Source organism: Streptomyces sp. NPDC057702 (assembly GCF_042799315.1).
Lineage (GTDB): Bacteria > Actinomycetota > Actinomycetes > Streptomycetales > Streptomycetaceae > Streptomyces.
Genome location: NZ_JBHVJC010000013.1, coordinates 114,488 through 170,381, shown reverse-complemented (window position 1 = coordinate 170,381; position 55,894 = coordinate 114,488). Strand labels below are relative to the sequence as shown.

At 74.1% G+C, this 55,894-nt stretch carries 51 protein-coding genes, 1 tRNA gene and 1 pseudogene (2 of these 53 cut by a window edge); 25 read left to right on the top strand and 28 right to left on the bottom strand.

Going from position 1 to position 55,894, the window contains the following annotated elements; all coding sequences use genetic code 11:
* The 3 genes from ACFVFR_RS12470 to ACFVFR_RS12460 all read right to left on the bottom strand — a co-directional run.
* On the bottom strand, positions 1-991 hold the 5' portion of the coding sequence (locus ACFVFR_RS12470; RefSeq protein WP_383700263.1) for a ketoacyl-ACP synthase III. It extends 23 nt beyond the left edge of the window; only the first 991 of its 1,014 coding nucleotides appear in the window; its start codon is at positions 989-991; the stop codon falls past the left edge of the window.
* Between the two features lie 13 nt (positions 992-1,004).
* Positions 1,005-1,946, bottom strand: coding sequence for an ACP S-malonyltransferase (locus ACFVFR_RS12465; protein ID WP_383700261.1), 942 nt, complete (start codon positions 1,944-1,946; stop codon positions 1,005-1,007).
* 95 nt (positions 1,947-2,041) lie between these two features.
* Positions 2,042-3,220: a PucR family transcriptional regulator gene (locus ACFVFR_RS12460; RefSeq protein WP_383700259.1), complete on the bottom strand. Its 1,179-nt coding sequence runs from the start codon at positions 3,218-3,220 to the stop codon at positions 2,042-2,044.
* A 70-nt stretch (positions 3,221-3,290) separates the two neighbouring features.
* Between ACFVFR_RS12460 and ACFVFR_RS12455 the strand changes: the two genes are divergently transcribed.
* The gene (locus tag ACFVFR_RS12455) at positions 3,291-3,962 is read left to right on the top strand and encodes a pirin family protein (protein WP_383700257.1); all 672 of its coding nucleotides are present in this window, start codon (positions 3,291-3,293) and stop codon (positions 3,960-3,962) included.
* Positions 3,963-4,016: 54 nt separating this feature from the next.
* Here ACFVFR_RS12455 and ACFVFR_RS12450 read toward each other — a convergent pair whose 3' ends face one another.
* Positions 4,017-4,835 (bottom strand): serine hydrolase domain-containing protein, encoded by an 819-nt coding sequence (locus tag ACFVFR_RS12450; RefSeq protein ID WP_383700255.1) that lies wholly within the window; start codon positions 4,833-4,835, stop codon positions 4,017-4,019.
* Positions 4,836-5,011: 176 nt separating this feature from the next.
* Between ACFVFR_RS12450 and ACFVFR_RS12445 the strand changes: the two genes are divergently transcribed.
* A complete protein-coding gene (locus ACFVFR_RS12445) occupies positions 5,012-5,482 on the top strand; it encodes a MerR family transcriptional regulator (protein ID WP_383700253.1) in 471 nt (156 codons plus the stop codon).
* A 5-nt stretch (positions 5,483-5,487) separates the two neighbouring features.
* A complete protein-coding gene (locus ACFVFR_RS12440) occupies positions 5,488-6,504 on the top strand; it encodes an aldo/keto reductase (protein ID WP_383700251.1) in 1,017 nt (338 codons plus the stop codon).
* Here ACFVFR_RS12440 and ACFVFR_RS12435 read toward each other — a convergent pair.
* The 7 genes and pseudogenes from ACFVFR_RS12435 to ACFVFR_RS12405 all read right to left on the bottom strand — a co-directional run.
* The gene (locus ACFVFR_RS12435) at positions 6,482-7,912 is read right to left on the bottom strand and encodes an acyltransferase (protein ID WP_383700249.1); all 1,431 of its coding nucleotides are present in this window, start codon (positions 7,910-7,912) and stop codon (positions 6,482-6,484) included. The two genes, ACFVFR_RS12440 and ACFVFR_RS12435, sit on opposite strands and share 23 nt — an antisense overlap.
* Positions 7,913-8,282: 370 nt before the next feature.
* The gene (locus ACFVFR_RS12430) at positions 8,283-9,518 is read right to left on the bottom strand and encodes an alpha/beta hydrolase (RefSeq protein WP_383700247.1); all 1,236 of its coding nucleotides are present in this window, start codon (positions 9,516-9,518) and stop codon (positions 8,283-8,285) included.
* A gap of 572 nt (positions 9,519-10,090) precedes the next feature.
* The gene (locus ACFVFR_RS12425) at positions 10,091-10,771 is read right to left on the bottom strand and encodes a response regulator (RefSeq protein WP_383700245.1); all 681 of its coding nucleotides are present in this window, start codon (positions 10,769-10,771) and stop codon (positions 10,091-10,093) included.
* A gap of 79 nt (positions 10,772-10,850) precedes the next feature.
* Entirely contained in the window at positions 10,851-12,311 is a 1,461-nt protein-coding gene (locus ACFVFR_RS12420) for a histidine kinase (RefSeq protein ID WP_383700243.1), read from the bottom strand.
* A gap of 103 nt (positions 12,312-12,414) precedes the next feature.
* Positions 12,415-13,314 carry a DUF4429 domain-containing protein gene (locus ACFVFR_RS12415; RefSeq protein ID WP_383700241.1) on the bottom strand — a complete coding sequence of 300 codons (900 nt, stop codon included), beginning with the start codon at positions 13,312-13,314 and terminating at the stop codon, positions 12,415-12,417.
* A 96-nt stretch (positions 13,315-13,410) separates the two neighbouring features.
* A complete protein-coding gene (locus ACFVFR_RS12410; RefSeq protein WP_383700239.1) occupies positions 13,411-14,637 on the bottom strand; it encodes an alpha/beta hydrolase in 1,227 nt (408 codons plus the stop codon).
* 570 nt (positions 14,638-15,207) lie between these two features.
* A pseudogene (locus ACFVFR_RS12405) lies at positions 15,208-15,849 on the bottom strand (TetR family transcriptional regulator); the annotation flags it as partial.
* Positions 15,850-16,474: 625 nt separating this feature from the next.
* Here ACFVFR_RS12405 and ACFVFR_RS12400 point away from each other — a divergent pair.
* Positions 16,475-16,900, top strand: coding sequence for a peptidase inhibitor family I36 protein (locus tag ACFVFR_RS12400; protein ID WP_383700237.1), 426 nt, complete (start codon positions 16,475-16,477; stop codon positions 16,898-16,900).
* Between the two features lie 116 nt (positions 16,901-17,016).
* Here the strand turns inward: ACFVFR_RS12400 and aceE are convergent, their stop codons facing one another.
* On the bottom strand, positions 17,017-19,764 hold the full coding sequence (aceE, locus tag ACFVFR_RS12395) for a pyruvate dehydrogenase (acetyl-transferring), homodimeric type (RefSeq protein ID WP_383700235.1): 2,748 nt from the start codon (positions 19,762-19,764) through the stop codon (positions 17,017-17,019).
* 472 nt (positions 19,765-20,236) lie between these two features.
* On the opposite strand from aceE, the gene ACFVFR_RS12390 reads away from it, so the two are divergent.
* From ACFVFR_RS12390 to ACFVFR_RS12365, 6 genes are all read left to right on the top strand, one after another.
* Positions 20,237-20,677: a DUF3052 domain-containing protein gene (locus ACFVFR_RS12390; RefSeq protein WP_383700233.1), complete on the top strand. Its 441-nt coding sequence runs from the start codon at positions 20,237-20,239 to the stop codon at positions 20,675-20,677.
* 120 nt (positions 20,678-20,797) lie between these two features.
* Positions 20,798-21,256 carry a peroxiredoxin gene (locus ACFVFR_RS12385; protein ID WP_383700231.1) on the top strand — a complete coding sequence of 153 codons (459 nt, stop codon included), beginning with the start codon at positions 20,798-20,800 and terminating at the stop codon, positions 21,254-21,256.
* Between the two features lie 180 nt (positions 21,257-21,436).
* The gene (locus ACFVFR_RS12380; protein WP_383700229.1) at positions 21,437-22,012 is read left to right on the top strand and encodes a TerD family protein; all 576 of its coding nucleotides are present in this window, start codon (positions 21,437-21,439) and stop codon (positions 22,010-22,012) included.
* A 238-nt stretch (positions 22,013-22,250) separates the two neighbouring features.
* Complete coding sequence (locus ACFVFR_RS12375; protein ID WP_383700227.1) at positions 22,251-22,826, top strand: TerD family protein; 576 nt, start codon at positions 22,251-22,253, stop codon at positions 22,824-22,826.
* Between the two features lie 49 nt (positions 22,827-22,875).
* Positions 22,876-24,024 carry a DUF475 domain-containing protein gene (locus ACFVFR_RS12370; protein WP_383700225.1) on the top strand — a complete coding sequence of 383 codons (1,149 nt, stop codon included), beginning with the start codon at positions 22,876-22,878 and terminating at the stop codon, positions 24,022-24,024.
* Between the two features lie 103 nt (positions 24,025-24,127).
* Positions 24,128-24,859, top strand: a complete 732-nt coding sequence (locus ACFVFR_RS12365) for a Tellurium resistance (protein WP_383700224.1) — start codon at positions 24,128-24,130, stop codon at positions 24,857-24,859.
* Positions 24,860-24,890: 31 nt separating this feature from the next.
* Here ACFVFR_RS12365 and ACFVFR_RS12360 read toward each other — a convergent pair whose 3' ends face one another.
* The gene (locus ACFVFR_RS12360; RefSeq protein WP_383700222.1) at positions 24,891-25,841 is read right to left on the bottom strand and encodes a TerD family protein; all 951 of its coding nucleotides are present in this window, start codon (positions 25,839-25,841) and stop codon (positions 24,891-24,893) included.
* 217 nt (positions 25,842-26,058) lie between these two features.
* On the opposite strand from ACFVFR_RS12360, the gene ACFVFR_RS12355 reads away from it, so the two are divergent.
* From ACFVFR_RS12355 to ACFVFR_RS12345, 3 genes are all read left to right on the top strand, one after another.
* On the top strand, positions 26,059-27,231 hold the full coding sequence (locus ACFVFR_RS12355) for an HpcH/HpaI aldolase/citrate lyase family protein (protein ID WP_383700220.1): 1,173 nt from the start codon (positions 26,059-26,061) through the stop codon (positions 27,229-27,231).
* Between the two features lie 91 nt (positions 27,232-27,322).
* Positions 27,323-30,271 carry a phosphoribosyltransferase gene (locus tag ACFVFR_RS12350; RefSeq protein ID WP_383700380.1) on the top strand — a complete coding sequence of 983 codons (2,949 nt, stop codon included), beginning with the start codon at positions 27,323-27,325 and terminating at the stop codon, positions 30,269-30,271.
* The gene (locus ACFVFR_RS12345) at positions 30,268-31,107 is read left to right on the top strand and encodes an HAD family hydrolase (protein WP_383700218.1); all 840 of its coding nucleotides are present in this window, start codon (positions 30,268-30,270) and stop codon (positions 31,105-31,107) included. The genes ACFVFR_RS12350 and ACFVFR_RS12345 overlap by 4 nt, the downstream gene beginning before the upstream one ends.
* A gap of 65 nt (positions 31,108-31,172) precedes the next feature.
* Here the strand turns inward: ACFVFR_RS12345 and ACFVFR_RS12340 are convergent, their stop codons facing one another.
* Entirely contained in the window at positions 31,173-31,796 is a 624-nt protein-coding gene (locus ACFVFR_RS12340; RefSeq protein ID WP_383700216.1) for a DedA family protein, read from the bottom strand.
* Positions 31,797-31,930: 134 nt separating this feature from the next.
* Here ACFVFR_RS12340 and ACFVFR_RS12335 point away from each other — a divergent pair, with 134 nt between their 5' ends.
* The 4 genes from ACFVFR_RS12335 to ACFVFR_RS12320 all read left to right on the top strand — a co-directional run bounded on the left by ACFVFR_RS12335 (position 31,931) and on the right by ACFVFR_RS12320 (position 36,163).
* On the top strand, positions 31,931-33,181 hold the full coding sequence (locus tag ACFVFR_RS12335; protein WP_383700214.1) for a histidine kinase: 1,251 nt from the start codon (positions 31,931-31,933) through the stop codon (positions 33,179-33,181).
* Positions 33,172-33,828, top strand: a complete 657-nt coding sequence (locus ACFVFR_RS12330; protein WP_383700212.1) for a response regulator — start codon at positions 33,172-33,174, stop codon at positions 33,826-33,828. Before ACFVFR_RS12335 ends, ACFVFR_RS12330 begins: the two co-directional genes overlap by 10 nt.
* Before the next feature lie 159 nt (positions 33,829-33,987).
* Positions 33,988-34,650 carry an O-methyltransferase gene (locus ACFVFR_RS12325; RefSeq protein ID WP_383700210.1) on the top strand — a complete coding sequence of 221 codons (663 nt, stop codon included), beginning with the start codon at positions 33,988-33,990 and terminating at the stop codon, positions 34,648-34,650.
* Between the two features lie 754 nt (positions 34,651-35,404).
* Positions 35,405-36,163, top strand: coding sequence for a GntR family transcriptional regulator (locus tag ACFVFR_RS12320; protein WP_383700208.1), 759 nt, complete (start codon positions 35,405-35,407; stop codon positions 36,161-36,163).
* Positions 36,164-36,216: 53 nt separating this feature from the next.
* On the opposite strand, the gene ACFVFR_RS12315 is transcribed toward ACFVFR_RS12320, so the two are convergent.
* Both ACFVFR_RS12315 and ACFVFR_RS12310 read right to left on the bottom strand, forming a co-directional pair.
* The gene (locus ACFVFR_RS12315; RefSeq protein WP_383700206.1) at positions 36,217-36,438 is read right to left on the bottom strand and encodes a zinc ribbon domain-containing protein; all 222 of its coding nucleotides are present in this window, start codon (positions 36,436-36,438) and stop codon (positions 36,217-36,219) included.
* 88 nt (positions 36,439-36,526) lie between these two features.
* Positions 36,527-37,843 carry a hypothetical protein gene (locus tag ACFVFR_RS12310; RefSeq protein WP_383700377.1) on the bottom strand — a complete coding sequence of 439 codons (1,317 nt, stop codon included), beginning with the start codon at positions 37,841-37,843 and terminating at the stop codon, positions 36,527-36,529.
* A gap of 502 nt (positions 37,844-38,345) precedes the next feature.
* Between ACFVFR_RS12310 and ACFVFR_RS12305 the strand changes: the two genes are divergently transcribed.
* Both ACFVFR_RS12305 and ACFVFR_RS12300 read left to right on the top strand, forming a co-directional pair.
* Positions 38,346-38,417, top strand: a tRNA-Val gene (locus tag ACFVFR_RS12305).
* A gap of 722 nt (positions 38,418-39,139) precedes the next feature.
* The gene (locus tag ACFVFR_RS12300; RefSeq protein WP_383700204.1) at positions 39,140-39,520 is read left to right on the top strand and encodes an anti-sigma factor antagonist; all 381 of its coding nucleotides are present in this window, start codon (positions 39,140-39,142) and stop codon (positions 39,518-39,520) included.
* Here ACFVFR_RS12300 and ACFVFR_RS12295 read toward each other — a convergent pair.
* Positions 39,462-40,529: a LysR family transcriptional regulator gene (locus ACFVFR_RS12295; RefSeq protein ID WP_383700202.1), complete on the bottom strand. Its 1,068-nt coding sequence runs from the start codon at positions 40,527-40,529 to the stop codon at positions 39,462-39,464. The genes ACFVFR_RS12300 and ACFVFR_RS12295 overlap by 59 nt on opposite strands.
* A 321-nt stretch (positions 40,530-40,850) precedes the next feature.
* On the opposite strand from ACFVFR_RS12295, the gene snpA reads away from it, so the two are divergent.
* A complete protein-coding gene (gene snpA / locus ACFVFR_RS12290) occupies positions 40,851-41,519 on the top strand; it encodes a snapalysin (protein ID WP_383700200.1) in 669 nt (222 codons plus the stop codon).
* 198 nt (positions 41,520-41,717) lie between these two features.
* Here snpA and ACFVFR_RS12285 read toward each other — a convergent pair whose 3' ends face one another.
* Positions 41,718-42,425 carry a hypothetical protein gene (locus tag ACFVFR_RS12285; protein WP_383700198.1) on the bottom strand — a complete coding sequence of 236 codons (708 nt, stop codon included), beginning with the start codon at positions 42,423-42,425 and terminating at the stop codon, positions 41,718-41,720.
* A gap of 155 nt (positions 42,426-42,580) precedes the next feature.
* Between ACFVFR_RS12285 and ACFVFR_RS12280 the strand changes: the two genes are divergently transcribed.
* Positions 42,581-43,273, top strand: coding sequence for a TetR/AcrR family transcriptional regulator (locus tag ACFVFR_RS12280; protein ID WP_383700196.1), 693 nt, complete (start codon positions 42,581-42,583; stop codon positions 43,271-43,273).
* Positions 43,274-43,566: 293 nt separating this feature from the next.
* Here the strand turns inward: ACFVFR_RS12280 and ACFVFR_RS12275 are convergent, their stop codons facing one another.
* Complete coding sequence (locus ACFVFR_RS12275) at positions 43,567-44,598, bottom strand: aspartate-semialdehyde dehydrogenase (RefSeq protein WP_383700194.1); 1,032 nt, start codon at positions 44,596-44,598, stop codon at positions 43,567-43,569.
* Between the two features lie 448 nt (positions 44,599-45,046).
* Between ACFVFR_RS12275 and ACFVFR_RS12270 the strand changes: the two genes are divergently transcribed.
* Positions 45,047-45,820 carry an alpha/beta fold hydrolase gene (locus ACFVFR_RS12270; protein WP_383700374.1) on the top strand — a complete coding sequence of 258 codons (774 nt, stop codon included), beginning with the start codon at positions 45,047-45,049 and terminating at the stop codon, positions 45,818-45,820.
* Between the two features lie 19 nt (positions 45,821-45,839).
* Here ACFVFR_RS12270 and ACFVFR_RS12265 read toward each other — a convergent pair whose 3' ends face one another.
* The 3 genes from ACFVFR_RS12265 to ACFVFR_RS12255 all read right to left on the bottom strand — a co-directional run bounded on the left by ACFVFR_RS12265 (position 45,840) and on the right by ACFVFR_RS12255 (position 48,431).
* Entirely contained in the window at positions 45,840-46,532 is a 693-nt protein-coding gene (locus ACFVFR_RS12265; protein ID WP_383700192.1) for a lytic transglycosylase domain-containing protein, read from the bottom strand.
* A gap of 303 nt (positions 46,533-46,835) precedes the next feature.
* The gene (locus ACFVFR_RS12260; RefSeq protein ID WP_383700191.1) at positions 46,836-47,489 is read right to left on the bottom strand and encodes a DedA family protein; all 654 of its coding nucleotides are present in this window, start codon (positions 47,487-47,489) and stop codon (positions 46,836-46,838) included.
* Between the two features lie 474 nt (positions 47,490-47,963).
* Positions 47,964-48,431, bottom strand: coding sequence for a DoxX family protein (locus ACFVFR_RS12255; protein ID WP_383700189.1), 468 nt, complete (start codon positions 48,429-48,431; stop codon positions 47,964-47,966).
* A 631-nt stretch (positions 48,432-49,062) separates the two neighbouring features.
* Between ACFVFR_RS12255 and ACFVFR_RS12250 the strand changes: the two genes are divergently transcribed.
* The gene (locus ACFVFR_RS12250) at positions 49,063-49,803 is read left to right on the top strand and encodes a Clp protease N-terminal domain-containing protein (RefSeq protein ID WP_383700186.1); all 741 of its coding nucleotides are present in this window, start codon (positions 49,063-49,065) and stop codon (positions 49,801-49,803) included.
* 647 nt (positions 49,804-50,450) lie between these two features.
* On the opposite strand, the gene ACFVFR_RS12245 is transcribed toward ACFVFR_RS12250, so the two are convergent.
* Positions 50,451-50,633: a hypothetical protein gene (locus ACFVFR_RS12245; RefSeq protein WP_383700184.1), complete on the bottom strand. Its 183-nt coding sequence runs from the start codon at positions 50,631-50,633 to the stop codon at positions 50,451-50,453.
* Between the two features lie 170 nt (positions 50,634-50,803).
* Positions 50,804-51,472: a DUF1524 domain-containing protein gene (locus tag ACFVFR_RS12240; protein WP_383700182.1), complete on the bottom strand. Its 669-nt coding sequence runs from the start codon at positions 51,470-51,472 to the stop codon at positions 50,804-50,806.
* Between the two features lie 191 nt (positions 51,473-51,663).
* Here ACFVFR_RS12240 and ACFVFR_RS12235 point away from each other — a divergent pair, with 191 nt between their 5' ends.
* Positions 51,664-52,521, top strand: a complete 858-nt coding sequence (locus ACFVFR_RS12235; protein ID WP_383700180.1) for an ABC transporter permease — start codon at positions 51,664-51,666, stop codon at positions 52,519-52,521.
* Positions 52,522-52,773: 252 nt separating this feature from the next.
* Entirely contained in the window at positions 52,774-53,355 is a 582-nt protein-coding gene (locus ACFVFR_RS12230) for a TMEM165/GDT1 family protein (RefSeq protein ID WP_383700178.1), read from the top strand.
* Positions 53,356-53,468: 113 nt separating this feature from the next.
* Here ACFVFR_RS12230 and ACFVFR_RS12225 read toward each other — a convergent pair whose 3' ends face one another.
* From ACFVFR_RS12225 to ACFVFR_RS12210, 4 genes are all read right to left on the bottom strand, one after another.
* The gene (locus ACFVFR_RS12225; RefSeq protein WP_383700176.1) at positions 53,469-53,747 is read right to left on the bottom strand and encodes a hypothetical protein; all 279 of its coding nucleotides are present in this window, start codon (positions 53,745-53,747) and stop codon (positions 53,469-53,471) included.
* Positions 53,744-54,010 (bottom strand): hypothetical protein, encoded by a 267-nt coding sequence (locus ACFVFR_RS12220; protein ID WP_383700174.1) that lies wholly within the window; start codon positions 54,008-54,010, stop codon positions 53,744-53,746. The genes ACFVFR_RS12225 and ACFVFR_RS12220 overlap by 4 nt, the downstream gene beginning before the upstream one ends.
* A gap of 291 nt (positions 54,011-54,301) precedes the next feature.
* Entirely contained in the window at positions 54,302-54,976 is a 675-nt protein-coding gene (locus tag ACFVFR_RS12215) for an HAD-IA family hydrolase (RefSeq protein WP_383700172.1), read from the bottom strand.
* 427 nt (positions 54,977-55,403) lie between these two features.
* Positions 55,404-55,894, bottom strand: partial view of a peptidoglycan-binding protein gene (locus tag ACFVFR_RS12210; RefSeq protein ID WP_383700170.1) — the 3' end only. It continues 502 nt past the right edge of the window; the window shows 491 of its 993 coding nt (coding positions 503-993); the start codon falls outside the window, past its right edge; its stop codon occupies positions 55,404-55,406.

Genomic DNA, 55,894 nt, shown 5'->3' with positions numbered 1-55,894 from the left:
CGGCGTAGACGAGACCCGCCCCGAAGCCGATGACGAGAGCGGTGTCGCCGCTCTTCGCCGCACCGGTGGCCAACAGCCGCTCCATGGCGAGCGGTATGGAGGCTGCCGAGGTGTTGCCGGTGGACTCCACGTCGCGGGCGACCGTGACGTGACCCGGCAGCTTGAGGGTCTTGATCATCGAGTCGATGATGCGCATGTTGGCCTGGTGCGGGATGAAGACGTCCAGGTCCTCGGCCCGCACCCCGGCCTCGTCCAGCGCCTGCTGGGCGATCTTGGCCATCTCGTAGACGGCCCAGCGGAAGACCGCCTGGCCCTCCTGGGTGATGGCCGGGTAGCGCAGCTCGTCGCGGTTCTCGGCGTGCTTGAAGATCTCCCACGACTCGGTCTGCGTGATCGTGTTCGACTTGTCGCCCTCCGAGCCCCACACGGTGGGGCCGATGCCGGGCTCCTTGGCCGGGCCGACCACCACGGCGCCGGCGCCGTCGCCGAACAGGAAGGCCGTCGCGCGGTCCGTCAGGTCCGTCAGGTCCGACAGCCGCTCCACGCCGATGACCAGCGCGTACTCCGCGCTGCCCTCGACGACCACGCCCTTGGCCAGGGTCAGGCCGTACCCGAAGCCGGCGCAGCCGGCCGAGATGTCGAACGCGGCGGGCTTGCCGGTGCCCAGCAGGTGCGCGATCTCGGTGGCGATGGCGGGGGTCTGCTTGAAGTGCGAGACCGTCGAGACGATCACGGCACCGATCTGGTCCGGGGTGATCCCGGCGTCGGCGATCGCCTTGCCACCGGCCTCCACGGACATGGCGGCCACGGTCTCCTCCGGGCTCGCCCAGTGCCGGGTGGCGATGCCGGAGCGCGAGCGGATCCACTCGTCCGACGAGTCGATGTGCTTGAGGATCTCCTCGTTGGGCACCACGCGCGTCGGGCGGTAGCCGCCGACGCCGAGGATGCGCGCGTACGGAGAGCCCTTGGCGGGCTTGATCTTCGACGTCATGCTCTGGGTGCTCCTATTCGGCCGGGACAGCGTGCTCGGCGATCAGCGTGCGGGCCGCCTCCAGGTGGTCCGGCTTCTTCAGCGCCAGGTGCGCCACGCCGGGCAGCGCGCGCTTGGCCAGTCCGGTCAGCGCGCCGCCGGGCGCCACCTCGATGAGCGCGGTCGCGCCGAGGTCGCTGAAGGTCTCCATGCACAGGTCCCAGCGCACCGGGCTGGCGACCTGGCCGACCAGCCGGTCGATGACGTCCTTGCCGGACGTGACGAGCTGGCCGTCCTTGTTGGACACGTAGCGGGTGTGCGGGTCCGCGGGCACGAGCTGGGTCGCGGCGGCGGCCAGGGCCGAGACCGCGGGGGCCATGTGCGTGGTGTGGAAGGCGCCGGCCACCTTGAGCGGGACGACCTTACGGGTGCCCTCGGGCTTGTCGGCGGCGAGCGCGGCGAGCTGCTCGGCGGTGCCGGCGGCCACGATCTGGCCCGCGCCGTTCACGTTCGCCGGGGTCAGGCCGAGCTTCTCCAGGTGCGGCAGGACCACGTCCGGCTCGCCGCCCAGCAGGGCCGCCATGCCGGTCTCGGTCACCGCGGCGGCCTCCGCCATGGCCAGGCCGCGCTTGCGGACCAGGCGCAACGCGTCCACGGTGGGCAGTACGCCGGTCAGCGCCGCCGCGGCCACCTCGCCGACGCTGTGGCCGGCCGCGACGCCCACGTGGGCGGAGAAGTCCCGCGCTGTCGGGAAGAGCTGCTGCGCCGAGACCAGCGCGGCGGCCACCAGCAGCGGCTGCGCCACGGCGGTGTCCCGGATCTCGTCCTCGTCGGCTCGCGTGCCGTAGTGGACGAGGTCCAGGTCGATGACGGTGGACCAGGCGCGAAGCTGGTCTTCTACGCCGGGCAGTTCGAGCCAGGGCGTGAGGAAGCCGGGCGTCTGAGCGCCTTGGCCGGGAGCGACGAGTACGAGCACTCTCACACTCTCTCTTGTGAGGGGTTCGGAACGCCCGTGGGGACAGGGACGAAGAACCGTGTGGGGAATTGTGGGGCTTGGACAAAACCCTGGACTCACGTTCCGGCGTCGGTCAGCCGCCCCAGGATCAGCGCGATGCGCAGCGTGAACGCGGACCGCACGTCGGACGGCGACCATCCGGTGACGTCGGTCACACGTCGGAGCCGGTAGCGCACGGTGTTGGGGTGGACGAACAGCATCCGGGCGGCGCCCTCCAGGCTGCTCGCCTGCTCCAGGTACACGCTCAGCGTTTCCAGCAGGGCTGACCCCGCCTCGCTGAGCGGTCTGTAGATCTCCTCCACTAGCTGTTCACGGGCGGCAGGGTCGCCCGCCATCGCTCGTTCGGGCAGGAGATCGTCCGCCAGGACCGGTCGCGGGGCGTCGGGCCAGGCCGCGCTCGCCTTCAGACCGGCCGCCGCCGCGCCGGCCGAGCGGGTCGCCGAGACCAGGTCGCCCACCACGGGGCCGGCGACCACCGGGCCGGGCGCGAACGGCCCGATGAGGGCCTTGGCGGTCTGGAGCGGATTGTCCGAGCCGCCCGCGATCACCACCAGCCGCTCGCCCAGCACCCCGGTCAGGACCTGCACCTTCGCGTGACGGGCGGCGCGCCGGATGGCCTCCACCGTCAGCTCGCTGTTGCCGCTGGGGGCCGTACCGAGCACCACGCACACCGACTCGGGCGAGGTCCAGCCGAGCGCGGCGGCCCGCGAGAGCGCGCCCTCGTCCGCCTCGCCGGAGAGCACCGCGTTGACCACCAGCGACTCCAGGCGGGCGTCCCAGGCGCCACGGGCCTCGGCGGCCTGGGCGTACACCTGGGCGGTCGCGAACGCGATCTCGCGCGCGTAGACCAGCACCGCCTCGCGCAGCACCGCCTCGTCGCCGGGCGCGGCCACCTCGTCGATGGCCGACTCCATGACCTCGATGGTCGTCCTGACCATCTCCACGGTCTGCCGCAGCGTGATCGCCCGGGTCAGCTCCCGGGGGGCGGTGCCGAACACGTCGGTGCTGATCGCCTGTGGCGTGTCGGGATGCCGGAACCACTCGGTGAACGCCGCGATGCCGGCCTGGGCGACCAGGCCGATCCAGGAGCGGTTCTCGGGTGGCATCGCCCGGTACCACGGGAGCTGCTCGTCCATGCGGGCGATGGCGACCGCGGCGAGCTTGCCGGAGGACTTCTCCAGGCGACGCAGCGTCGCGGGATGCGGGTGCGGAGTGGCGGATGCGGGTTCAGGCACGAAGACAAGCCTGCCTTATCGGGTGGGGTGCGCGGGGGCACGGGGTCTGCGCACGGGCTACCGTGGGCCGATGACGTGGGTGCAGCGGGCTGGTGAGCGCTACCGGGGTGGAGTCGGGCCGGGGATCGAGACCTGGCATGCCTTTTCCTTCTCGGGCTTCTACGACCCGGACAACGTGCGGTTCGGACTGCTGGCGGCGTGCAACGAGGAGCACCTCGCACCCGGCGCCGGCTTCGACGAGCACCCCCACCGCGACCTGGAGATCGTCACCTGGGTGATCGAGGGAGAGCTCACCCACGAGGACTCCACCGGGCACCGGACGGTTGTCCGCCCCGGCGACGTGCAGCGGCTGAGCGCCGGCAGCGGGGTGCGGCACAGCGAGCGCAACGAGGGCGAGCGGCCGCTGCGGTTCGTGCAGATGTGGCTGACGCCCGCGGCCTGGGGCGGCGAACCCGAGTACGAGGTGGTGCGGGGCATCGCCGACGCCACCCCGTACGCCCTGGAGCGCACCGAGGCGGTGCTGCACCCGCGCCGCCTGGCCGACGGCGCGCACGTCGAGCTGCCCGACGCGCCGGCGATCTACCTGCACGTGGTGCGCGGCGGCCTGCGGCTGGCCGGCGAGAGCCTGGGGCCGGGCGACGCCGCGCGCCTGCTGGAGCGGCCGGGTCTGCGGGGCACGGCGGTGGGGGAGACCGAGCTGCTGGTGTGGGAGATGCACGCGGAGCCCGACTACGGCGTCTAGCCCCGGCCGCCCGCGCCAGCGGCTCGGCGCCGTGGTCCCGGCCGGGCCCGCCGGTCAGCCCTGGTGCAGCTCGGCCAGCACCGCGTCGGTCAGCAGCGGCCACGCCTCGATGGCCCACGGGCCGAACGCCCGGTCCGTCAACGCCACGCAGGCCGCACCGGCCGCCGGGTCCACCCACAGGAACGTGCCCGACTGGCCGAAGTGGCCGAAGGTGCCCGGCGAGGAGGTGGCGCCCGTCCAGTGCGGGGACTTGCCGGCCCGGATCTCGAAGCCCAGGCCCCAGTCGTTGGGGCGCTGGTTGCCGTAGCCGGGCAGCACGCCGGACAGGCCCGGGAAGACCACGGACGTCGCGTCGGCCAGGGTCTGCGAGGCGACCAGCCGGGGGCGTTGCAGCTCGGCGGCGAAGGTGGCCAGGTCGGCGACGGTGGAGACGGCGTCCTTGGCGGGTGAGCCGGCCAGCTCGCTGTCGGCCATGCCCAGCGGCTCGAACACCGCCTGCCGCACGTACTCGGGGAAGGGGATCTCGGTGGCCGCCGCGAGGTGCTCGCCGAGCACCTCGAAACCCGCGTTGGAGTAGATCCGCCGCTCGCCCGGCCCCGCCATCACGCGGTGCTCGTCGAAGGCCAGCCCGGAGGTGTGCGCGAGCAGGTGCCGCACGGTGGAGCCGGCCGGCCCGGCCGCCTCGTCCAACTCCACCGCGCCCTCCTCGACAGCGACCAGCGCGGCGAGCGCCACCAGCGGCTTGGTGACCGAGGCGAGCGGGAACCGGTGCCGGGTCGGGCCGTGCGAGCCGGCGAGCGTGCCGTCGGCGCGTACGACGGCCGCCGCCGCGGTGGGGACCGGCCAGTTCTCGATGATCCGCAGGCTTTCCATGACCGCGAGCCTACGTTCCGGCCCCGACGGCCCAGCGAACAGGGCCGCCCGCGCCGGCCGTGCCACCCGGGGGGCCGGCCGCGACCCGCGACAATGAAGACGCTTGCCTGGAGTGCACTCCAACTCTCTAGCGTGGAGAACGCCGCGAGGAACGACACCTGCGAAGGGCGGACGGCATGACCGTGACGGACAGCGCATACGCCACCACGACTCCCGTGGTCGAGGCGGTGCCGTGTGCGCCGCCCCTGGTCCATCCGCGGCCGACCGGCCAGGACCGCTACACCATCAGCGAGGTCGTCGCCACGACCGGACTCAGCGCGCACACCCTGCGCTGGTACGAGCGGATCGGGCTGATGCCGCACGTGGACCGCTCCCACACCGGTCAGCGCCGCTACACCAACCGGGACCTGGACTGGCTCGACCTGGTCGGCAAGCTGCGGCTGACCGGCATGCCGGTGGCGGACATGGTCCGCTACGCGGAACTGGTCCGCGCCGGCGGCCACACCTTCCCCGAGCGCGAGGAACTGCTCACCGCGCACCGGGAGGACGTGCGGCGTCGGATCGCCGAGCTCCAGGGCACCCTCGCGGTTCTCGACCACAAGATCGACATCTACGCTGACGCCCGACGGGCGTCGGAGAGGGCCTGAGTTTCATGAGCGACGAGAAGATCGCGGCCGTCGGCCTCGGCACGGACAGCCCCCTGGTCGGCGTGCAGGGCCTGGGGTGCATGGGCATGTCCCACGCATACGGCCCCACGGACGAGGCCGAGGCCCGAGCCACCCTGGAGCACGCGCTGGAGCGTGGCGTCACGCTCTTCGACACGGCCGACATCTACGGCTTCGGCCGCAACGAGGAGTTCGTGGCCCCCTTCGTCCAGGCGCATCGCGACGCGATCACGCTGGCCACCAAGTTCGCCATCGTGCGCCGCGAGGACGACCCCTCGTACCAGGAGATCCGTAACGACCGCGCCTACATCCGGGAGTCGATCGAGGGCAGCCTGCGCCGGCTGGGCGTGGACCACGTCGACCTCTACTACATGCACCGCCGCAACCTCGACGTGCCCATCGAGGAGACCGTGGGCGCCATGGCCGAGCTCGTCACCGAGGGCAAGGTGCGCCACCTGGGCCTGAGCGAGGTCTCCGGCGGCGAGCTGCGCGCCGCGCACGCCGTGCACCCGATCGCCGCCGTGCAGTCGGAGTGGTCGCTGTTCAGCCGGGACGTCGAGCGGGGCGTGGTGGCCGCGGCCCGTGAGCTGGGCGTCACCTTCGTCCCGTACTCGCCGCTCGGTCGCGGCTTCCTCACCGGCGCGTTCGTCAACGCCGACCAGGAGCTCGGCGAGGACGACTGGCGTCGCACCCAGCCCCGCTTCACCGGCGACAACGCGGCGGCCAACGCCGCGCTCCTGGAGCCGGTGCGCGGCATCGCGCAGGCTCGTGGGGTCACGCTGGCGCAGGTCGCGCTGGCCTGGGTGCACGAGCGCGCCCGGGTGCACGACCTGACGGTGGTCCCGATCCCCGGCACCCGCAAGCGCTCCCGTCTCGACGAGAACCTGGGCGCCGCCGACCTCCCGCTGGACGCGGCCGAACTCGCCGCGCTGGAGCCGATCGCCGACCAGGTCGCGGGCGGACGCTACGCGGACATGTCGTTCACCGCGGCGGGCCGGGACTAGCTCCGCGCCCCGTCCTCACCCGGGCCGCCCCCCGCCGCGCGAAGGGGCGCGGGGCGGCCCACCGCCGCCAGCCGACCGCCGTCGCCAGCCCGCGCGCGACCGGTGCGCCACCGCCGCCGCCCGCCGGCCCGCCCGGTCCGCTGGCCTCGGCCGGTCCGCCCCCCTCGGCGGAACCGCTGACCTCGGCCGGTCCTCCGCACGCCCCGGCCGGCCCGCACTTCTCGACCAGCCCGCACTTCTCGACCGGGGCCGCGCCCGCGTGGGCTACGCCGCCTTCGGCCATCGCCGCCACGCCCGCTTCCGCCCGCGGGGGGCGCTCGAACTGTCGGGCCCAGCGCACCAGCACCACCAGCACCACGGCGAACAGCGGCAGCCACGCACAGCGCAGCGGCACCCAGCCCGCCGAGTCCGGCGCGTCCACCAGGCCCGGCACCTCCCCCCACCACGCGGCGGGCACGGCGAAGGCCAGCGGCGCGCACTGGTGCCAGCACAGCACCGTCACGGCCGACAGGTTGACCAGCGCGACCGGGGCCCACAGCAGGGGCCGCCGCAGCCACCGCGCCAGCGCCCCGCGCAGCGACACCGCGGCCCCGCACTGCGCGGCGGCCAGCGCGAGCACCAGCAGCGACGGCGGATGCGAGTTGGTACGCTCCGCGCCCGGCACCCCGACCATGCTCGCCGGGTACCCTCCCGGCCCCACCAGCAGCGCGACCAGCGCCACACCCCCGACCAGCAGCGACCACGCCGCGCCCCGCCCCAGCCGCCCGCGCCCCCAGGCCACCCCGAGCTGGTAGCCGAACAACCACCCCGGCACCACGTTGAGCAGCCCGACCGCCGAGGGCACGGCGTGCGCGTACGGCCCGTACCGCAGGGCGTCGACCCCGGCCACGCACAGCAGGAGCGGCACCGCCGACCACGCACCGGCCCGGCTCACGGCTCGGTCGCAGTACGGGGTGAGCGCGGTCAGCACGGCGTAGACCGCCAGGAACCACAGGGGCTGGGCCACCAGCGTCAGGGCGGTGCGCAGTGTGCGGTCGGGCACACCCACGGCGTGCGCCTCGGCGACCAGCACGAGCCAGGCGAGCGCGAGCGCGGCCACCGGCCGGCCCAGCCGCACCAGCCGGACCCGCAGCCAGCCGCCCGCGCTCACACCACGGTCGGCCGCCCGACGCCAGGAGCGCACCGAGGCGTACCCGCCCACCAGGAAGAACAGGCCCAGGAGTTGGAACACCCAGGTCAGTGGCGCCAGTTGGCCCAGCGCGACCAGCGGACTCGCGCTCTCCAGGGCGCCACGGTCGTCGCGGATGAGGCCGCCGAGCAGCCAGTGGCCCAGCACGACGGCCGTCAGCGCCAGCGCCCGCAGCCCGTCGATGGCCCGGTCGCGGTCGGGCGGGGTACGGGCGTCCACGGCCCGGGCGGCCCGACCGGCGCGCGCCCACAGTCGCCCCACACCCGCCCGCGCCCCGGAGCGCGGGCGCCCCACCCCGCCCGCTTCGCAGCGCGGCGGACGAGCGCTCGCGGCGCGCCGCGCGCCGGGCCCCGACGCGGCGGGGCCGCCCCGCCCGCCGACCCCGTCCAGTCCACGGGCTCCGCCCGGCCGGCCCGCGCTGTCCAGTTCACCGGCCCCGTTCGGCCCGCCGACCCCGGCCAGCTCACCGGCCCCGCCCGGCCGGCCCGCCGCGTTCAGCTCACCTGGCGCGGTGGGCCCGCGCCGAGCGCCGGGTCCGGTCGGTCGGCCCGGTGCGGGCGGGCGGTTCGGCGCGGCGGGGGGCGTCGGCTCAGAGCAGGTCATCGACGCACTCCCGGGCGTCGGCTTCGGTGGCGTCGGCGTCCACCGCGCAGCGCACCGCGCCGAAGTCGCCCAGCGTGAGGCGGGCGAAGTTGCGCACCGACTCCGTACCCGGCGCGAGGTATCCGGCGTGGCCCTCGACCCGCGCCGTGGACAGCCGGCGGGCGCCGAAGTCGCCACCGGCCGGGTCGGCCCCGTGCCCGAGCCCGAACAGCTCGATGTGCGGCACCCGGCCGATCCAGTCGGAGCCGTCCCTGGCCGCCCACACCCGCGCCCGGGTCCGCAGGTCGGCCGCGCTGTCCGCGCGCATGCCGGGGCTGCCGAACACCACCAGGTCGGAGGCGTCGGCGCCGATCCGGTGCGCGGCGAGCCCGCAGACCACCGAGCCGTAGCTGTGGCAGAACACGGCCGGCGGCGCGGCGGGCGCCCCGTCGGCCGAGGCGAGCCCGGCCAGGAACCGTTCCAGCCGGGGCGCGCCCGCCCGCGCCAGCCGCCCCGTCGCGGCGTCCAGCCCCAGCCCCACCGGTGTGGAGTAGCCGGTCCAGGAGATGACGGCGGTGCCGGTGCGCGGGGCCTGCCGGACCAGCTCCGACCGCAACGCCCCGGCCATCCCCACCGGCGTTCGGTACGCCTCCGCGCCGCCGCGCGCACCCGGGCCGCCCGTCGCGGGCGTGCCGGCGGGGGAGCCGGTGGCGTACGCGGCCAGGTCGATGTCCGAGCCGGGCACGATGACCGCCAGGCGGCGGGCCCGCGTCAGGTCGCCGAAGACCTCGGCCACCTGGCCCCGGTCGCGCGGGTCGAAGGCGAGGATGTGACGGCCGCCGGCGAGCAGCGCGGCGTAGTGGTCGGCCCGGTCGCGGGCGCGCTCGCGACCCTGCGTGGTGAGCCCCCTATCCCGCGCGCGGGCCAGCTCCCGCCCCCGCTCGGCCGCCAGCGCACGGGCGTTGGCCGCGTAGCGCAACGTCACCGGGGCGCCGTCCAGGTTGCCCACGACCAGCGGGTGGCGCGCCACCAGGGTGCGCCGCTCGGCGCCGCTGAGGTCGGCGAAGAAGCGGGCCACGGCGGCGGGCGAGGCGCTCGCCGGGTCGGGCAGCGCGCGGCCCAGCGAACCGTCGGCGCGCCAGGCCGCGGCACCCGGCGGCGGGCCGGTGACGGCGGGCTGCTCGTGCGCGACGGCCCAACCGGCCGTGCCGGCCACGGTGGTGACCGCGAGCGCGGCGGCCACCAGCGTGCGCCGCCCGCGCCCCGGCCCGCGCCGTGCTCGCCGCCGGCGCCACCACCCGCGCCGGTCGGTGGCCGCACCCGACGGGGTCGGGCCGCCCGGGGCCGGGCCGGCGGGAGCCGCGAGCGTCGGGCCGAACGCGTCGGCGTGCGCCAGGTCGGGCGCCGGACGGGGCCGAGCCGGCGCGGCCCGTCGTGGATCAGGGGCGCCCCGGCCGGTGCGCCCGTCGCCGTGCCGCCGTGCCCGGTCGTACCGCCCGCGCTGCCCCATCGCCGCTCGCTCCCTCGTCCCGTGACGGCGCCTGGTGCGGACCGTCTGGCGGGGTGAAGGTAGGAAGCGAACGGGTCGGCGCACGTCCCGCCGGAGAGCCAAAGCGCGGCTGCCTCCCCGGTACCTCGACGTGCTACCGGGGTAGGGGGTCGCCCCCGTCGACGCAGGTCAGCGCGTCATACGCGGGAAGCGTGCCCGAGGCGCACGCGCGGGATAGGCGGGCATGCCCACGCCCACGCCCACGCCCGGGCATGCTCGGCGTCGGGCCCGGCTGGGGAGGCCGGGCCGGCGGGAGGCGGGGCGGGTCAGGGGGCGTCGCCGGGGGCCACGAGGCCCGACTCGTACGCGAAGATCACGGCCTGCGCCCGGTCCCGCAGCCCCAACTTGGCCAACACCCGGCCGACATGGCTCTTCACGGTCTGCTCGGCCAGCACCAGCGCCGCGGCGATCTCCGTGTTCGACAGGCCCCGGGCGATCAGTTCGAGCACCTCGGTCTCACGGGGCGTCAGGCCGCCCAGCCGCAGTGCCGGGTCGCGGCGCGGGGCCGGGCGCTGCCGGGCGAAGTCGGCGATCAGGCGCCGGGTCACCGACGGCGCGAGGAGTGCCTCGCCCCGCGCGACGATCCGCACCGCCGAGATCAGATCGGCCGGTGGCGCGTCCTTCAGGAGGAAGCCGCTGGCACCCGCGCGCAGCGCCTCGTACACGTAGTCGTCCACGTCGAACGTCGTCAGCATCAGCACCCTGGGCCGGTGCACGACCCCCGGGGGCGGCGACAGGAGCTGGCGGGCCGCCTCCAGGCCGTCCATCTCGGGCATCCGGACGTCCATGAGCACCACGTCGGGGTGCGTGGTGCGGCTGACCTCGACCCCCTGTCGGCCGTCCGGGGCCTCGCCGACGACGTCGATGTCGCTCTGCGCGGCCAGCAGCGCGGCGAAGCCCGCCCGCACCATGGCCTGGTCGTCGACGATGATCACACGGGTGGTCATGGGTTCGTGGAGTCCTTCGTCTCGCGGGCCATGCCGCAGCCGGCCGCCGTACGGGCCCGCCGTGAGCCCTCTGCGGAGGCTAGTCGTCGGGCGTGGGCGGCGCGGGACGGGGGGCGACATCCCGCCCCGACGCCCCGGGGCCGTCCACCCGGCCGGCGACCGTGTCGGACCCGGCCGCGTCCGATCCGGCTACTCCCGGCTCCACCGTGGCCGGCGGGGTCAGCGGCAGCCGCGCGGCGACGCGGAAGCCGCCGTCGGGCAGCGGCCCGATGTCCACGGACCCGCCGACCAGCCGCACCCGCTCGCGCATGCCCACCAGCCCGTGCCCGGTGCCCGTGGTCTCCAGCGGTGTCGGCTCCGCCTCGGGCGACGCGTAGTTGATCACCAGCACGCCCAGTTCGCCGTCGGCCGTGGTCAGCGACACGCGGGTGGTGGCGCCCGGCGCGTGCCGTACAACGTTGGCCAACGCCTCCTGCACGATCCGGTACGCGGAGAGCTCCACGGCCTGCGGGAGCGGGCCCAGCCGGGACACCTCCTCGGAGATCTCGTACTCGACCGGCACCCCCGCCCGCAACGTCGCCTCCGCGAGCTGCGGCACCCGGTCAAGGCCCGGCTGCGGCGCGCGCTCGGGGTCGCCACCGGCACCGTCGCTCCGCAGCACGCCCAGCAGTCGCCGCATCTCGGTCAGCGAGTCGCGCGCCGTGGCCGCGATGGTGGCGAACTCCTCGCGCGCCCGGGGCGGCAGCTCCTCGATGCGGTACGGGGCGCTGTCCGCCTGCACGGTGATCACCGACATGTGGTGCGCCACCACGTCGTGCAGCTCGCGGGCGATACGGGCCCGCTCCTCCAGCAGCGTGCGGCGGGCCCGCTCCGCCTCGCTGATCGTCTCCACCTCGGCCAGCCGACGCTGGGCCACCCGGCGCTCCCGCAACGCGCCACCCACCAGCAGCGCGATGCCGCTCAGCACGAAGAGCAGCACGGCGGAGCCGTCGCTGCGCTGCTGTGAGATCAGCTCGAACAGGGCGCCGGCCACCCCGGACAGCAGCCAGATGGTGGTCAGCGTGCGCCGCCCCTCGCGCAGCCCCAGCGCGAGCGACAGCGGCAGGTAGCCGATGATCACCGTCGCGGTCCAGGGCCAGGACTGCTCCAGGTCGGGCACCGCCAGCAGCGCGAACGCGCCCACGACGTCGGCCGGGAAGATGATCCACCACGCCAGCAGCGGCTGGCGTACCACCAGCAACAGCGGCGTGACCTGCGCGATGGCCAGCATGCCGGCCGCCGCCGGGTGCAGGCCGTAGGTGTTGGTCAACACCGTCCCGGTGACCGGCAGCAGGATCGCGGTGAGCGCGCCGAGCAGGACGTGGGGCAGCCACCACGCCCGGCGCCGCTCGCTGTGCGCGCGCCGCGCCCGGGGAGTGGGTGTGGTCAGGTCGTGGACGGCGCCGCGCAGCGTGCGCTCGGCCACGGCACGCGCCCGGCGACGTATCGACCTCGGGCGCTGCTCGTCGTGCGGTGCGGGGGTGGCGGGTGCTGTGGGCATGACGCGCCCAGCGTATGACCTGGCCCGCCGGGCCGTCCCGCCCTGGCGCCGCGCGGGGGGTGGCGCGCGCCCGGCGGCCGGTGGCGGCGCCGGGCACCGCCGCTCACAGCTCCGCCAGGAGCTCCGCCTTCTTCGCCGTGAACTCGTCGTCCGTCAACAGCCCGGCCTGGTGCAGATCACCCAGGTGGCGGATGCGGTCGGCGATGTGCGCCGGATCAGGCCGGGCCGCGACCTGCTGGGTCTCCACGGGGCCCGACACCGGCGCCCCGTGCGGGTGCGATCCGCCGCCGCCCGCCCCGGCGGCGCGGACGGCCGCCAGCACCGCCGCCGCGAACGGCAACGAGTCGTGCACCAGGCCGTACCCCATGCCGAAGACGACGGCGGCCGGATTCTGGTCGGCGGCCCCCGCCTCGGCCCCGTCCGCGCCGCGCGCCACCAGCCGCAGGTGCCCGTTGAACACCTCGGGCGACCGCCACTCCACCCCGGCCAGCTCCGCCACCTGGAACCGCTGGTCACCGGCCTTCCACTTGGCGGAGGACGCCCCCGTCCAGAACCACCGGAAGATCACGGAGGAGCCGTCGAAGGTCGCCTTCCCGTCGTACGCCTTGAACGTCAGCGGTGGCGGCGGCGCGGCCACCAGATGAGCGTCGGCGGGCGCCCCGGCGTCCGGACCGAGCACGGCCCGTATCTCGTCCGCGTAGTACTCGGCGAGCGTCTCCCGCTCGGCGGGCAGCACCAGCCGGTACGGGTCACAGTTCTCCTTGAGCTGTCCGTCCGCCGCGTCCATCAGCGGATCGGCCCCGGGCCTTGGCACCGCGCGCAGGACCACCGTTCCGCGCTTGCCAGGCGTCAGCTCGACTCCGGCCAACGCCTCGTAGGGGATGCGGCGTTCACCGAGCGCCTGGAGCAGCTTCGGTGTACGAATCCCCCGTTCGAAGCGGATGAGCACGGAGTCGGTGTCGAACTCCCAGACCGTGTGAAATCCGGTCAGCACATCACCCATGTGGCTCATCGTATGTTGCGGTCGCCCGCCCGTCCCCCTTTGGTGCGCTACGCGCGTCAAACCTCTGTTTGGCGCCCCTTACGACTTCGTCCGCGGTCAGGTCAGGCCCGCGGTGCAGGCGTCACCGCCCCCACAACTCACCGACGAGAGCGCGCCGACACCGACCTTGGCGAAGTTGGCGAGACTCGTCGTCCCCGGCTCGAAGTATCCCGCGTGCCCCACCGCCCCGTCAGCGGACAGCACCCGGGCGCCGAAGCCGGAGGCCATCGGGTCGGCCCCGTGCCCGAACCCGACGATGTCGACGTGCGGTACGTCGGCGATCCAGTCGCCGGCGTCCCGCGTGGCCCAGACGCGCGCCGAGGTGTCCAGGTCGGGGACGCTCTCGGCACGCATCCCGGGGCTCGCGGCGACGGCGATGTCGGTGACCGTCGGCGGCAGGTCGTCGGCCGCGACCCCGCACACCACCGAACCGTAGCTGTGGCAGAACAGCGCGACCTCGGTCCGCGAGCGCCCCGGCAGCCCGCTGAGCGTGGCCCGCAGCCGGCGCGCGCCGTCCGCGGCGCGCGCACCGGTCGCGGCGTCGATGCCGATACCGGCCGGGCTGGTGTAGTCGGCCCAGGCGATCACGGCCGTCCTGGTCCCGGGGCTGGTGGTCCGCTCGGCCGCGTACAACGCGCGCGCCATGCCGACCGGCGCCCGGTAGGGCTGGCCGGCGCGCTCGAAGGTCAGCAGGTCGGTGTCCACGCCCGGTACCACGACCGACACCCGGCGCGCGGTTGCCAGGTTCCCGTACACCTCGGCCACCCGGCCGGAGCCGGCCGGGTCGAAGGCCAGGATCTGCCGACCCGCACCCAACAGCGACCCGAAGCGGCGCAGCCGTCGCTCCGCCTCGTGTCGCCCGTACGGCGTCAGCCGCTGGTCGCGCGTCCGCTCGCGCTCCACCTGGCTGGCCTCGCGCAGCGCCAGCCGGTTGGCCCGGTACCGCAGCCGGACCGGCGCGCCGTTGAGGTTGCCCACCGCGAGCGGGTAGCGCCGGGCCAGCCCGGCGCGCTGGGCGCCGGTGAGCGAGTCGAAGAACCGGGCCAGGCGGCGGGGCGGGGTCTGGGCGTCCGGCAGGGGCCGCCCGGCGACGGACCCCTTGCCCCAGGCGGCCAGCGAGGCGCTCAACGGGTCGGGCCCGGCTCCGAGCTGTCGGGCCACCATCCAGCCGCTGGTGGCCAGCAGCACGAGAACCACGACCAGCGCGAGCGTCGCACGCCAGGTCGTGGCGGTGTAGGCCCATGACAGGGGAGAGGGGGAGCCAAGCTCCGGAAAGGAAGTCACCGCGAGCCACCCTAGGAGAAGCGGGGCGACGGCCGCCAAAACGCGTGAGCCATCTCACGTTTGAATAGGGACAATTGACCGCAGAGGGTGATTTTCCTCCGCTCTTCCGGCGCGTCCCGAACGCCCATCCGCCGCGCCGGTCGGTGGTTTCTGGCGGTTTGCCCCTCTGAGTGGTCCACCGCGCCGCCGCCGGGCCGGCCGTGGAGGCGCCCGCCGGCCGGCCGGGCGGGGGGCGTTCCACGCGCCCCCACCACAGCCACGAGGGGCGTCCGGGCCGTCAGGGCCACCGGGGTCGCCCGGAGCCCGCTACCCCGTCGGGCCGGTGCCCCGTCTCCGGTGCCGGCCCGCTCGTCACGCGTGTCGCGGGTCGGTCGCGCCCGACGCGTGGCCGGGCGGCGCGTGCGCGCCGGTGGCGGGCGCGTGGCCCGCTGGGGCGGACGCGTGGTGGGCCGGGGTGCTCGCGCGGGCGAGCGCGCCCGTGACGCGGCTGGTCGCGAGGGGCGGGGGAGTCGGCAGGGGCGGTCGGGCGGGCGCGGACGTCGGGCGCGGGTCCGGCACGGGGGAGGGCCGCCGCCAGTCGTCGGCCAGCGCGGGGGGAAGCTGGTCCAGATAGGACTCGATGAGGTCCCGGACCGCGGCCATCGTGCAGTCGTCACCCTCGCTCCACACCTTGGCCGCCACCCGCATGACCCCGCCGAACGCGGCGACCAGCACCCGTGGCCGCGGGTCGGTGTCCAGGTCCACCGCCTCACGGCGAGCGATCTCCCGGGCGAACCGGGCCTCCAGTTCGGCGTTGCGGCGCAGGTGCGCGGCGAGCAGCGCGGGCGTGGACTCGATCAACCGGTAGGCGCGCATGTGGAGTTCGAGGGGGACCACCTCCTGGATGGCCTCGCCGATGTCCTCCCAGGCGGCGGAGACGCTGTTCCGCAACACGGCGAGCGGCGCCTCGTGCGCGGGCCGGGCGAGCACCGCCGCGTGGAAGTGCGCCTCGGCCAACCCCTGGACGGAGAAGGCCACTTCCTCCTTGTTCGCGAAGTAGCGAAAGAACGTGCGCTGCGAGACGTCGACCGCCTCCGCGATCGCGTCGACGGTGGTCTCCTCGTAGCCGTGCTCGACGAAGAGCCCGAGGGCGGCGCGGGAGAGCGCGTCACGCGTCCGCTGCTTCTTGCGCTGCCGCAGTCCGGTGGGGGGCGTGGCCCGATCCGTCGTCACCTGGTGGCTCTCCTCCTCGCGGGGGCGGGCTCGTCATCGTTCGCACACCGCTCGACGGCGCCCCGCGCGCCACGGCCGGACCGCGCCGCCACCGCTGCCACGCGTGCCGCGCCCCTGGGCCGTCCACGGTGCGCCCGGCGGTGCGCCCGGCCACGCGAGCGCGCGGTCCGGGGCGGATCACAATACCCAGCCCCGCGCGCACCGCCCCCGACCCGCGCCGTCCGCCCGACCGAGGCCCGGCCGGTCGCCAGGGCGGGAACCTCGCGCGCCGAAGCCAGCCGGCATCCCCCGTTCGGGTGACTACGCAGCGCTACGCCCCGCCTCCCCAGCGCACGCCGACCGGAGCGGGCGCACCTCCCGGCGGCCGTCTGAGCTGGAACGTCAGGCTCAGCCCTGACCATCACGCGGCGTCAACATCGCACGCGAACGGCCCGGCCGCGATCAAACCCGCACGGCTGTCCCCTATCCGGGTCACGTCGCCGTTCCGCCCTTGGCACCCCCTCCCGCGACCCACCAGGCTGCGATCACGGAGCGACGGCACCGGCCCCACCCGGGCCACGCCGCCGCCCCGCGCGAGGCGGGCCACCGGGCCCGCCCGGAAGCCAAGGACACGGGGAGTACCACCATGCGAACGACGACCAAGCGGGGCACTGCGGCCCGCGCGCTGACGACGCTGGCGGCGATGGGCGCGGTAGCGGCCCTGACCACCGCCCTGACGCCGGCCAGCGCCCAGCAGCCGCGCACGCCGCACACCGGCGACGGGTCCGCCGCCTGCGCGGCGGGCCAGCTCTGCCTGTGGGAGCGGCCCGGCTTCACGGGCCAGCGCCACACCCACGAACTGTCGGACACCGACATCGAGAGCTGCGTCCCCCTGCCGGCCGGCACCCGTGCGCAGTCGCTGGCCAACCGCACGGGCCGCCCGGTCACCGTCTACCAGAGCGACGAGTGCACCGAGACCGGCGAGTTCGAGACCTATCCGGGCAAGGGCAGCGGCACCCGACTCGCCCAGTCGCCCTACCAGATCCGCGCGATCAAGATCTGGGAACGCTGACCCCGGAAGCCGCCGACGAAGGGCCCGGCACCGCACACGACGAGGCCGGGCCGGACAGGTCACCCCGTCCGGCCCGGCCTCGTCCACCCGGCGCCCAGGGCGCCCGGCGGCAGGGGCTACGCGTCGCCGCCCGCCGCGCCCGGGTCGGCCGCGGTGGCGTCCAGGAGCTGGTAGCGGTCGATGGCCTGCTTGAGGGCCGACCGGTCGATCTTGCCCTCCTGGGCGAGCTCGGTCAGGACGCCGAGCACGATCGACTGGGCGTCGATGTTGAAGAAGCGACGGGCCGCGCCACGGGTGTCGGCGAAGCCGAAGCCGTCCGCGCCGAGCGACTGGTACCGACCCGGCACCCACCGGGCGATCTGGTCGGGCACCGCGCGCATCCAGTCCGAGACGGCCACGAACGGGCCCTGCGCACCGCTGAGCTTGCGCGTCACGTACGGCACGCGCTGCTCCTCCTCGGGGTGCAGGAGGTTGTGCTCCTCCACCGCGATGGCGTCGCGCCGCAGCTCGTTCCAGGAGGTCGCCGACCAGACGTCCGCCGTGACGTTCCACTCGTCGGCCAGGATGCGCTGGGCCTCCAGCGCCCACGGCACCGCCACACCGGAGGCGAGGATCTGCGCCGGGATGGCACCCCGCTCGCCCGCCTTCAGCCGGTAGATGCCCTTGAGGATGCCCTCGGCGTCCACGTCGGCGGGCTCGGCCGGGTGCTGGATGGGCTCGTTGTAGACGGTGAGGTAGTAGAAGACGTCCTCACCCGGCTGGCCGTCCGCGGTCTCGCCGTACATCCGGCGCAGACCGTCCTGCACGATGTGCGCGATCTCGTACGCGTACGCCGGGTCGTAGGCCACGCACGCCGGGTTCGTCGAGGCCAGGAGCTGCGAGTGACCGTCGGCGTGCTGCAGACCCTCACCGGTCAGCGTCGTACGCCCGGCGGTCGCGCCGAGCACGAAACCGCGCGAGAGCTGGTCCGCCATCTGCCAGAACTGGTCACCCGTGCGCTGGAAGCCGAACATCGAGTAGAAGACGTACACCGGGATCAGCGGTTCGCCGTGTGTGGCGTACGCCGAGCCGGCGGCGATCAGCGACGCCGTACAGCCCGCCTCGGAGATGCCGTCGTGCAGCATCTGACCGGTGGGGGACTCCTTGTACGCGAGCAGCAGGTCGCGGTCGACGGACTCGTACTGCTGGCCCAGCGGGTTGTAGATCTTGGCCGACGGGAAGAACGCGTCCATGCCGAAGGTGCGGTACTCGTCGGGGGCGATCAGCACGAAGCGCTTGCCGATCTCCTTGTCCCGCATCAGGTCCTTGAGCACGCGGACGAAGGCCATGGTGGTGGCGATCGACTGCTGGCCCGAGCCCTTCTTGGCCGCCGCGTAGAGCTTGTCCGCCGGCTGTGGCAGCGGCTTCGCGCGCACGACACGGGTCGGCACGTAGCCGCCCAGCGCCTTGCGGCGGTCGTGCATGTACTGGATCTCCTCGGAGTCGCGACCCGGGTGGTAGTACGGGGGAAGGCCCGACTCCAGCTCCTTGTCCGCGATCGGCAGGTGCAGCCGGTCCCGGAAGCGCTTGAGGTCCTCGACCGTGAGCTTCTTCATCTGGTGGGTCGCGTTGCGGCCCTCGAAGTTCGGCCCGAGCGTCCAGCCCTTGACGGTCTGCGCGAGGATCACGGTCGGCTGGCCCTTGTGCGCCTTGGCCGCCGCGTACGCCGCGTAGATCTTGCGGTGGTCGTGGCCACCGCGACCCAGGTGCAGGACCTGGTCGTCGGTCATGTTCTCGACCATGGCGCGCAGCCGCTGGTCCTCGCCGAAGAAGTGCTGGCGCACGTAGGCGCCGGTCTCGGTCGCGTACGTCTGGAACTGACCGTCGGGGGTCGTGTTCAGCTTGTTGACCAGCACGCCGTCCCGGTCCTGCGCGAGCAGCGGGTCCCAGCTCCGGTCCCAGACCAGCTTGATCACGTTCCAGCCGGCGCCACGGAACTGCGACTCCAGCTCCTGCATGACCTTGCCGTTGCCGCGCACCGGGCCGTCGAGGCGCTGGAGGTTGCAGTTGACGACGAAGGTCAGGTTGTCCAGGTTCTCGCGGGCGGCGATGGAGAGCTGGCCCAGCGACTCGGGCTCGTCCATCTCGCCGTCGCCCAGGTAGGCCCACACGTGCGAGGAGGAGGTGTCGGCGATGCCGCGCGCCTCCATGTAGCGGTTCATCCGCGCCTGGTAGATCGCGCCCAGGGGGCCCAGGCCCATGGAGACGGTCGGGAACTCCCAGAAGTCCGGCATCAGCCGCGGGTGCGGGTAGCTGGACAGGCCGTAGGGGGCCTTGGACTTCTCCTGGCGGAAGGCGTCGAGGTGGTGCTCGTTGAGCCGGTCGAGGAGGAACGCGCGCGCGTAGATGCCGGGCGACGCGTGGCCCTGGAAGAAGATCTGGTCGCCGCCGTCGCCGGCGTCCTTGCCCCGGAAGAAGTGGTTGAAGCCCACGTCGTACAGGGAGGCGGAGGAGGCGAAGGTGGCGATGTGGCCGCCGACGCCGATGCCGGGACGCTGCGCGCGCGAGACCATGACGGCCGCGTTCCACCGGGTCGCGTTCAGGACCTTGCGCTCGATCTCCTCGTTGCCGGGGAAGAACGGTTCGTCCTTGGTCGCGATGGTGTTGACGTAGTCCGTGCTGCGCATCTCGGGCACGGCAACCCGCTTTTCGCGGGCGCGCTCGATCAGGCGGAGCATCAGGTAGCGGGCGCGTTCCCGGCCTCGCTCATCGACGGCTGCGTCGAGCGAGTCGAGCCATTCCTGGGTCTCTTCGGGATCGAAGTCCGGGACCTGGCTGGGAAGGCCGCCAATGATGATCGGGTTGCGATCTGATCCGGAAGCCACGCTGTTCCTTCGCTGTTCTGTCGTGTCGTGCTCGGCACGTGAGTGCTGCTGCGCACGCGGTCTTCAAACTGGTCCTGCCATCGCGCCGTCCTCCATCGTGTACCGCGGTGTGCGAGTACGTCATCTCTACTCAGCGGTAACCACCACAGGGTGAGACGGGCGCGGGCGGCCCGGCGACAGGCGACGGCCAAATCGCAACCATACGCCCACTATGGAAGTCCCCGGTGTACGGCCGTTCGACCCCGAATGCCGCAGTGGCGGGAAACAACTTCGCAAGCCGGACATAAGCCTGTGTCTTGAATCACTTATGGTCGTGGCGTCAGGATGTGAGTTGCGGCGAGTCGTCAACGTTTGGGCGGGATCGGCAGCCGGGTACTTGCGCGAACCGCCCGGCACGTGTGGACTACGCCCAATGCCCCGCGTACGCGCGAGGCGATCAAGACAATTTCTGCAGGATGACAGGAGGCAATCCGTGAGCGCGACCGCGGACCACGCGGAGGAGCGGACCAATCCGGCCGCCAGGCTGGGTTTCGAGCCCGGGCAGGTGGTCCAGGAGATCGGCTACGACGACGATGTGGATCAGGAGCTGCGTGAGGGCATCGAGGAGCTCACCGGCACTGAGCTCGTCGACGAGGATTACGGCGACGTGGCCGATGCCGTGGTGCTGTGGTTCCGAGAGGACGACGGCGACCTGACCGACGCGCTCGTGGACGCCACCACGATGATCGACGAAGGTGGCTCGCTCTGGCTGCTGACCCCCAAGACGGGGCGTGACGGCTACGTGGAGCCCAGTGACATCGGCGAGTCCGCGACGACCGCCGGTCTGTCCCAGACCAGGAGCATCAGCGCCGGGAAGGACTGGAGCGGCAGCCGCCTGGTCACCCCGAAGTCCGCTCGCTCGGCCAAGCGCTGACGTCGTCGGTGGCCTCGTCCCGAGGCCATGGCGAGAGCCCCCATCCGACGACGGTCGGGCGGGGGCTCTGCGCGTAGGGTGGACGCGATCTGTCGAGCTGTTGCGAAGGGACGTCGGCACATGGCCGTGGAGGTCGGCGCGAAGGCGCCGGAATTCGCGCTGCGGACCCAGCACGGCGAGCTGGTGACGCTCTCGGAGTTTCGCGGTGAGAAGAACGTCGTGCTGGTCTTCTACCCGTACGCCTTCACCGGTGTGTGCACCGGCGAGCTGACCGCGCTCCGTGACGAGCTGCCCACGTTCGTCAACGACGACGTCCAGCTTCTGGCGGTCTCCAGCGACTCGCTGTTCAGCCTGCGCGTCTTCGCCGAGCGGGAGGGCCTCGGGTTCCCGTTGCTCTCCGACTTCTGGCCGCACGGCGAGGTGGCCTCGGCCTACGGCGTCCTCGACCAGGACCGGGGCTGCGCGCTGCGGGGCACCTTCGTGATCGACAAGGAGGGTGTGGTGCGCTGGTCGGTCGTCCACGGCCTGGCCGACGCCCGCGACCCGCGGGAGTACGCCACGGCGCTCGCGCGGCTCTAGACCCTCCGGGCGCCCCGCCACGGCCGAGCGGGCCGGCGGATCAGGCGCGACACCCCCGGCGGGCGACGCACGGTCGTACCGCTGGCGGGGAACCGCTCACTAGGATCAAAACGTTGATCCGATGGCAACCGTATGACGGGGGCACGATGTGCTCCTGACGAAACTCACCCGGGAGGACTCGTGGGAGTCAGCCTCAGCAAGGGCGGCAACGTCTCGCTGACCAAGGAAGCCCCTAACCTGACCGCCGTTATCGTCGGTCTCGGCTGGGACGCCCGTACGACCACGGGCACTGACTTCGACCTCGACGCCAGCGCGCTGCTGGCCAACGCCGAGGGCAAGGTCGACAACGACGCGAACTTCGTCTTCTTCAACAACCTGAAGAGCCCCGACGGCTCCGTCGAGCACACCGGTGACAACATCACCGGTGAGGGCGAGGGCGACGACGAGCAGATCAAGGTGAACCTGGCCGGTGTCCCGGCTGACGTCGCCAAGATTGTTTTCCCGGTCTCGATCTACGACGCCGAGACCCGCCAGCAGAGCTTCGGCCAGGTGCGCAACGCGTTCATCCGCGTCGTCAACCAGGCCGACAACGTCGAGCTGGCCCGCTACGACCTGAGCGAGGACGCCTCGACGGAGACCGCGATGGTCTTCGGCGAGCTGTACCGCAACGGTGCCGAGTGGAAGTTCCGGGCCATCGGCCAGGGGTACGCGTCGGGCCTGCGCGGCATCGCGCAGGACTTCGGCGTCAACGTCTGACCGGCACGTTCGTCGTAGCGCATCCGGCGCCGCACACCCCCGGCCTTCCGGCGGGGGCCCGACTCACCCCGGGAGTGCGGCGCCGGACGCCTTGGGGCCGCTGGACACAGCGGGCACAACGAGCACAACGAGTAGAACGAGCAGTACTGGCGTGACCTGTGGGGCGTGCAGTACGAGTAGTGCGGTGGTGCAGCGCGAGCCGTACCCAGCGCCGTGACATCGGGGAGGACACAAGAACATGGGCGTAACGCTCGCCAAGGGAGGCAACGTCTCCCTCTCGAAGGCCGCGCCGAATCTCACCCAGGTGCTGGTGGGGCTCGGCTGGGACGCGCGCTCCACCACCGGCGCGCCGTTCGACCTCGACGCCAGCGCGCTGCTGTGCCGGTCGGGTCGGGTGCTGGGGGACGAGTACTTCGTCTTCTACAACAACCTCAAGAGCCCCGAGGGCTCCGTCGAGCACACCGGCGACAACCTCACGGGCGAGGGTGACGGCGACGACGAGTCGCTGATCGTGGACCTGTCCAAGGTCCCGACCGAGGTCGACAAGATCATCTTCCCGGTCTCCATCCATGACGCCGACGCCCGGGGCCAGAGCTTCGGGCAGGTGAGCAACGCGTTCATCCGCGTGGTCAACCAGGCCGACGGCAGCGAGTTGGCGCGCTACGACCTGAGCGAGGACGCGTCGAGCGAGACGGCGATGATCTTCGGCGAGGTCTACCGGTACGGCGGCGAGTGGAAGTTCCGTGCCGTCGGTCAGGGGTACGCGTCGGGTCTACGCGGCATCGCTCTAGACTTCGGGGTCAACGTTTCGTAAAACCGCGCACGAGCGCGCGGGGGACCCCTCACACACGATTGGGTGGCCAGTGCTCCTGAGAACCTTCGGCTGGTCCTTCGGCGTAACCGCCGCGGGACTCGCCTGTGCCGCGATCTTCTGGGGCTGGGAGGCGTTCGCGATCGTCGCGATCCTCTCGGTCCTGGAGATCTCGCTGTCCTTCGACAACGCGGTCGTCAACGCCGGCGTGCTGAAGAAGATGAACGCCTTCTGGCAGAAGATCTTCCTCAGTGTCGGCATCATCATCGCCGTGTTCGGTATGCGACTGGTCTTCCCCGTCGTCATCGTCGCCGTCACCGCCCAGATGGGGCCCATCGAGGCCGTCAAGCTGGCGATGAACGACGCCGACAAGTACGAGCAGCTGGTGACGGACGCGCATCCGGCCATCGCCGCCTTCGGTGGCATGTTCCTGCTCATGATCTTCCTCGACTTCATCTTCGACGAGCGTGAGCACCAGTGGCTCGGCTGGCTTGAGCGTCCGCTGTCGCGGCTGGGCAAGATCGACGGGTTCTCGGTGTGCGTGGCCCTGATCGTGCTGCTGGTCGCGGCGACGACCTGGGCCGAGACGGCCGCCCAACACGGCGGCGGGCACGTGGACAAGGCGGCGACGGTGATGCTCTCGGGCATCGCCGGCCTGATCACGTACCTGATCGTCGGCGGACTCTCTGGGCACTTCGAGAACAAGCTCGAAGAAGAGGAGGAGCGCGAGCAGGAGGCCGAGGAGGAGGCCCGGAAGGCGGGCAAGGAGCCGACCATGGTCGGCCTCGCCGGCAAGGCCGCGTTCTTCATGTTCCTCTACCTTGAGGTGCTGGACGCGTCGTTCTCCTTCGACGGTGTGATCGGCGCGTTCGCGGTCACCAACCACATCTTCTGGATGGCGCTCGGCCTCGGCATCGGTGCCATGTACGTCCGGTCGCTCACGGTCTACCTGGTCCGCCAGGGCACCCTGGACGACTACGTCTACCTGGAGCACGGCGCGCACTACGCGATCGGCGCGCTGGCCGCGCTGCTGCTGGTCACCATCAAGTGGCACATCCACGAGGTCATCACCGGTGGCATCGGCGTCGCGTTGATCGCCGGTTCGTTCTACTCCTCCGTGCTGCGCAACCGTCGCCTGGCGGCGGAGGGCGACGGCTCGGCTGGCTCGAACGAGAAGTCCGAGGTCACCTCCGGAGTGTGACCCGGGCTCGGATGCGGAACGCTTCTACGGGGCGGGCCACGAGGTGACACCTCGTGGCCCGCCCCGTGTCAGTGTGGAGTGACTCGACATGGGGGTGGGTGCGATGCCGTTGTGGAACGGCTGGGGACAGGGCGCGCGACAGGTCTTCGACAGCGGTGGCGCCTCCGGCGCGATCGAGCTGACCCGGCGCAATCCGACGATCTCGCTGACCAAACAGGGCGCGGCCACCGGCAACCTGCGGGTCAACCTCTCCTGGCAGATGCGGACCACCGACTTCAACGCCAGGCCGCGCCGCAAGCTGTGGCGCAACCCGCTCCAGATGTTCAAGCCGGAGATGGTGCAGACGCAGGGGCCGGCGATGGTCAACGTGGACCTCGACCTGGCGTGCATGTACGAGATGCAGAGCGGCAGCAAGGGCGTGGTGCAGCCGCTGGGCGACTTCTTCGGATCGCTGAACGAGTCGCCCTACGTCCACCTCAGCGGTGACGACCGGTTCGGCTCGGGCTCCGGCGAGACCGTGTACATCAACCTGGACCACAAGGACGACTTCAGCCGGCTGCTGGTCTTCGTCTACATCTACGACGGCACGCCCGCCTTCGACCGCACGCACGGGGTGGTCACGCTCTACCCCAGCAGCGGACCGCGCATCGAGATCACCCTCGACGAGCGGGCCCCGCAGGCGCGCTCGTGCGCCGTGGTGCTCATCGAGAACATCAAGGGCGAGATCGTGGTGCGTCGCGAGGTCAAGTACGTCTACGGCTTCCAGGCCGAGCTCGACCGGCTCTACGGCTGGGGGCTCCAGTGGGGCCGGGGCTACAAGAAGGCCAAGGCCTGAGCGGGCCTCCCGGCGCGCCGGGGCCGGGCGCTCAGTGACGCCGCTGGAACTGCGGTCCCTGCGGGGGAAGTTGGAACGTCTGCTGCGGTGCCACCGGCTGGGGGTGCTGCGGGTAGCCGTACGCCGGGTGCTGCGGATAGCCGTAGGACGGCTGTCGCGGCGGCACCGGGGGGTGTGGTGGCTGGCCGGCCCACTGGGGGTCGTGTCGCCCGCCGTGCCCGCCGACCGGCGCGTAGGAGGGCGCGGCCACGGGCTGGGGCGGGGCGGTCGGGGAGACGGACGGCGGCGCTGTCGGCGGCGCGGGCGGGGGCGGCGGGAAGCCGTAGCCGCCCACCGGCGGTGGGGGCACCGGGCCCGGCACGGGCGCGGTCACCCCGTTCGGGTCGCTGCCGGGGTGGGGCGCGGGAGCGGCGGGCTCCGGCGCGGCGGACGCCTCGGAGTCGTCCACCGAGATGCCGAACTCCGTGGCGAGGCCGACCAGGCCCGAGTCGTAGCCCTGGCCGAGCGCGCGGAACTTCCAGCGGTCGCCGCGCCGGTAGAGCTCGCCGCAGATCAGCGCCGTCTCCTCGCCCGTCTCGGCGACGACGTCGAAGGCCGCGAACGGCTCGGCCCCGTCAGGCGCCGCGCTGTCGTACAGCCGCAGGGACAGGTCGCGGACCCGGCCGAAGGGGCCGCCGTCGGCGGAGGCGGCGAGCACCACGCGGTTCACCCCCTCGTCCAGGGGCGCCAGCTCGGCCTCGATGGTGTCCGTGAGGCTCTCGGTGAGCCGCTTCTTGGGCAGGTGCCGCACGAGCCCGGAGGGGTGGCGCGGCTGGTTGTAGAAGACGAAGTCCTCGTCCGAGCGCACGTGCCCGTCGGCGCCGAGCAGCAGGGCCGAGGCGTCCACGTCCGGTACGTCGGGCCCCGGTGTCCACCGCAGCACCGCCCGTACGGCCGTCGCCGGCAGCGGGATGTTCGACCCCTTCGACATCGCGTGCGTCATGGTGGCAATCCTGCCCTCCCGAGGGGGGCGGGAACAACGCGGGGGTTACGCGATGACCATCTCGGCGCTACGGGGAGCGAGTACACCCTGCGTACGTGTGTGAGTTACCGGACTTTCACGTACTTGGGGAACTCTTGACCTGCATGGGTCGTACGATTATCGGCCACGCTTCCGGCCAGTCGGGCCGTCGGAGGGCTGCGGCAGCTTTGGGAGTTACATGCGTCATTTCGGATATCTGTCGGCAGAAGTGCGGAAGGACCTCTTCCACCGCGAGCCCGCCGAATTCACGCCAGACGCGCCGGCCGGCACCCTCGCCGTCGCGCTCGGAGCCACTCTCTACAGCCCCGCCACACGCCTCAACCTTGCCGATGCCATCGTCAAACAGGCAGGTCGAGGCGTGGTTTCCATGGTGCTGTGCCTGGAGGACTCGATCGACGACAGCGAGGTGGCGCAGGGCGAGGAGAACCTGGTCCAGCAGTTCGCGACGCTCGCCGCACGCGAGGACGACGCGACGCTGCCCCTGCTGTTCATCCGGGTCCGGGCCGCCGAGCAGATTCCCGACCTGGTGCGTCGACTCGGTGAATCGGTGCGTTTGCTGTCTGGTTTTGTACTTCCCAAGTTCACCGAGGAGCGGGGCGTACCGTTCCTGGAGGCGCTGGTCTCCTGCGGCCCGGCCCTGGACCGGCGGCTGTACGCGATGCCGGTCCTGGAGTCGCCCGAGCTGCTCCACCTGGAGTCCCGCGCGGAGACGCTGGGCGGCATCGCCCGCACCGTGGACAAGTACCGGGACCGGGTGCTGGCCCTGCGGCTGGGCGTCACCGACTTCTGCTCCGCCTACGGGCTGCGCCGGGCGCCCGACATGACGGCCTACGATGTGCAGTTGGTCGCCTCCGTCATCGCGGACGTGGTCAACGTGCTCGGTCGCGCGGACGGCACCGGGTTCACCGTGACCGGCCCGGTGTGGGAGTACTTCAAGCCGCACGAGCGGATGTTCAAGCCGCAGCTTCGACGCAGCCCCTTCACCGGCGAGGCCGAGGCGCTGCGGACCGCGCTCATCGAGCACGACATGGACGGACTGCTGCGCGAGATCGAACTCGACCGCGCCAACGGCCTCCAGGGCAAGACCTGCATCCACCCCACCCACGTGGTCCCGGTGCACGCGCTGTCGGTCGTCAGCCACGAGGAGTACAGCGATGCGGTCGACATCCTCCAGCCGCAGCGGCTGGGCGGCGGGGTGCTGCGCTCGGCGTACACCAACAAGATGAACGAGGTGAAGCCGCACCGCGCCTGGGCCGAGCGCACGCTGTTGCGTGCCGAGGTCTTCGGGGTGGCGCGCGCCGGAGTGGGCTTCGTGGAGCTGCTCTCGGCGGGACTGCCCCCGGCCGACTGAGGCCCCGGGGCGCGGCGGGTGTGGTGCGGGCGGAAGCGATGACGTGTGACGTGGGTGGGCAGGAGTGGACGACGGAGTGGGGCAGCGCGTGATGTGGTCGGGTCAGTGGGTCGCGGACCAGCTCGGTGTCGGTCTGGACGACGCGCCGGACGGTGCGCCCGGGGCGGTCGCCGACGGGGGAGCGGCGGACGGCGGCGGGGACGTGGCGGGCGGGCGGCTGCGCGAGTTGCTCGGGCTCGCGCTGCGCCGCAACCCGCGCCGGGCGCATCTGCTGGTCTCCAACGTCCTGGGCAAGCACGTGCCGCAACGGCCCGATGTCGTCTACGGGGCCGGAGTGCGGCTCGGCGAGCGGGTGCGCGCGCTGCTCGGTGAGGCGGACGCGGCGCGCGCGGTGGTGCTCGGCTACGCGGAGACGGCGACGGGGCTCGGCCACAGCGTGGCGGACGGACTCGCGCTCGCCCCGTACCTGCACTCGACGCGCCGACCGGTGGCCGGCGTCGCGCCGGTGGGCGGCTTCGAGGAGGAGCACAGCCACGCCACCTCGCACCTGCTGCTGCCCGAGGACCCCGAACTGCTGGCGGGGGACGGCCCGTTGGTGCTGGTGGACGACGAGTTCTCCACCGGTCGCACGGTGCTCAACACGATCCGTACGCTGCACGACAGGTTCCCGAGGGACCGGTACGTGGTGGTGGCCCTGGTGGACATGCGCTCGGCCGCCGACCGCGCCGAACTGGAGCGCTTCGCCGCCTCGCTGGGTGCCCGGGTCGACCTGGTGGCCCTCGCGGCCGGCACGGTGCGGCTGCCCGCCGACGTACTGGCCCGTGGCCAGGCCCTGGTGGCCGCGCACGAGGCGGGCACCGGCGCCACGGGGACGGGCGTGGAGCCCGCGGGGTCGGCCGGAGCCGGGACCGGCGCGCCCGCGCGCGATCCCCTCGGCGCCGCACGTTCCACCGACGGGTCCGCGCCGGCCGCCGGCGCGGGCCACCCCGCCGCCGTGCGGGTCGAGCTGGACTGGCCCCGGCAGCTGCCCGACGGCGGCCGACACGGCTTCACGCCCGCGCACCGGCGCACCCTGGACGCCGCGCTGCCCGAGATGGCGCGGCGCCTCGCGCGGGCCCTGCACCCACGGGAGGCCGCCCCCGGGACTACCGTGACCCCGGCGTCCTCCGTGACCCCGACGGCCCGTGCGGACGCCCGCGCGCCACGCGTGCTCGTGCTTGGCTTCGAGGAACTGATGTACGCGCCGCTGCGGCTGGCCGACGCGCTGCGGGCGGAGTTCGCGCGGACGGCCGGCGCGGTGGCGGCCGACACCGGCGACGCGGGGGCCGCCGGTGCCACGGGGGCCGCCGGTGGTACGGGGGTCGGCGGCCCAGGCGCGGTGCCCGAGGTGCGGTACTCCACCACGACCCGCTCGCCGGTCCTCGCGCTGGACGACCCCGGCTACGCCATCCGCACCCGCCTCACCTTCCCCGCGCACGACGCGCCGGCCGACGGACCCGGCCCGCGCTTCGCGTACAACGTGGCACCCGGTCTCGACCCGGGGCGCGGCTTCGACGCCGTCCTCCTCGTGCTGGACTCGACCGCCGACACGGCCGCCCTGCACGCGCCCGGCGGACTGCTCGACGTGCTGGCCGCGCACACCCGACGGCTGGTCCTCACCGTCCTGCCGTCCTACGTCCCGAACGGCGCGAGGTCCGAGCCCACCGGCCCGACCCCGCGCGCCGCCACCCGGCCCGAACCCGTTCGGCCCGGCCCCGTCCGCCCGGTGCCCGCCACGGCCCCGGCCGCCCCGTCCCGTACCTCCCCAGCCCCCCGCACGCCAGGCGGCGTGCCCGACCGACAGGCGTCACCCATGCACGAGCCGCTTCGCGGGCCCGACTTCTCCTCGTACGCCGCCGACGAGGTCGGCTGGCTGCTCCAGGACTTCTCCGCGGTGACGTTGGAGGCGCCGACCGAGGAGCGCGAGGAGGCGATCCAGGGCGGCGGGGCGCACTACGCCGAGTCGCTGCCCATCGAGTACCAGCCCAGCGCGGCCTACCAGGACCTGTTCCGGTCCGCGCTCCAGACCTCGGCCGCGCGCATCGCGCGAGCCGTCGGGGCCGTCACCGAGACGCTGCTGGCCGAGCACCACCTGCGGCCCGGGCGCGGCCCCGCCTCGCGCCCCGTGCTGGTCTCGCTGGCCCGCGCGGGCACGCCCGTCGGTGTGCTGATGCGCCGCTGGGCCCAGCACGCGCACGGCGTCGACCTGCCCCACTACACCCTGTCCATCGTGCGCGGCCGGGGCATCGACACCGCCGCGCTGCGCTGGCTGGCCCGCCACCACGACCCGGCCGACGTCGTCTTCGTGGACGGCTGGACCGGCAAGGGCGCCATCACCCGCGAACTGGCCACCGCCATCGCGGAGTTCGAGGCGTCCGAGGAGGCGGAGGGCGCGCGCGGCTTCGACCCGCGCGTCGCCGTGCTGGCCGACCCCGGGGGGTGCGTGGCGACCTACGGCACCCGGGACGACTTCCTGATCCCCTCCGCGTGCCTGAACTCCACGGTCTCCGGGCTCGTCTCGCGCACCGTGCTGCGCGCGGACCTGGTGGGGCCCGGCCAGTTCCACGGCGCGAAGTTCTACCGCGAACTGGCCGACGTCGACCTGTCCGCGGTCTTCCTGGACACCATCACCGCCCGCTTCGCCGAGGTGGCCGACGCCGCCGCCCGGGACGCCAAGGAGTTCGCCGCCGCCGACCGGGCTCCCACCTGGGCGGGCTGGGCCGCCGTCGAGCGGATCAGCGAGGCGTACGGCATCCATGACGTGAACCTCGTCAAGCCGGGCGTCGGCGAGACCAGCCGGGTGCTGCTGCGGCGTGTGCCGTGGAAGGTCCTGGCGCGCCGGGGCGCCGGTCCCGACCTGGACCACGTGCGCATGCTGGCCGAGCAGCGCGGCGTACCGGTGGAGGAGGTCGACGACCTGCCGTACACCTGCGTCGGGCTGATCCACCCGCGCTACACGCGCGGCGCGACCGGCGCCGACGGTCGGGCGGTGACCCGATGAGCGCCCCCACCGCCGGCACGGCCGCCGGCCCCGTACTGGTCGCCAGCGATCTGGACCGGACGCTGATCTACTCGGCCGCCGCGCTCGATCTGGACATGCCCGACGCGCGGGCCCCGCGCCTGCTGTGCGTGGAGGTCTACCAGGCCAGGCCGCTGTCGTACCTGACCGAGACCGCCGCCGCCCTGCTGACCGAACTGGCCACCTCCGCCACCTTCGTCCCGGCCACCACCCGCACCCGCGAGCAGTACGGACGCATCCACCTGCCCGGTCCGCCGCCGCGCTACGCGGTCTGCGCCAACGGAGGCCACCTGCTGGTGGACGGCGCGAGCGACGCCGACTGGCAGCGCACCGTACGCCGCACGCTGCGCGAGACCAGCGCCGGCCTCGCGGAGGTGCGCGCCCACCTGCTGGCCACCGCCGACCCGGCCTGGCTGCTGAAGGAGCGCGTCGCGGAGGACCTGTTCGCCTACCTGGTGGTCGAGCGCGCGCTGCTGCCCGAGGGCTGGGTACGCGAGCTGACCGACTGGGCCGACCAGCGCGGGTGGAACGTGTCCCTCCAGGGCCGCAAGGTGTACGTGGTGCCGCGCCCGCTGACCAAGAGCGCCGCCGTCGCTGAGGTGGCGCGGCGTACCGGGGCCCGGCGGGTGCTGGCGGCCGGCGACGCGCTGCTCGACGCGGACCTGCTGCTCGCCGCCGACCAGGGATGGCGCCCGGGCCACGGCGAGTTGGCCACGGCCGGCTGGACGGCGCCGCACGTGACCGCGCTCGCCGCGCGCGGGGTCGCCGCCGGCGAGGAGATCCTGCGCGCGTTCCACAAGGCGGCGGACGGGGCCTGACGGGGCCCGCCACGGCGGGGTGCGGGGCCGCGGCGCCCCACACTCCGCCCCCCGCACCCCGCCGCTCAGCCGCGCCGGCGGCCCCGGCCCGGCCGCACCAGCCGGAGGGCGACGAAGACGAGGACGGCCAGGGCGGCGGCGGCCAGCACGCCCTTGGAGTAGACCGAGACGTAGTCGGACACGTCCTCCCAGTTCTCTCCCAGGGCGTACCCGGCCAGCACGAACGCCGTGTTCCACAGCAGGCTGCCGAGTGTGGTCAAGGCGGTGAAGGCGGGCAGCGGCAGCCGTTCGACGCCCGCCGGGATCGAGATGAGACTGCGGAAGATGGGGATCATGCGGCCGAAGAACACCGCCTTGGTGCCGTGTCGGACGAACCACCGTTCGGTCCGGGCGACGTCGGCCGCCTTGACCAGCGGCAGCCGCTCGGCGAGCGCGACCACCCGGTCCCGGCCGAGCAGCGCGCCCACCCCGTACAGCGCGAGCGCCCCCACCACCGATCCGGCGGTTGTCCAGACCAGTACGGCCAGCAGGTTCATGTCGCCCTGGCTGGCCGCGAACCCGGCGAGCGGCAGGATCACCTCGCTGGGCAGTGGTGGGAACAGGTTCTCCAGCGCGATGGCGAGCCCCGCGCCCGGCGCTCCCAGGGTGTCCATGAGACCGGTTGCCCAGTCGGTGATGCGATCCGTCATGCCCGGAACGCTAGAAACGGGGCCCCGCCCGGGACCATGGGGTGCGCCGCCCGGCCCGCGTACCGCCCTCCACAAGCACGACCTGCGGAAATCCTCAGTGTGCCGGGCCGGGGCGGGCGACTAGCGTGCCCGCCATGGGCCTGTGGGTGCGGCGCGGACTGCGCATATCGGTGGGGATCGTGATCGGCGGCGGCACGGCCGTGGTCGGCCTGCTCTACGCCGCGCTCAGCGGTCTGGCGCTGCTGTGCGTGTTCGCCTGGCCGCGCGCCCGGCAGGTGGTGCTGGGCGTGGTGGCACGGGGCGCGCGGCGGCTGGCGTGGTGGGAGCGGCGTCGCCTCGCGTACTTCCTCGGCGTCGAGATCGGCTTCACCTTCGGCGGCAGCCAGGCGCTCGGGTACCTGGCCGTGCGCTGGCTGTTGGCCCTGGTCGGCTGCCTGGTCGTGTTCTCCGTCCTGGTCGGCGCCGCGTACGGGTCGCTGCTGGTCTGGGGCTGGTACATGTTCAACGACCACAACCGGCTCGCCCAGGTCTCCTCCGCCGTCGGCGGGCTGTTCCTGCTCTTCCTCGCCGCCCAGAGCCTGTTCGGCGTCGTCTCCCTGGAGCAGCGGCTGGCCTGGTACTTCCTGGGCGTCCACCCACAGGAGGACCTGCACCGGCGGATCGAGGAGCTGGCCAGCAGCCGGGCCGGCGTGGTCGCCGCCGTCCACGACGAACGCCGCCGCATCGAACGCGACCTGCACGACGGCGTACAGCAGCGGCTGGTGGCCCTTGGCATGCTGCTCGGCCGGGCCCGCCGGGGCCAGGACCCCGAGCGCACACACGCCCTGCTCGCCCAGGCGCTCGCGGAGAGCCGGCAGGCACTGGACGAACTGCGCGAGGTCGCCTGGCGGGTGTACCCCACGGTGCTGGACGAGGCGGGACTGCGAGCCGCCCTGGAGACCGTCGCCGAGCGCTCCGTACTGCCCGTACGGCTCGACTACGGGCTGCCGACCGAGCCCGATACGGCGGTCCGCGCGGTGGCCTACTTCGTCGTCAGCGAGGCCGTCACCAACGCCGTCAAGCACTCCGGAGCCCGGCACGTGCACATCGCCCTCACCCGCGCCCCCGCCGACCCGGTGGCCCCGGCCTCCCCGGCGCGACCACGGCCGTCGGCCGGGCCCCCGGGCCCGCCCCGCCGCGCGGCCGGGCCCGACACCGGCGCGGACCCGCACCCGCCGCTCGTCCTGCGGGCGCGCATCACCGACGACGGCTCCGGCGGCGCCGACCCGACGGGCAGCGGCCTGCTCGGGCTCGCCCGCAGGGTCGCGGCCATCGACGGCACCCTGCGGGTGGACAGCCCGCCGGGCGGCCCCACCACCATCACCGCGGAGTTGCCGTGCGCGTAATCCTGGCCGACGATTCGACACTGCTGCGCGAGGGCCTGGTCCGGCTGCTCGCCGAGGAGGGGCACGACGTCGTCGCGGCGGTCGGCGACGCCAGCGCGCTGCTGCGCGCCGTGGACGCGCACCCGGCCGACGCGGTCTGTGTCGACGTCCGCATGCCGCCCACCCACACCGACGAGGGCCTGCGCGCCGCCCTGGAGATCCGCGCCCGCCACCCCCGGCTCGGGGTGCTCGTGCTGTCCCAGTACGTCGAGAAGCGCTACGCCACCGAACTGCTCACCGGCGAGATGACCGCCGGCGGCGGGGGCGTGGGCTACCTGCTCAAGGACCGGGTGATGCAGGTGGACGAGTTCCTGGACGCCCTGGAACGCGTCGCCGCCGGGCAGGCCGCCTTCGACCCCGAGGTCGTGCGCCAGCTCCTGGCACGCAGCACCCACGCGGACCCGCTGGCCCGGCTCACCGAGCGCGAACGCGAGGTGCTCGGCGAGATGGCCCAGGGGCACGCCAACGCGGCCATCGCGCAGCGGCTGCACGTCTCGCGCAGCGCCGTCGAGAAGCACATCAACGCCATCTTCGACAAGTTGGGGCTCACCGGGTCCGCCGGCTACAGCCGCCGGGTGCTTGCCGTGCTCCGCTACGTGGGTAGTTAAGGCAGGATCGCGCCGGGCGGCACGCGGTGCCACGCGGCGCGCTCGTTCGCGGTGGCGACCCCGCTCGCGCGCGCCGTCGCCGCCGCGATCACGTCAGGGCACGTCAGGAGCACATCGGGAAAAGCTGTCGCACCGTGGGAAGTTAGGGGAAGGTTCTCCATGGCTGATTCCAAGCGTCCGGCGCCGTCGACCGCGCTGCACGCGTACGTTCTGGCGCACAACCCTCCGCTCGACCCCGTCCAGCGCGAACTCATCGAGGACACCCGGGCGCAGCAGCCCGAGCACGCGGAGATGCAGATCGCGCGGGAGCAGGGGGCCCTGCTCGCGTTCCTGGTCCGGCTGATCGACGCCCGCCTCGTGGTGGAGATCGGCACCTTCACCGGCCTGTCCGCGCTCTGTATGGCGCGGGCGCTGCCTCCCGAGGGGAGGCTGATCGCCTGTGACGTCTCCGAGGAGTGGACCGCCCGGGGACGCGCGGCCTGGGAGAAGGCCGGCGTCGCCGACCGTGTCGACCTGCGCGTGGCACCCGCCCTCCAGACGCTGCGCGCGCTGCCCCGCGAACCCCACATCGACCTGGCGTTCATCGACGCCGACAAGCAGGGGTACCTGGGCTACTGGGAGGAACTGGTGCCCCGCATGCGCACCGGCGGGCTGATCGCCGTGGACAACGTCTGCTACGGCGGCCAGGTCGTCGACCCGGACACCGCGTCGGCCAACGGCGCCGCCATCCACGCCTTCAACGAGTACGTCCTGGCCGACTCCCGGGTGGACTCGGTCATGCTGGAGATCGCCGACGGGCTGACCCTGGCCCGCCGGGGGTAGCCGCCGCGCGGCGAGCGGTGGCCCGCCCCGCCGCCGGCCCACCGCCCGCCGCGCCCGCGTGCCCCGCCGCGCCCGCGTGCCCCCCGGCGCCCCCGCGTCCCACCGCGTTCGCCTGTCTCCCGCACGCGCGCGGCCTTCGCCGCCGTGCCCACCCGCCTCGTCCGCGCCCCCGTGTCCGTCCGGCGTGCCCGTGGCCGGCCGCCGTGGGGCGGGCCCGCGCCACTTCGTACGGCACGCGCTCGTGTGCTGCGCCCGTGTACCGCGCCCGTGTGCCGCGTCTGCCGTGTCCGTGGGCGCGCCGTGCGGCGGCCCCGTGGGGCGTGCCCGCGCGTGGGGTACGCGGCCGCGGGTGGCTGGCCCCGTCCGGGCGCGGAGCCCGCGCGCCGCGCTCGCATCCCGCCCGCCTGGCATCGCGCAGGCCGTGCGGCGCGGCCGGCGCGGGGTGGCGTGCCGACCGTCCGGTGGGTGGCCCGGGCACGGCTAGGCTCCCGTTGCACAGCGGCGGCGCGGGCCGGCGCGTGGCACGCGGCGCGGCGCGGGAAGCGCGCGCACGCGCGCCGGGGCCGGCACAGGGCCGGCCCGGACGGTACGCGCGAGGGAGACGTGAGCGGCAGTGGCGGACGGCGCGGCCAGGGGCGGAGCCACCGAGGGCGGGACCACCGGGGGCGGGGCCGCCGAGGGCGCGGCCCCGGTGGGCGAGGGCGGCGGGGACGGCGCCGCTGGGCGGGGCGCGACCGGGGGTCGGCCGCGCACGATGTACCAGAAGGTGGCCGCCGACCTGCGGCAGGGGATCACGGAAGGGGCGTACGGTTCGGGCGGCCGACTGCCGGCCGAGGGCGAGCTGGCGCGGCGCTACGACGTCTCGCGAGGCACCATCCGACAGGCGCTGGCCGTGCTGCGCGCGGAGGGCCTGGTCACCTCCCGCCGTGGCACCCGGCGCGTCGTCCTCGGCACCGAACGCGTACAGAGCTTCGGCGAACTCCTCAGCTTCACCCGCTGGGCCCGCTCCGTCGGCGAGGAACCGGGCGGCCGGGTCGTCACCCTCGCGCGCCACCCGGCCGACGCCGAGGAGCGCGAGCAGCTACGGCTGGGCCCCCGGGCCACCGTCTACCGGATGCTGCGGGTGCGCACGCTCTCCGGCCGGCCGGTGATGATCGAGCGCACCGTCTACCCCGAGCACGTCGGCGCCCTGGTCGCCGCGCTGGAGCCGGACACCGTCTCGCACACGGTCCGCCTTGAGGAGCGGGGCGTGGTGATCGCCGACGCCCAGCACACCATCGACCTGGCGCGCGCCGACGCGACGGACGCCCGACTGCTCGACTGCCGACCCGGCGACCCGCTGCTGCGCGAGCGGCGCCGCAGCACCGACCCGACCGGCACGCCCATCGAGTGGTCGGACGACCGGTACGTGCCGGGCACGATGGCCTTCACGATGCACAGCTCGGCCGCCTCCGGCTCCCTGGCCCGCCGCCGCGCCGCGCCCGCGCCTCCGGCTCCCGCCCCGGAGGGCTGAGCCGGGCGGCGCGGGCCCAGGCGGGCGGTGGCTGGTCGGCCGGTGGCGCGGGGTCAGCTACAGCAGCCGCCGCCGCAGCAGCCGCCCCCGGTGGGCGCGGCCGGCGCGGCGCCCCGGGCGGCGGTGGCTCCGGTGGCGACGGCGACCGTCGACAGCAGCTTGACCGTGTCACCGTGTCCGTCGGGGCAGGTGGCGGGGGCGTTGGCGTCCGCCATGGGGCGGCTGAGCTCGAAGTTGGCGCCACAGGCGCGGCAGCGGTACTCGTAACGAGGCATGCCCGCAGCCTAATCGCGATCCGCCGAGGCCAGGGGCCGTGGCCCGAACATCGTCCCGAACGCGGGCCCGGCCGCCCGGCCCGACGGGTCAGCCGCCGCTGCCACGCTCCTCGCGGATCTCCCGCACCACCCGGGCCGCGGTCTGCCGCACGGCCTCGGTCTCGGTGAGGAAGTGCCACCAGTCGGGGTGGCGGCCCTCCAGGCCGTCGACCGCGCGCGCCAGTCGGGCCACCGCGTCGTCGAGCGGGCGGGCGTGCCGCGGGTCGGGGGTGTTACGCCCCGCCATCGCCAGCCGCTGGGCGTCCCGCAGCGCGAACCGGGTGCGCTCCACCTCCCGCGCCCGGTCGTGGGAGACCTCGTCCAGCCGGCGCAACCGGTCGCCGGCGGTGGAGACCGCCTCGTCGGTGGTGTTGAGCAGCGCCCGCGCGGTGGACAGCAGCGACAGCGCGTCCGGCCAGCGCTGTGCCTCGCGCGCGGCCCTGGCCTCCGCCAGCTTGGCCTCGGCCTGCGCGACCGAGCGCGCGGCCTGCTCGGGGACGGGCTGGAGGTCCTGCCAGCACGCCGCGCTGTAGCGCCGGCGCAACTCGCTGAGCACCGGCTCGACACCCTCGGCCCGGGTGGTGATGGCCTCGGCCCGGGTCCGCAGCGAGACCAGTCGCCGGTCGATGTCGGCGGCGGTCGCCGGCAGCCGCTCGGCCTCCCCCCGCACCGCCTCGGCCGCTCGGACCACGTGGTCGGCCCGCCGGATCGTCTCCTGTACGCCGTGCTGTCCGGCGCCCTGGTTGAGCTTGGTCAGCTCGGGCGAGAGCGCGGCGAGCCGGGCGGCCAACTCGTCGGCGCGCAGCCCGGAGGCGCGCACCGCGTCGAGCGCGTCGCTGGCCGCCAGCAGCGCCTGCCGGGCCCGCTCGACGGCGGGCGCCAGCCGGGCCAACTGGCTCTCGGCCGTCCGCAGCAGCGGCGCCAGGCTCTCCGTGAACCGGTCGAGGTCGCCCTTGGCCTGGTCGAGCCCGGCTTTGGCCTGGGCCAGTTCGGCGCGGGCACGGGCGGCGGCGCTGGCTTCGAGGTCGTCGCGGTCCAGGTCGTGCGCGTCGACAGCGCTGATGTAGTCGTGGCTGGCCTGGTCGATGCGCTGGCCGAGCGCCGCGAAGTCGCTGATGGCCCGCCGCGCGGCGGGGGAGTCGTCGACGGCCGCGATCGTCTCGATGGAGATCCGCAGGTCCCGCTGGGCCGTGTCGAGTTCGTAGAACGCGGCGGCGGCGGCGTCCTTGGCCGCCTGCGCGTCGGCCCGCTGGCTCTCGCCGCGCCCGAACCACCGCCGCGTGCCACCTCCGGTGAAGGCGCCGGCCAGCGCGGCCACCACGAGCGGGACCGGGAGGGCGGCCACCAGCAGCACGTCCGCGACCACCCGGCCGAGCCCGGCGCCCCCCGACCCGGCGGCACGGACCCCCGGGCCACCGGAGCCGGCCCCGACGCCTCGGCCGGCCGTCGCGGCGCGGGGAGCGCGGGCGGGGAGCGCGACGCCCGCGACCGGCGACGCGGCCAGGGCGAGTGGGGCGGCGACGCGGGACGGCGGGCGGCCGTGCAGCAGGCGACGTACTAGGCGTACAGAATGCGTGGTGGTCGCCGTCACTACCCTCTCCCGATGAATCGCCCCAGGCCCGGATGCCATTCTCCCATCCGTTAGGGACGAACACACGGGCCGGATAGTTCGCGTCCCGGCGCGCCGATCGCCACCCCCTCCCCACCCGCCGCGTCGGCCACCTCGCCACACCGCGTGGCCGCCGCCCGCCCGTGCGCCGGGCCACCCGCTCCCTCCCGCCTCCGACCAGCCCCGGAACCGCGATCGCCCCGGGGGCACGGGTTTGCGAGCACGGGGCACCCTCGGGGTAGGCTGTCGGCTCATGCCAGGGCGCATAGCTCAGCGGTAGAGCGCTGCTCTTACAAAGCAGATGTCGCTGGTTCGATCCCAGCTGTGCCCACCGAGTCCGACCCGGAAAGAGGCCCGTACCGATCTCGGTGCCGGGCCTCTTCGGCGTTTCGGGGACGCTCGGGCCGGGTGGCCCCGGCGGGCACCGGGGGACGAGCGCGGCGGATGTTCGCGCGGCGGGTTCGGGGCCGGTCGGGAGGCGAGCTGGTCCGCTGGCCGGTGGGGCGGCTTAGGGGTGGGGGCGAGGGGGCTCGGGGCGGGCGTCGTCGGCGCACAGTTCAAGCCCGTTCTCCTGACGCATGTTTGACGCCACGTCAACAACAAGGGGGAGCAGGCGTCTTCACTCGTACGAGTGTTCTTCTGTTCCCAAGAATCGTTCTTGCACGCTATCTCGTAGACGCTCGCCGCTAGCGTGGCCGGCCTGTCGCCCCAGTTGCCATGGCGTGAAATCGACGCCGGCGAGCACCAGGCACCGGCACCAGGTGTACCCGTGCCAGGGCGGCGGGTCGGGCGGACATCGGGGACGGCAGCATGGGCTGTGACCAGCAACGAAGGACGGCGGCGGTGGAGTACGGGGAGACCGCCCTGTCCCCGCGTGCGCACGGGGCGACCGGCTCGGCCGAGACCGGGCGGGAAGGTGCCCCGCGCGGGCACTCAGGAGACCTGGGGGAGACATGGGGTACGGGGGATGTGCGGGACACGGGCGTGATCGGTGGAGCGGGGGACGCGGGGGCGGTGGGCGAAACAGTGCCTCACGTCGGGAGTGGTGTGATCGTGAGCGGTGCGAGCTGGGCGAGCGCGTTGGACGACGGCGAGCGGCTGGCACGGTCGTACGCCGTGCGCGGCTGCACCGTCGTGGAGCTGTCGGGGGATGTGGATCTCGCCACCGCCGGAGCGATCCGGGTCGTTCTTGACGAGGCGACGGCGACCACCGGCACCCCGCACGTGGTCGTCGACCTGCGGCGTACGACGTTCTTCGACTGCACCGGACTGGCGCTGCTGGTGCGCGCCGAGGAGCGGATGGCCCGGCGCGCGGGACGGCTCGGCCTGGTCTGCGCGCACGCCATCACGTTGCGGCTGATGGAGATCGCCAACCTCACGGGGCTGCTGAGGCCCGTGCCGACTCTGGAGCAGGCCCTGGAGCCGGCAGCGTGATCGGTATCGGTGCCAGACACGAGGCGGCGGCCGAGGGCAGCCGGCCGGTCGGGGCCGCCTCGTCGGCGCGCAGCAGCGGGCTGTTGTGGCGCAGCAGCCACAGCCGGTACGCCGCGTTGGCCCAGGCCAGCTCCAGATAGGCCGATCTGAGGTCGGCGTAGAGGGCGTCGGTGTCGGGCCCCCGGGCGGTGTGCGGCCGGGAGACCATGAACAGCCGCACGGTCAGCGGGTCGTCGCGCAGCGGGCGGATCACGATGCCCTCGCGGGCGGTGGTGGTCGGCTGGCACAGCGTGACGGCCTCGCCGGAGGCGACGAGCTCGGCGGCCGTGGTGTTGTCCCGCACATGCACCATGCGGGGGTTGAGCCCGGCCCGGGCGAAGGCGCGGCGCAGCGAGGCGCACTCGTCCTCCATGGTCAGGTCGACCACCCAGCGGTCGTCGGTCAGATCGGTAAGCCGGACGACGGGGCGGCCGGCGGCCGGGTGGTTCGCCGACAGCGCGATGAACTGCGGCTCCTGGGCGACCAGGGTGTGCCGCTCGACACCGGCCGGCACCGGCAGCGGGAAGCCGGTGAACTCGTGCACGAACGCCACGTCGAGCTGCTGGGTCGCCACCATCTGGAGCAGCATCGTCGCCGAGACGTCCACGTGGATCGTGGTGTCGGTGTCGGGCAGTCGCGCGTGCAGCTTGCGCAGCCAACCGGCCACGGCGCGGTTGCCGGTGCTGCCGATGCGCAGGTGCGCCTCGCTGATGTTGGCGGCGGCGTCCTTGGCCGCGCTGACCAGGGCGCTCATGTCGGCCACGATCGGCCGGGCCCGGGCCAGGATGGAGCGGCCGAGCGGCGTGGGCTGGCTGCCGGACTGCTCGCGGGTGAACAGCAGCCCTCCGATGGCCTTCTCGATCCGCCTGAGCTGCGTGGTGAGGGACGGCTGCGTCATGCCCAGTTGCAGCGCAGCCTTGCGCACGCTGCCCGCGTCGGCGATAGCACATAGCGCACGAAGGTGTCTCACGTCGAGCTCCACGGCCGGAGCATAACGGCGTACGCGTGACGCACACCAGACGCACCATCCGATCGCCTGTTCCCACAGCCGGAGGTTGGCGGGATGCGATGCGTCACGGTGAGGGCCGTTCGAGGGTGGCGACTTACCCCGAAAGAAGAGCTCGTGCGAGGTTCGTCGGTTTCCTGGACCTATAGCTTCGGGCTATCGGCAGTTGACATCGTCCGCGCTGTGCGACGTGTCCCTGACACTCGGCGGGACACGTTCCGGACGGCCCGGCCGCTACCCCACTGGCGGTCGCAGGGGCCTTCGGACGCCCAAAGGAGTCCCCCCATGAAAAGCTCCAAGATATTCCTGTCGGTCTCGCTGGGCCTCGGGCTGGCCACCATGACCGCGCTGCCGGCCTCCGCCGACGCGAGCGCGGCGGCCACGCAGCGGTCGACGCCCGCCAGCGTCGCCGCCTACGAGGCCTCCGGTGAGAACGCCGCGGCCACCAAGGCGTTCTTCGAGGCCGTCATCACGTCGGCCAAGGCCAAGCAGGCCAGGACCGGCGAGCGGGCCGTCACCGTCACCTACGACGCCAGCCAGGCGCCCACCTTCGCCTCGCAGATCTCGCAGAGCGCGCAGATCTGGAACTCGCACGTCTCCAACGTGAAGCTCCAGGCGGGCTCGGGCGGCGGCGACTTCTCGTACCGCGAGGGCAACGACCCGCGCGGCTCGTACGCCAGCACCGACGGGCACGGCCGGGGCTACATCTTCCTGGACTACCAGCAGAACCAGCAGTACGACTCGACCCGGGTCACCACGCACGAGACCGGTCACGTGCTGGGCCTGCCGGACAACTACTCCGGCCCGTGCAGCGAGTTGATGTCGGGCGGCGGCCCCGGCCCGTCCTGCACCAACCCGAACCCGAACGCGCAGGAGTCGGCCCGCGTCAACCAGCTCTGGGCCAACGGTCTGAGCGGTGTCGACACCTTCGCCAAGGGCGTCCTCGTCAAGTAACGGGCCCCGGCCCGCGACGGGCCGGCCGACCGGCGCCGCTGTCCCCACGGTGGCCGCGCCCCACGCCGGCACCGCCCGAGGCGGCACCCCGCACGAGGCCCGCGCCACACGACGGACCGGCCGTCCCCGCACGCTGTGCGCGGGGGCGGCCGGTCCGCTGTTCCGTGGTTCGGGCCCGCGCGGCGGGTCCGGGGGCGGTCAGTAGAGCTTGTTGACGGCGGTCGTCGTGGTCTTCTTGAAGTCGGACACCTGGGCGTGCTGGAAGTTGCCCATCTGGCCCCACTTCACGACGGTGACCGTCCGGCCGTCGCGGCCCACCGAGAACATGTTGATGTCGGAGGCGCCCCAGGTGTGGGCGGTGTGGATGCCGTACACGTTCGCGCCCTCCTCGACGTTGATCCGGCCGAAGTCGCGGAACTCCGCCGTGGTGTCCGGGTCCTCCTGCTCGGCCTTGTCGGCGCACTCGCGGATCGTCTTGTTCCACAGCGCCGCCAGCGACTTGGCGCGCGTCTCGTCCCGCTCCACGACGGTCACCTGCACCGCGCTGGTGTCGAACTCGGTCCAGAAGTCGCGGTGGACGGAGGTGGCGCCGGGCAGCGCGGGGCCGACGCAGAAGGGCAGCGGGTCCGGCGTGCCGGCCGTGACGGGGCTGGCGTGCCAGACGGAGGACGGGTGCGGCGGCAGTTCGGCCGGGGCCAGGAACGCCGGCTCGGCGGCGCGGGGCGCGGCGGTCGCGGCCGGGGCCAGGACGGCGGTGGTCGCCGCGGTGGCCAGAACGGCCAGTCCGATGGCGCCGACGCGGCCGAGCCGGGTCCGGGCGCCGGGCCGCGCGGCCCGGGAGGTGCTGGTCACAGCGTGGGTGGTGGTGGCGTCGGCGACGTTGTCGTGGTGCGAGTACGTGTTCATGAGGCAACTTCGCCACGGCCGCGACCGGGGTGCAAGACAACGGCGACCATGCGGGACGCTGGAACGCGAAAACCCCCTCCCACCTGCACGTATGCCAGGTGCCTGGAACGCGGACCCGGAACGCCCGGACGGGGCTGGCACTAGGATCGGGCACTGTGTCGACCCCATCGCCCCCACGGCGCCGGAAGCCGCGCGCCGACGCAGAGCGCAACCGGGCGCGCGTCCTTGACGCCGCGCGGGCGCTGTTCACCGCGCGCGGCCAGGAGGTGCAGATGCCCGAAGTGGCCCGCGCCGCTGGGGTCGGCATCGGCACCGTCTACCGCCACTTCCCGAGCCGGGCCGCGCTGATCGAGGCCGCGGGCGAGCAGCGGCACGACGACATCGTCGAGTTCGGCCGCACCGTGTGCGTGCCCTGCCCGGACGCCGCCGACGGGCTGGCCCGCTACATCCGGTACATCGGCGAGGTGTTGGCCAGCGACCGCGGCCTGACCGCCTCGATCGAGGCGACGCTGGGATCGGCCCGGCCGGAGGGCGCGGCGGCGGAGCGCACCGAGGCCATAGCGGCCGAACTCATCGTGCGCGGCAGAGCCCAGGGAACGATCCGCTCCGAGGTGGAGGTGGCCGACCTCAGCATGATCGTGTGCGGCCTCGCGGCGATCATCCGGAACGGGACCGGGGACTGGCGCCGCTACCTCGACATCACCCTGGGCGGACTGCGCGACCTGCCCCCCGTCGCCACGCCCGAGAGCCCCCGCCCCTTGCCGGCCGGCCGCCCTCAGGCGACCGCCCGCACCTCGCCCGCCGGCCCGCCGGCCCGCGCGGCGACCCCCGCCGCCCGACCACGCTGACCCCGCCCCGCCGCGTCTGGGCACCGCGCCGCCCCGCCGCGCGTGTGACCCGCGCCGCCGCGCGTGAGGCCGGCCCCGCCGCGTACGCCCCGCCGCGCGCCCGTGCGCGTACACCGACCCACGTCCGCCCACCGCCCCGCGCCCGGAGCTCGCCCCGCGCCCGCCCCGCCCCGAGGCGGCGTGAGGGGCTGCCGGGGCGTGGTGGCCGGGGTAGAACGGGGCCGAGCCCGGCCCCGCGCGTGCGGGACCGGGCTCGGCCGTGGGTGGTGTGCGATGGCGTGGTGCGCCGGGCGTTACGCGGACTCTGCCGCCACCAGCTCCGCGATCTGCACGGCGTTCAGCGCCGCGCCCTTGCGCAGGTTGTCGCTGGAGCAGAAGAAGGACAGGCCGCGCCCGTCGGGCACGGTCTCGTCCCGCCGGACGCGACCGACGAACGTCGGGTCCTGACCGGCCGCCTGGAGCGGGGTGGGAATGTCGGAGAGCGTCACGCCCGGCGCCGAGGCGAACAGCTCGGTGGCCCGCTCGGGGCTGAGCGGGGCCGCGAAGCGGGCGTTGACCTGGAGCGAGTGACCGGTGAAGACGGGCACCCGCACACAGGTGCCGGAAACCAGCAGCTCCGGGATGTCCAGGATCTTGCGGCTCTCGTTGCGCAGCTTGCGCTCCTCGTCCGTCTCGTTCGAACCGTCCTCCAGCAGCGAACCGGCCAGCGGCAGCACGTTGTACGCGATGGGGCGCGCGTACTTGCGCGGCTCGGGCAGGGTGACGTTCGACCCGCCGTGGGTCAGCCGCGCCGCGTTCTCGGCGGTCTTCTGGATCTGCTCCTCCAGCTCGGCCACGCCCTCCAGGCCGCTGCCGGACACCGCCTGGTAGGAGGCGATGACCAGGCTCTCCAGGCCGGCCTCGGCGTGCAGCGGGCGCAGCACCGGCATGGCGGCCATGGTCGTGCAGTTGGGGTTGGCGATGATGCCCTTGGGACGTCGGGCGACGGCCTCCGGGTTGACCTCGGAGACCACCAGCGGGACCTCCGGGTCCATCCGCCAGGCCGACGAGTTGTCGATCACCACGGGGCCGGCGGCGGCCACCTTGGGGGCCAGCGCCCGGGAGGTCGTGCCGCCCGCCGAGAACAGCACGACATCCAGGCCGGAGTAGTCGGCGGTGGCCGCGTCCTCCACGGTGATCTCGGTGTCCTGCCACGTCAGCGTGCGCCCGGCCGAGCGTGCCGAGGCGAACAGCCGCAGCTGCTCCACCGGGAAGGCGCGCTCGGCGAGAATGCCGCGCATCACCCCGCCGACCTGGCCGGTGGCACCGACGATTCCGATCCTCATCCTGCTCCTCCACTCACCTGCGTCCGCCGGGGCCGGTGGACGCACCGCCACCCCGGTCGTGCTCCGTCATCACGTCTTCACCCCGTCCGTACGCGCACCCGCTTTCCGGGGCGACCCGCCGCCGACCCGCTGGGCGGACACGTACGACCGTTTGCAGTATCTCCCGCACCTTCCCTCCCACCGCCCTCGTGTATGCCTGATCCGCAGGTGAAGAGGGTCACGCGGACGGTGGAGTTCCGATCGCGGAGGTGATCTGCGCCGGATCGTCGCCGCCGGGGACGACCGTCCGCACGGGTGGGAACGGGCCAGCCGGAGGGCGCCTGGTGGCGCGTCGCCGGGCTCGATCCGGCCAGCCACCTTGCCCGCTCGCCGAGTTGCGGTCACGGTTGTGCCCTGCGGGCGTGCCGAACGTTCGCGCCCACCTCGGATCGGAGGCACCGTGGCACCCCTGGCACCGTTCGTTCCCCCGCACGAGGTCGTCGGGCAGGGCCCGCACCGGGTCGTGGCCGTACACGGCTGGTTCTCGGACCGCTCCGCGTACGCCGCGCTGCTCCCGCACCTCGACCGGCGGGCGTTCACCTACGTACTGCCGGACCTGCGCGGGTACGGGGCGGCGCGTGAGGTGCCCGGCGAGTACACCACGGACGAGGCCGGCCACGACCTGTTGGCGCTCGCCGACCACCTGGGGTGGGAGCGGTTCTCGGTGCTGGGGCACTCCATGGGCGGCGCGGTGGCGCAGCGGCTGCTGGTGGCGGCGCCGCACCGGGTGCGCCGGCTGGTGGGGGTGGCGCCGGTGCCCGCGAGCGGGGTGCCGATGTCGGGGGAGGAGTGGGAGCTGTTCGCCGCGGCCCCCGACCGGCCCGAGAACCGGCGCGCGATCATCAACCTGACGACGGGCGACCGGCACCCGGACGCCTGGCTCGACCTCATGGTCCGGCACTCGACCGAGCGCGTCGATCCCAAGGCGATGCGGGCCTGGCTCGACTCCTGGGCGCTGGAGGACTTCCACGAGCGGGTCGTGGGTCTGCCACTGCCGGTACGTGTGGTGGTCGGCGGGCACGACCCGGCGCTGTCGGCGGCGGTCATGCGGGCGACCTGGCTGCGCTGGTACCCCGCGGCGGAGCTGGTGGAGCTGCCGACCGCGGGGCACTATCCGGCGGACGAGTCCCCCCTTGAGCTGGTACGCGTCGTGGAGGACTTCCTCGCCCGGGACCCCGACTGAGGGCGGGCGCGCCGGGAGCTCAGAACCCGTTCGCGGCGGTCGTCTCGCCGGAGGTCTCCCCGGGGGTGGCGCTCGCCCCGGTGGAGTCGGTCGGTGTCGCCGTGGTGGGGGTCGCCCCGGTGGGGGTGGCGTCCGCGTTCTCGCGTAGCTTCTCGCGTCGCTCCCGCTCCGTCTGCTCGTAGTCGGGCAGCAACTGCCGCAGGATGCGGTCGACATAGCCCCGGGTCTCGTTGAACTCGGGGATGGCGCGCGCCCGCAGGACCGCGCCCGGTCCCGCGTTGTAGGCGGCGAGCGCCAGTTCGGTGCGGTCGCCGGGCACGTCCTTGACCGAGTCGTAGAGGTGGCACATGTAGCGGGCCTGGGAAGGGATGGCGTCCTTCGGGTTCCACACGTCGGCCTTGCCGTCGCCGTCCCCGTCCCGGCCCCACTCCTCCCAGGTCACCGGCGCGAACTGGGAGATCCCGTTCGCCTTGCCGGAGCTGGCCCGCGGGTCCCAGCGGCTCTCCGCGTCGATCTGCGCGGCGAGTAGCGGCACGGTCAGCGGTACGCAGGTGCGGGCGGCGGCCTCGATGGTGGCGCGGTGTTCGTCCGGCACGGTGGGCAGCGGGTCGGGGCCGTCCGTCACCAGTTCGCGTACGGCGAAGATCCCGGCACCCAGCAGGGCCGCGCTGGCCACCACCGCACAGCCGAACCGGGCACGACGGGTCACCATACGGAAACGGAAGGTGGGGAGAAGAGCATGGGGTGGACGATAACCGGATTTACGTGGGCCCCCGAAATCGAGGGAGGACGTGCGACGGTTGATCCGTATTCGCGTTCCCGCCTCGCGCGCCGGTGCCCCTGGTACGCCGGGGAACGGGGCGCCAGCCGACATCGGACACCGTGGCCGACACCGGCCGGTCGGGCCGGTGGCCCGGGGTCCAAGCGGAGCCGGCCACCGGTGACCGGAGCGGGTGACCGGTGACCGAGGCCGGCGACCGGGATCGGGCGGCGGACGCGGCGGTCCGGGCCCGGGTCAGGAAGCCTGTTGGGGCTCGCGGGTGTTCGGGCGCCGGCTCATGACGTAGCCGGCGATCGTGCCCACCGCGAACAGGGCGAGCACCGAGACGGCGGTGCTGAGCCAGGTCGCGCCGAGCCACTGGCCGCCGAGGTAGCCAAGGCCCACGCTGTACGCGGCCCACATCAGTCCGGCCAGCGCGGACCAGGGGAGGAACTCGGCCGCCTTGCGGTGCGCGGCGCCGGCTCCCAGGCTCACCACGGAGCGCCCGGCCGGGGCGAACCGCGCGAGGACGACGAGCGTGGCCCCGCCGCGCTCCAGCGCGGCACCCAACTTCTGCTGGGCCGCGGTCAGTCGGCGGGAGCGGGCGATGGCGCGGTCGAGGCGCTCCCCGCCGCGCCAGGCCAGCCGGTAGGCGACCAGGTCGCCGAGTACGGAGGCGGTGGCGGCGCACAGCACCAGGGCGAGCATCTCGGGGACGTCGGCGTCGGGCTTGACGCCCCGCGCGGCTCCCACCGCGTCGGCCGTCGTGGTGCCGGCGGCGGCGGTGGCCGCGGCGATCACCAGGATGCCGCTGGGCAGGACGGGCAGGAAGACGTCGAGGACCACGGACGCGCCAATGATCACGTAGATCCACGGGGTGTCGACGAGCGACCCCAAGGTTTCCAGCAACGTCTCTCCCGGTCCCGTTCCCCCGCCGCGACGTCGCAGGGGAGCGGCAGGAGCGGCCTCTTCGGCAACAGCCATACAGCGTATGCCTGTGTCGGCAGAGCATACCGAGCCGTGACCGGTCACCGCGGTCGGATAACGCCCAGGTCACGCTGGTCAGCGGGGCGTGGCGCCGGTGACCGGGCGGTAGCCGGCGGACCACGGGCCCAGCACGCCGGGGCACACCATGAGCAACAGCGCATAACGTCCCGCCGGGGCGGCCAAACCTCGGCTTCTCGATATGTCGACTCGTCATCACGTCGTTACATCCGTAGGTCGGCCATGTCGCGTCCGCGCGGGCGTCGCGGGCCCGGTGGGGCGGTGTGGGGCGGGTCGCGACGACGTCCGGCCGCGTCCCGATCGGTATCGGGACGCGGCCGGGGTGTGCGGGCGGCGTCGACGCGCCGCCGGCGGGCGGGCCGGTGGTCGGCCGGCGCCTCAGACGCGGGTCGGCTGGCGGCGCGGCTCGGCGAGGTGCCGGTCGCGCTGGCCGCCGACGAGCCGGTCCAGGGCCCAGGGGCCCGGGCCGGTGAAGACGATCATGAGGAAGGCCCAGCAGAACATCGCGGACGCCTCGCCGCCGTTCTCCAGCGGCCACAGCTTCTCCGTCTGGTGCTCGGTGAAGTAGGCGTACGCCATCGAGCCCGAGCTTATGAAGGCCGCGCTGCGGGTGAACAGGCCGGTCATCACGAGGACGCCGCCGACGAGCTGGATCACCGCCGCGTACCAGCCGGGCCAGGTGCCGGTGTCCACGGTGCCGCCGGCGCCGTCGACGCCGCCGAAGCTGCCGAAGAGGGACGAGGCGCCGTGGCAGGCGAAGAGCAGGCCGACGACGATCCGGAAGAGGGAGGTGACGCGCGGTCGGGCGGCGTCGAGCTGTTCGGTGAGCGAGGTGGGGGACGACATGACAGGGACTCCTCGTTTTTCGGGGACGGGAAACAACGAGGGGGCCAGGTTAGGGACGCCTAATAGTTTGTTGCAAGTTCAAGTTCTGCCAGATGTGCCGCGTCGGATGCCGGGGGCTCCTGGGGCGCCGGCTCGCCCGGCCGTGGGTGACCGGCGTGCGGGGCCGCTTTCGCGCATCGTCGCTGCACGGGGCGGTGTGGCGGTGGTGCGTGGCGCGTTATGCAAGGTCATTGCATGTGTGGCGGGCTCGGCCCGCTGGTGGGCGGGCCGCCGTGAACACGTCGGGGCGCCATGCCGAGCGTAGAGCGACATGGGCATGACCGTCAGGTGGTCTCGACCAGTTGGTATGGACTTTTTGCCGGCCGGGCGGGTCCATTTCCCGGCGCTGACCGCGACGGGTCATCTGAATGGCTGAAATGCATCGCCCTGTCGGGGCGGCGTCACGGTTCCGTGTGCGCCGGGACGCGGCAGGTCGCGCCCTCTCGACGGGGAGGCTGGGCGGGTGGTACGCGCGGGGCGGGAGGTGGGTGGTGGCTCGCGTGGCGCGAAGGCATTGGTGCGGAACAGGAATCCGTTTCAGCTGTCAACCTCGGGTTGACGCTCGCCCTGCTGTCAACCTACGGTTGACGGCATGACGCAGCCCTTGAACATCACGCCCCCGATCCGGCTCGACGAGCTGATCGAGGCCATCAAGAAGGTCCACCCCGCCGTCCTCGACCAGCTCTCCGGCGCCGTGATCGCCGCCGACCACCTGGGCGAGCTGGCCGACCACCTCATCGGCCACTTCGTGGACCAGGCCCGCCGCTCCGGCGCCTCCTGGACCGAGATCGGCACGAGCATGGGCGTCACCCGGCAGGCGGCCCAGAAGCGGTTCGTGTCCAAGGGGTCGAGCGAGGCGCCCCCGCTCGACCCGAGCCAGGGGTTCAACCAGTTCACGGTCGGGGCCAGGAACGCCCTGGTCGCCGCCCACGGCGAGGCCAAGGCGGCGGGCAGCTCCGAGGTCGGGCCCACGCATCTGACGCTCGGGCTGCTCGGCGAGCCCGAGGCGCCGGCCGCGCAGGCGATCCGCGCGCAGGGCGTGCCCCTGGAGCGGGTCCGGGAGGCGGCGCTGGCCGCGCTGCCCGCGCCGGCCGACGAGGTGCCCGAGCTCGTGCCGTACAGCGCGGGCGCGCGCAAGACTCTTGAGCTCACCTTCCGTGAGGCCCTGCGGCTCGGGCACCGCGAGGTCGGGACCGAGCACCTGCTGCTCGCGCTCCTGGAGTACGAGGACGGGGCGGGTGTGCTGGCGGGCCTGGGTATCGCCAAGGACGCCGCGTCGGCCCACGTGGCCCAGGCCGCGGCGGACGGCGAGGCGGCGCCCGAGCAGGGGTGAGCGCGGGCCGGGCCGGTCCGGGGTGAGTCGGGTCGGGGTGGGCCGGGCCGGGCCGGAGTCTGCCGCCGCGGAGTGGGCCGGACCGGGCGGTGACGCGCGCGGTGACGGGCGTGGCGCGTTGCGGCGTGGTGGCCGGGGCCCGGGGGTCTTGGGGCTCGGTCGCGTACGCCTGAGCCCTGGCGCCACCTCGGCTCGCCCTCGATCGCATACGCCTGAGCCCTCGCACCCCCCTGGCTCACCCCCTCCGGCCACGTACGCCTGAGCCCTCGCGCCGCCTCGGCCCGACCCGGGCCCGGCCCCGTATCGCCCGTGCCGTCGCCCGTGCGCCCCCGCGCCCGTCTACCGTGGCTCGCGCCGCGCGGTGGGGGCGGGCGGGCCCGGGTCCGTCGCACGGGCCTGGTCGAGGTGGAGCCGGGCGGTCCGGCCGCGCGGGGTGGGGGTCATCAGCTGGTTGCCGACCCTGTGTCGCCCGTGCGGCGCCAGCCCGGAGCGGGGCGGTCGGCCCCGGGGTGCCGGGCGAAGGGGCGCCCGAGGGTGCGCCCCGGCCGGTTCCAGGCGAACCGGAAGCCCGCCCGGAAGACGGTGGGGATGCTGTTGGGCGCCGGTGAGCACGTCAGTCGTGGGACCCGGCTGGCGGGCGGGCGCGGTCACCGGGAGCGGTCGGGCTCGGCGACGCAGGCGCGGTGCGCGTCGTCGGAGGGCGCGCGGATGGTCACGGGCGCGGCGGGGCCGTGGCCCACCTCGGCGACCAGGTCGGTCGGTACGTCGAAGGGGGCGGGGAGGGCCGCCCCGTGCTCCAGGTCGGCGCGCTGGCGCAGGCGCTCGGCCACCGCGGCCCCGTGCGGGCCCCGACGGCCGGCGCACAGCGCCGCGCTCCGGTCCTCGACGCCGTGCGTCAGGTGCGACAGCGGCCACGGCGGCGAGGTGCCGATCCGTCGGACGCGGCCGATCCGCCGCCCCGTCGGTCCGGTGCGGCGGATCGGTGCGGCGGGCGCGGGGGTCAGCAGCCGTTGAGGATGCGACCGAGGGCGCTCTTCTCGGCGCTGTCCACGGACAGGCCGTAGTGGTGCTTGACCGAGACCCACATACGGGCGTAGGTGCAGTGGTAGCTCTTGGTGGGCGGCAGCCACTTGCCCGGGTCCTTGTCACCCTTGGCCTGGTTGACGTTGTCGGTCACGGCGATGAGCTGCGAGCGGGTGAGGTCGTTGGCGAAGCCCTCGCGCCGGGAGTTGGTCCAGCTGTTGGCGCCCGACTTCCACGCCTCCGACAGCGGCACCACGTGGTCGATGTCCACGTCGGAGGCCGCGCTCCAGGTCGCCCCGTCGTACGGCGAGAACCAGGTGCCCTTGACGGCGGCGCAACTGCTGTTCTGTTCCACGTTCCTGCCGTCGCGCTTCAGGACGACCTCACGCGTGTTGCAGGCGCCGCTCTGGGTGCTCCAGTGCGGGAACTTGTCCCGGCTGTAGCCGCTGGAGGAGCCCTCGGTCTTGACGGTGAGCTGCGCGAGGTAGGTGCGCGCGGTACCGGCGCTCGGCGGGGTGGGCGGGGCGGCCTGCGCGCTCGGGCCGCTCAGCACCAGCGTGCCGACCAGCGTGGCGAGGCCGCCGACGGCGGTGGCGCGACGCGCGTAGATGCTGCGGCGTGACGAGGTCGTGTCCGTACGGGACATGGCGAACTCCCTCTGCGGTGGGGGGATGCGGGCGCTGTGGCCCGGACATGGTCTCGGCGCCGGGTTTCCGTGGGGTGGGCGCCAGGTAACAGAGTGACGACGCGGTCATGTCAAAGCAAGGGGGTACGCCCCCTCGGCGCGTCCCACGCACCAGCCATGGCCAGTACTTTGACGCCTCGTAAGGTGATGCCGTGCCTGCCACCACGACGCTCGCGGGCGCCACCCTGCTGCCCGCCAGCCCCGCTCTCGGGGTGCTGCTGCTCGTCCTGCTGCTGGCCGCCGCCACCGTCGGCGCGCTCGCCCACCTCACCCACGGGACCGGTCGGCCGGGCGGCGGGGGGCCGGCGGGGCCGGGCGCGGGCGGCCACGCGCGCGCCGTGCTGACCGCCGGGCTGCGCGCCGTCGTGCAACTGGCCGCCGTCAGTGTGCTGATCGGCTGGGTGGTACGCGCCGTGCCGCTGCTGCTGACCTTCGTCGCCGTGATGTTCGCGGTCGCCGTGCGGACCGCCGGCCGCCGCATCACCCCGGGGCGCTCCTGGTGGTGGGCCGCGCTGCCGATCGCCGCCGGGGTCGGGCCGGTGGTGGCCGCGCTGCTGCTGACCGGGCTGGTGCCGCTCCGGGGTATCGCCCTGATCCCGATCACCGGCATCCTCATCGGCGGCGCGCTCACCGCGACGGTGCTCGGCGGCCGGCGCGCCCTGGACGAGCTGGCCGCGCGACGGGGCGAGGTGGAGGCCGGGCTCGCGCTGGGGCTGCCGGCGCGCGAGGCCCGCCTGGAGATCGCCCGGCCGGCCGCCGCCGACGCGCTGCTGCCGGGTCTGGACCAGACCCGCACCGTGGGCCTGGTCACACTGCCCGGCGCCTTCGTCGGCATGCTGCTGGGCGGCGCCTCGCCGGTGCGGGCCGGGGCGGTGCAGGTGTTCGTGCTGGTGGCGCTGATGGCGGTGCAGGTGGTGGCGGTCGCGGTGGTGCTGGAGCTGGTCGCCAGGGGACGTCTGCACCGCCGCGCGGACCCTGGCGTATCCTCGACGGCAGCAGAAGGGGAGTAGCTCTTCGCCGGACCGTCGACATACTGCTCACCCGCCTCCCGGCGCACCACGCCACGGGGGTGGGGGGAGCCGGCGCCCGGAGGCCGGTGGGCACGGATCGGGCACATCTAGGCGATGTGCCGAGTCGTTCCGTACGCACCCACCGTGCCAGCGAGACCTTCGGCCGCAGTGTCCGACGCTGCCGTGCCGAAGCGATCCCTCCCCCAGGGCCTCTCCGGTGCGGCTTCCCGACCGAATGAGGGACCCAGCCCCGTGTTCAGCCTCACCGTCGCCGCCGTGACCTTCGGCGTCGTCTTCCTGGCCGAGTTGCCCGACAAGACCGCCCTGGCCGGTCTGATGCTCGGCGCCCGCTACCGCGCCTCCTACGTCTTCGCCGGCGTCGCCGCCGCGTTCGCCGTCCACGTCGCGCTGGCCATCGCCGCCGGCAGCGTGCTCACCCTGCTGCCGCAGCGGCTGCTCCAGGCGATCGTCGGGGTGCTCTTCCTGGCGGGCGCGGCGATGCTGCTGCTGAAGAAGGACGAGGGTGACGAGGAGATCGCCAAGCCCGCCGACCAGAGCTTCTGGAAGGTCGCCGGCAGCGGCTTCACGCTCATCCTGGTCGCCGAGTTCGGCGACCTGACCCAGATCATGACGGCCAACCTCGCCGCCCGCTACGACAGCCCGCTCTCCGTCGGCGTCGGCGCCGTCCTGGCCCTGTGGGCGGTGGCGGGCATCGGCATCGTCGGCGGCCGGACGCTCATGAAGTACGTGCCCCTGCGCCTGATCACCAAGATCGGCGCCTGCGTGATGCTGGTCCTGGCCGCGTTCAGCCTGTACGAGGCGATCGCCGGCTGACCCGCCCCCGCCGGCCCCTCGCGCTCCGTCCGCTTTCCCCGGCCCCCGCCCCGCCCCCTCCCGCGCCGCGCACGGCGTGGCACCGCAGGAGCGGGGGCGGGCGCGTCCGCCCGTCAGCGGTACGGGGTGGCGCGCGGCACGGCCGCGCGGGCGCGGGGCGCGCGCCGCGCCGGGGGTACGCACCGGTGCGCCGCGGGCGCGTAGGGACGTACCTGCTCGGGTTCGGTCGTCCACTCGACGCCGCCCCGCTCCGGCCGGATGAACACCAGGAACGTCGTACGCCGGGTCGTCGGCGAGGTGTAGGGGCCGGCGTCGGTCAGGACCCCGGTACGGCCGGTGGCCAGGTCCTCCACCGCGTCGCCGATCGCCGCGATCGCCTCCTCCTCGGTCACTTGCCCCACCGCCCGTTGGCGATCGCGATCCGCGCGCTCAGCCGCTCGCGCGGGGTGGGCGACCGCAGCGCGGCGCAGTCCGTCTCCCACACGTCGCCGCCGGTCAGCGAGCGCAACGCGACGCGACGCGCGCCGTGCCGCAGGACGACGCCCAGCCGGCCCGAGGCCGTGTCGATGACCCACTCCCCGCTGGTCGGCCCGCGATCGGGCGGCGCGACCCACGGGCCACCGGGCCCACCCAGCGCTGCGGGAGGCTTCCCCATGGAGGTCATCGTGTGCGTATCCCTTCCCGAGGTGTGGGCACCGGTGCGCCCGCGTGCGGACCAGCCCAGGGTGGGGCAACGGGAGGCACGCGGCGGGGACGGCGGGATGCGCGGCGCGTCAGGTAGGAAATCAGCCTGTACCACCCCGGGCGGCGCGCGTTGACGCGGCGGGGCGGCGCGGGGTGGCGGGTCGGCGCGGGGGCGTGCGCCGCGACGGCGGCCCCATGCGGAGCGCCGGGTCCGTACGGGGCCGTCGTGGGGTGGTGCGGGGCCGGTGCGCCGGCGGTCGGGTCAGGGGGTGATGTGCAGGGCCAGACCGCCGGCCGGCAGGGCCTCGACGCGGACCTGGGTGAGGTCGCGGACATGGGCGGTGGGGGCGTGCGCCGCCGCGCGGGGGCCGACGCCGACCACACGCATGCCGGCCGCGCGGGCCGCCGCTATGCCCACCTCGGAGTCCTCGAAGGCGACACAGTCGGCGGGCGCGAAACCCAACTCCGCCGCGCCCTTGAGGAACCCCTCCGGGTCGGGCTTGCTCGCGCTCACGGACTCGGCGGTGATCCGCGTCCCGGGCATCGGCAGCCCGGCGGCGTCCATGCGCACCCGGGACAGGCCACGGTCGGCCGAGGTCACCAGGGCGTGCGGCAGCCCCGCCAGGGACGCCAGGAACTCCGGCGCGCCCGGCACCGGCACCACGCCCGTCACGTCGGAGGTCTCCCAGGCGAGCATCCGCGCGTTGTCGGCGAGGTTCTCCTCGTGCGGGCGGTCCGGGAGGAGCACGGCCATGGTGGCGTGGCCCTGCCGCCCGTGCACGACCTGGATCACGCTGTCACCATCCAGGCCGTGGTCGGCGGCCCAGCGCCGCCAGCAGCGCTCCACGACGGCGTCGGAATTGACGAGCGTCCCGTCCATGTCGAGGAGCAGCGCCTTGACGGCGCCGAGGGTCTGGGACGTGCTCGTGGGAGCCATGGGGCCACTCCTGGGCTCGACGGGGGTGCGCGGTGCGGGGTGTGCGGTGCGCGAGGAATAGGGAAGCGGGGTGAGGCGAGGGGTGGGAGGGGGCGAGGCGGTGGGGTGTGCGGGAAAGCAGTCCCGCTCGCGGTCAGGGAGGCGAGCGGAACCACTTTGTTCCCCAAACATACAAAGAGACGCCGTCCGACGCCAGCGCCTTCGGCCGCGACCCGGTGAACACCTCATATCCGGCGTGTGAAGGGCCCGCGCACCGGCCCCCACCCGAGCCCGCCGACGGCCCGCCCGCACCCCCACCCACCACCGGCGCTCCGCCCCGTCAGGCGCGGGCGCGGCGCGGCGCGGGGCGGTGGACGAGGGCGGCCCCCGGTCCGGTCGCCGAGCGGGCTCGGGTCACCGGCGGGGGCCTGGGGCGGAGGGCGAGGGGTCAGGGCTGGTCGGTGCGGGCTTCCAGGAAGTCGCGGGTGTGGTGGCCGTAGACGCCCTCGGGGTCCCCGGTGAGGTTGTGCCGGCGCTGGTAGGTGCCGACCGCGTTGGTCACGCTCGTGTCGTACTGGCCGTCCGCCGTCCCGGCGTACGTCCAGGTCTGCCGCAGCCGATCCTGGAGTTCGGCGACCTCGGGGCCGCTGTCGCCCTCGCGCAGGACGGGCGGGCCCGCCGGTGTCGTCGGCCGTGGCGGGTCGGCGGGCGGGGTGGTCGCGGGGGTGGGCTCCTGGCTGGGACCCTGGCTCGCCCGGGTCGCCGAGGGGCGTGCCGAGGTGGGGGAGGGCGAGGGGGTGTCGCTCGCGCTGGGGCTCGGGCTGGCCGAAGGCGACGCCGACGCCGACGGGCTCGCGCCGCCCGAGCGGGAGGCGGAGGGCGAGGGGGACGGGGCGCCGCTGGACGACGGGCTCGCCTCCTCGGTCATGTCGCCGTCCC

Bases quoted from the DNA above. Each gene is read 5' to 3' on its own strand.
- ACFVFR_RS12285 (WP_383700198.1), bottom strand. From the start codon at position 42,425: ATGAACACGTACTCGCACCACGACAACGTCGCCGACGCCACCACCACC.
- ACFVFR_RS12450 (WP_383700255.1), bottom strand. From the start codon at position 4,835: ATGGAAAGCCTGCGGATCATCGAGAACTGGCCGGTCCCCACCGCGGCG.
- ACFVFR_RS12440 (WP_383700251.1), top strand. From the start codon at position 5,488: ATGAGCGACGAGAAGATCGCGGCCGTCGGCCTCGGCACGGACAGCCCC.
- ACFVFR_RS12335 (WP_383700214.1), top strand. From the start codon at position 31,931: ATGGGCCTGTGGGTGCGGCGCGGACTGCGCATATCGGTGGGGATCGTG.
- ACFVFR_RS12275 (WP_383700194.1), bottom strand. From the start codon at position 44,598: ATGAGGATCGGAATCGTCGGTGCCACCGGCCAGGTCGGCGGGGTGATG.
- ACFVFR_RS12360 (WP_383700222.1), bottom strand. From the start codon at position 25,841: ATGACGCACGCGATGTCGAAGGGGTCGAACATCCCGCTGCCGGCGACG.
- ACFVFR_RS12355 (WP_383700220.1), top strand. From the start codon at position 26,059: ATGCGTCATTTCGGATATCTGTCGGCAGAAGTGCGGAAGGACCTCTTC.
- ACFVFR_RS12415 (WP_383700241.1), bottom strand. From the start codon at position 13,314: ATGGGTGATGTGCTGACCGGATTTCACACGGTCTGGGAGTTCGACACC.
- ACFVFR_RS12320 (WP_383700208.1), top strand. From the start codon at position 35,405: ATGTACCAGAAGGTGGCCGCCGACCTGCGGCAGGGGATCACGGAAGGG.
- ACFVFR_RS12350 (WP_383700380.1), top strand. From the start codon at position 27,323: ATGTGGTCGGGTCAGTGGGTCGCGGACCAGCTCGGTGTCGGTCTGGAC.
- ACFVFR_RS12255 (WP_383700189.1), bottom strand. From the start codon at position 48,431: ATGTCGTCCCCCACCTCGCTCACCGAACAGCTCGACGCCGCCCGACCG.
- ACFVFR_RS12265 (WP_383700192.1), bottom strand. From the start codon at position 46,532: ATGGTGACCCGTCGTGCCCGGTTCGGCTGTGCGGTGGTGGCCAGCGCG.
- ACFVFR_RS12365 (WP_383700224.1), top strand. From the start codon at position 24,128: ATGCCGTTGTGGAACGGCTGGGGACAGGGCGCGCGACAGGTCTTCGAC.
- ACFVFR_RS12385 (WP_383700231.1), top strand. From the start codon at position 20,798: ATGGCCGTGGAGGTCGGCGCGAAGGCGCCGGAATTCGCGCTGCGGACC.
- ACFVFR_RS12325 (WP_383700210.1), top strand. From the start codon at position 33,988: ATGGCTGATTCCAAGCGTCCGGCGCCGTCGACCGCGCTGCACGCGTAC.
- ACFVFR_RS12315 (WP_383700206.1), bottom strand. From the start codon at position 36,438: ATGCCTCGTTACGAGTACCGCTGCCGCGCCTGTGGCGCCAACTTCGAG.
- ACFVFR_RS12445 (WP_383700253.1), top strand. From the start codon at position 5,012: ATGACCGTGACGGACAGCGCATACGCCACCACGACTCCCGTGGTCGAG.
- ACFVFR_RS12455 (WP_383700257.1), top strand. From the start codon at position 3,291: ATGACGTGGGTGCAGCGGGCTGGTGAGCGCTACCGGGGTGGAGTCGGG.
- ACFVFR_RS12345 (WP_383700218.1), top strand. From the start codon at position 30,268: ATGAGCGCCCCCACCGCCGGCACGGCCGCCGGCCCCGTACTGGTCGCC.
- ACFVFR_RS12425 (WP_383700245.1), bottom strand. From the start codon at position 10,771: ATGACCACCCGTGTGATCATCGTCGACGACCAGGCCATGGTGCGGGCG.
- ACFVFR_RS12375 (WP_383700227.1), top strand. From the start codon at position 22,251: ATGGGCGTAACGCTCGCCAAGGGAGGCAACGTCTCCCTCTCGAAGGCC.
- ACFVFR_RS12220 (WP_383700174.1), bottom strand. From the start codon at position 54,010: ATGGGGAAGCCTCCCGCAGCGCTGGGTGGGCCCGGTGGCCCGTGGGTC.
- ACFVFR_RS12215 (WP_383700172.1), bottom strand. From the start codon at position 54,976: ATGGCTCCCACGAGCACGTCCCAGACCCTCGGCGCCGTCAAGGCGCTG.
- ACFVFR_RS12250 (WP_383700186.1), top strand. From the start codon at position 49,063: ATGACGCAGCCCTTGAACATCACGCCCCCGATCCGGCTCGACGAGCTG.
- ACFVFR_RS12420 (WP_383700243.1), bottom strand. From the start codon at position 12,311: ATGCCCACAGCACCCGCCACCCCCGCACCGCACGACGAGCAGCGCCCG.
- ACFVFR_RS12400 (WP_383700237.1), top strand. From the start codon at position 16,475: ATGCGAACGACGACCAAGCGGGGCACTGCGGCCCGCGCGCTGACGACG.
- snpA (WP_383700200.1), top strand. From the start codon at position 40,851: ATGAAAAGCTCCAAGATATTCCTGTCGGTCTCGCTGGGCCTCGGGCTG.
- ACFVFR_RS12240 (WP_383700182.1), bottom strand. From the start codon at position 51,472: ATGTCCCGTACGGACACGACCTCGTCACGCCGCAGCATCTACGCGCGT.
- ACFVFR_RS12340 (WP_383700216.1), bottom strand. From the start codon at position 31,796: ATGACGGATCGCATCACCGACTGGGCAACCGGTCTCATGGACACCCTG.